Origin of the sequence: Magnetospirillum moscoviense (assembly GCF_001650635.1) — a bacterium.
Classification (GTDB): domain Bacteria; phylum Pseudomonadota; class Alphaproteobacteria; order Rhodospirillales; family Magnetospirillaceae; genus Magnetospirillum; species Magnetospirillum moscoviense.
In genome coordinates, this window is record NZ_LWQU01000095.1 from 1 (window position 1) to 54,911 (window position 54,911).

Sequence of the window (54,911 nt, forward strand, 5' to 3'; positions counted from 1 at the left end):
CAAGTCATGAAAAACGCTATTCTGATGCCGCACGGTGTTGCTCCAATTCGTGTCCAGGAGACGCGCCAAACGTCTGAACACGAGTAGAATCAACGCCGTGCACTCAGTCCACTAAATTAAACCGGACAGCAGTGGGCTTGACCCGGCCATCTACGCGGTTTCGCGAAAAATGCTATCTGAACCAATGCGGTGGGCGGCCCCACTTGGTTACGCGGGTCAAGCCCGCGCATGACGACAATGGGTACGAAGCCGCCAAGCCGGCCCTCTGATGCAGTCTGCTAAAGCCGCCGTCGCGCTGAATAGCCACTCCGGTTTTGGCGGGAAGCGAGATGTGACCGGCGGCGGGGGCGGGGAATTGAGTGGACTGTCACCGCAACGAGAAAAGGCAAAGGTGCTAACCAAGTCGCTTTCTTTGTCATAAACAGCCAGTGACACGCGAGATATGCCGCTACATCCAATAACGTCTTTGATATATGTGTGTATGGAGCAGACGCGCTCTCCGATGTTTACATTGCCAGAAATAATTTGGCGAACCTGGAAAATCATGTGTGAACTTGGCATTCTCACTTCTCAATCGTAGAATTCAGTGCATCAGAATTATTATCGGCAACCCATGGCCGCATATTAGTGTCAAATTTTTTGATGTGGTTTATGAGCCAAAATTTCATAAATTCATTTAGTTCACTCATGGCTTTTAGATCAATTTTTTTCGTTTTCCTTACGAAGTAATCTCTGGCCATTTCCTCCACCTGAACCACAAGCGCACGATGTTCCCTTTTGTGCATCTCGTGGTACTCATACATGCACTCACGCTGAATCTTTTCTTCGCGCTCAAAATGCTCGCGTGTATAGTTTACAAGGTCTTTTAGGGTATTGTGCATAATTTCGTGGTAATTGTTAGATATAGTGTCTCCAAGGAACTCGCAAATCTTTGCATCATCCAAGAATCTATTAATAATATCAATCAACCCTTGATGGTCGCAATCGATGGCCGCGTTTCCAATCATTAGATCTTCTGTTAACTTCAGCATCATTATCACCTACAGAAAGTCGGCGTCCGCTGCGGTTTGCACACTCAGGCGCTTCTAATCCTTGTGCGCCATATACCAAAGCATTGTAAACACGGTTTGGGGATTCCGGTGACACTGGATTCCGGTGACACTGCACTTAATTCAGATTCCGGGCATGCATGGGCCTGGCTTGGTCAGGGGCGACACGCTGCGGTGTCCTCAGCCCGCTGGGCTGATCAGCGCGCCCGTTGCCGTCGCGTCCACATGGGCGCAATTCCCGTCCACGCGCACCTTGCCCTCGGCCAGCAGCCGCAGCGCCAGCGGATAGCATTGGTGTTCCTGTTCCAGCACACGGGCGGCCAGGCTGTCCTCGGTATCGTCCGGCAAGACCGGCACGGCGGCCTGGACCAGGATCGGGCCGGCATCCAGGTCGGGGGTGACCAGATGGACGGTGCAGCCGTGCAGCTTCACCCCTTCCTCGATGGCGCGGCGGTGGGTGTGCAGCCCCTTGAAACTGGGCAGCAGGGCAGGGTGGATGTTGATCATCCGGCCGGCCCAGCCTTGGGTGAAGGGCGCCGACAACAGCCGCATGAAACCGGCCAGGCAGACGATCTCGACGCCGGCTTGTCGCAGCTCGGCATCCATCGCCTGATCGAACGCCTCGCGGCTGGCGAAGTCCTTGTGCGGGATGGTCCGGGTGGCAATGCCGGCCCGTTCAGCCCGTTCCAGCGCGAACACCTTAGGCACGTTGCTGATCACCAGCACGATCTCGGCCGGGAAGGCAGGGTCGGCGCAGGCATCGATCAGGGCCTGCAGGTTCGAGCCCCGGCCCGATACCAGCACGCCGACCTTGGCCCGGCTCATCAGCCCCACGCCTCGGTGCCGGAAACCTGGCTTTGCGCCTCGTCGCCCTGACGGGCCCGCATGGTGCCGATGGTGAACACCGTCTCGCCGGCCTCGGTCAGGATGCGCACCGCCTCGGCCGCCTTGTCGGCCGGGGCCACCAGAACCATGCCGATGCCGCAATTGAAGGTCCGGGCCATTTCGTGCGGGACGATACCGCCCTGTTGGGCCAGCCACTTGAAGACCGGCGGCAGCGTCCAGGCCGTGGCGTCGATGGAAGCGACCACGCCGTCCGGCAGTACGCGCGGCACGTTCTCGATCAGGCCGCCGCCGGTGATGTGGGCCAGCGCCTTGATGGTGCCAGCACGGATGGCGGCCAGGCAGGATTTGACATAGATGCGGGTCGGCGCCAGCAAGGCGTCGCCCAGCGAGCGGGCTGGATCGAACGGGGCGGGGGCGTCCCAGGCGATGCCTGCGCGTTCCACCACGCGGCGCACCAGCGAATAGCCGTTGGAATGCACGCCCGACGAGGCCAGACCCAGCAAAACGTCGCCCGGGGCCACGCTTTCCAGCGGCAGCAGCTGGCTGCGCTCGGCGGCGCCGACCGAGAAGCCGGCCAGATCGTAATCGCCCTTGGCGTACATGCCCGGCATCTCGGCGGTTTCGCCGCCGATCAGCGAGCAGCCGGCCTGGCGGCAGCCCTCGGCGATGCCGGCGATGATGGCTTTGCCGTGGGCCACGTCCAGTTTGCCGGTGGCGAAATAATCCAGGAAGAACAGGGGCTCGGCGCCCTGGACCACCAGATCGTTGACGCACATGGCGACCAGATCGATGCCGACGGTGTCGTGGCGGCCCGATTCGATGGCCACCTTCAGCTTGGTGCCGACGCCGTCGGTGGTGGCGACCAGGATCGGGTCCTTGAAGCCGGCGGCCTTGGGGTCGAACAACGCGCCGAAACCACCCAGTCCGGCCGAGGTGCCGGAACGGACGGTGGACTTGGCCAAGGGCTTGATGGCGTCGACCAGGGCTTCGCCGGCGTCGATATCGACGCCCGCATCGCGGTAGGTCAGACCCTGCTTTTCGTCGGGGGCGGGAATGGTCTTCCTCGTGGCTTTGCGTGTGATATGGTGTGGCCCATTTCAGGGGGGCCGATCTCGGCGCCGAAGATACTCCAACCCGAACGGTTTGCAATGCCTTCTCTCCGCCTGCTGTGTGTCTTGGGGCTGCTGCTGGGCCTGTCCGGTCAGGTCTTGGCGCAAGGTGCGGCCGACGCCTTCACCGTGCGCGGCGTCGAGGTCGATGTCTCGGCCGCCAATGTCCAGGCCGCCAAGGATCAGGCCGTCACCGAGGGCCAGCGCCAGGCCTTCCGCCAATTGCTGGACCGCCTGACCCAGCCGTCCGACCATGCCCGCCTGCCCAAGGCCGACGGGCTTGATTATGTTCGCGATTTCACCGTCGATCAGGAACGCGCCTCGGCGACCCGCTATCTCGCCAGCCTGACGGTGCGCTTCAACGCCACCGCGGTGAAGAAGCTGCTGCAGAATGCCGGCATTCCCTTCGCCGACGCCCGCGCCCGCGGCGTGGTGATCGTGCCGGTCTACAAGCCGGCGGCCGGGTCCCGGCCGGTCCTGTGGGACGATCCCAATCCGTGGCGCGCCGCCTGGATGGGCCTGGGCGGCGGCGGGCTGGTGCCCCTGACCGTGCCGGCCGGCGAGGTGGGCGACGTCGCCGCCATCACCCCGGAACAGGCGCTGGCCGGCTCGGCCGATGCCATGCGGGCCATCGGCAGCCGATGGAAAAGCCCCGACGTGCTGGTGGTGGCCGCCGCCCTGTCGCCGACCGGCAAAAGCCTGGACGTCGCCCTGCTGGCCGAGCCCGGCACGCCCAAGCCGTTCGAGACCCTGTCCTATTCCCTGAACGAGGGCGAAAGCCTGGACGGCTTGATGCGCCGCGCCGCCCGCGACATCTCGAAGGGGATCGACCAGCTGCACAAGCAGCCCAATCTTTTGCATTTCGACCGCGCCGGCACGGTGTCGGCGCTGGTGCCGCTGTCGGGCCTGGCCGACTGGCTGGCGGTGCGCGACCGCCTGGCCAAGGTGTCGCAGGTCCGCCGCTGGGAACTGGTGTCCCTGTCCAAGGTCGAGGCGGCGGTGACCCTTCACACCGTCGGCGAGGCCGAGCAAATCCGTGGCGCCCTGCACAGCGCCGGCCTGAAGATGGACATGGTCGACGGCTTCTGGACCATCCGGCCGGTGGGGGTGAAATGACCCATTCTCAGCGCCTGCGTTTCTGGCTGATCGGGCTGGCCGTCTTCCTGGCCCTGCTGTGGCTGCTGAAGGGCATGCTGCTGCCCTTCGTCGCCGGCATGGTCATCGCCTATTTCCTGGATCCGCTGGCCGACCGGCTGGAAGCCTTGGGGCTGTCGCGCACGTTGGCCACCGCCATCGTCACCGGCGGTTTCTTCCTGTTCTTCTTCGGCATCCTGGTGGTGCTGCTGCCGCTGCTGGAACATCAGGTGGTCGAGTTCGTCCACCGCGTTCCCGGCTATATCGACACCCTGGAAGCGCGGGTCCAGCCCTTGATCCTCGAGATCAAGCGCAAGCTGTCCAAGGGCGATATCGAGAAGCTGCGCAGCTCGGCCGGCGAATATGCCGGCACGGCGATCTCCTGGGGCATCGGCGTGGTCAAGGACATGCTGAGCGGCGGCCTGGCGATCTTGAACCTGTTGTCCTTGCTGTTCATCACCCCCATCGTCGCCTTCTATCTGGTCCATGACTGGGATGTCATCAAGGCCAAGATCGATAGCTGGCTGCCGCGCGACCATGCCGACACCATCCGCGTCCAATTGCGCGAGATCGATCGCACCATTTCCGGCTTCGTGCGCGGCCAGGCCACCGTCTGTCTGGTCATGGCCGCCTTCTACGGGCTGGGCCTGTCGCTGGTCGGGCTGGATCTGGGGCTGGTCATCGGCCTGGGCGCCGGATTGTTCTCGTTCGTGCCCTATCTGGGGGTGATCTCGGGCTTCGTCGCCGGCATCGCCCTGGGCTTCGCCCAGACCCAAGGCTGGGAATTGCCCGGCCTGGTCGCCATGGTGTTCGCCGCCGGCCAGGTGCTGGAAGGCAATGTCCTGACGCCCAAGCTGGTGGGCAGCAAGGTCGGGCTGCATCCGGTGTGGATCATCTTCGCGCTGCTGGCCTTCGGCAGCCTGTTCGGCTTCGTCGGTCTGCTGCTGGCGGTGCCGCTGGCCGCCGTCATCGGCGTGCTGGTGCGCTTCGCCATGGGCCGCTATCTGGCCAGCCGGCTGTACCACGGCGACGGCGTGCCGTGACTGGCGGTCAACTGCCGTTGACGCTGCCGCATCGGCCCGCTTTGGGGCGCGAGGATTTCCTGACCGCCGCCAGCAACGAGCAGGCGGTGGCCTGGCTGGAACGCTGGCCGGACTGGCCGGTCCATGCCTTGGCGCTGTTCGGGCCGCCCGGCTGCGGCAAAAGCCACCTGCTGGCCGCCTTCGCCGCCGCCCAGGACGGCGTTGTCATCATCGACCGGGCGGCGCTGACGGTGGCGATGGTGCCCGATCTGGTCGAGAAGGCGCGGGTGGTGGCGGTCGATCGGCTGGATGACGGCGACGGCGGCGAGGACGCGCTGTTCCATCTGTGGAACCTGACCAAGGAAACCGGCCGTCACCTACTGCTGGCCGGGCGCGAGGCGCCGGCCCGGCTGGGCGTGCGCCTGCCCGACCTGCGCTCCCGGCTGTCGTCGGTGCTGGCCATCGGCATCGGCGCCCCCGACGAATCCTTGTTGGCTGCCGTGCTGGTCAAGCTGTTCGCCGACCGTCAGCTGAAGGTGACGGCCGACCTGATCACCTATACCCTAAGCCGGTCGGAACGCAGCTTCGCCGCCATCGGCCGGGTGGTGGACGCGCTGGATCGCGCCTCGCTGGCGGCGCAACGCGCCGTGACGGTGCCGTTGGCGCGCGCCGTCCTGGAAGCCTTGGACACGGAGGAACGCTGATGGATCTGGGACTTTCGGGCCGGCGCGCCCTGGTCTGCGCCGCCAGTCGTGGGCTGGGCAAGGCCTGCGCCCTGGCCTTGGCCGCCGAGGGCTGCGAGGTGTTGATCATCGCGCGCCGCCCCGACATTCTGGCCCATGCCGCCGACGACATCCGCCAACAGACCGGCGCCAAGGTGGAAACCGTCGCCGCCGACGTCACGACGCCGGAAGGCCGGGCCCGGATTCTGGCGGCGATGCCCGACCCGCACATCCTGGTGACCAATGCCGGCGGCCCGCCGCCCGGGGATTTCCATGATTGGGACCGCGACACTTGGATCCGGGCGCTGGATGCCAACATGCTGGCCCCGATCGAGCTGATCAAGGCGACCATCGATTCCATGATGGTTCGGCGCTGGGGCCGCATCGTCAACATCACCTCGGGCGCGGTCAAGGCGCCGATCGACGTGCTGGGACTGTCGAACGGGGCGCGTTCCGGCCTGACCGGCTTCGTCGCCGGATTGGCCCGCGCCAGCATCCGTCACGGCGTCACCATCAACAACCTGCTGCCCGGCCCGTTCGACACCGACCGGCTGGCCCAGGTGCTGGCGGCCCAGGCGGCCAAGGACGGGATCGCGGTGGAAGAAGCGGCGCGGCGCCGCGCCGGGGCCAATCCGTCGGGGCGCTTCGGCGACCCAGCCGAATTCGGCGCCTTCTGCGCCTTCCTGTGTTCCGATCAGGCCGGCTACATGACCGGCCAGAACATCTTGTTGGATGGCGGCGCTTATCCGGGGGTGTTTTAGGGGCGGTTGTGCGCCACGGGCATCAATTCCCGCGCACGACTTTCAAGGCGCGATCCAACTGCGGGTCCGATCCCTCGACCGGTTCGGTGACGATGTCGGGGGTGATGCCGACCTTGTCGACCGGTTGGGTGCTGGGGCGCAGATAGCGTGACGTCGTCACCCGCATGCCGCCTTCCGACAGGTCCAGGATGGTCTGGACGCTGCCCTTGCCGAAGCTTTTCTGGCCGACCAGCACGGCGCGGCGGTGGTCCTTCAGGGCACCGGCGACGATTTCCGAGGCCGACGCGCTGCCGCCGTCGATCAACACCACGATGGGCAGGCCGGCCATGATCTCGCCGATGCGGCCGCTATAGACCTGGCGGTCCTGGCTGCGGCGCCCGGTGGTCGAGACGATCGGGACATCACCCAGGAACAGATCGGCCACGGCGATGGCCTGGTCCAGCAGGCCGCCCGGGTTGCGGCGCAAATCCAGCACGATCCCCTTGAGCCGGCCTCCGGCCGCCTTCTCCAGGTCCAACAGGGTCGAGCGCAGGTTGGCGGCGGTGCCGCCGGCGAACTGGGTGACGCGGACATAGGCGACGTCGGACCCGTCCAGGCGGCCCTTGACCGCCTGCAACTGGATGATCTCGCGCTTCAGGACCACGTCGCGGGTGACGCCGTTGGTGGTCGACAAGGTCAGGGTGACCGGGGTGCCGACCTTGCCCCTGATCTTCGACACCACCTGCATCAGGGATTGGCCGGCGGTCGGCGTGCCATCGACCTTCAAGATGCGGTCGTCAACCTTGATGCCGGCGCGGGCGGCGGGGGTGTCGTCGATGGGGGCGACCACCACCACCTGGTCCTCCTTCATGGTCAGTTCCATGCCGACGCCGCCGAACTGGCCGGAAAACGACGTCCGCATGTCGTCCATGTCGGCCGGGGTCAGATAGGCGGTGTGCGGGTCCAGCACCTCGCTCATCGCCCCGGTCGCCGCCTTGAAGGCGTCGTCAGGGCTTTGCGGCGGCTTCAGCTCGCGGACCGCCTTGGCGGCGGCCTCGCTGATCTGGTGCGATTCCTTGGGCTCGACATAGACCTCGACGATCTTGGCGATCATCTCGTCCAGCAATTCCGCTTTGGCCTTGGCCTTGGGCGTCTCGAGCCCGGCCTGGGTGAAGGCCTGGGTCAGCAAGGCGCGATCGGCACGGTCCGCCAGCGAGGCGCCGGAAATCAGGACCAGAACGGAAAATGCGGCCAGGAACAGTCTGTTCATGACCGCATTGTGACGCAGGCGGCGGGGAAGGAAAACCCCCCGCCGACAAAATCTAGGGATCAATGTCCCAATTCGGGATGGGCAAGGCGGAATTCGCACAATCCATGGGCGCAGTCCGCCGCGATGGCCAGGTGATGGTCGCAGGCCAGCTTGGCCTCGGCCTCCAGCACCGCCTCGACCTCGGCCGGGCCGTCGGGATGGTCCAGCACCTCTTCCGCCCATTCGGCGGCGACGATGGTGGGGATGTGCTTGAAACAGGCGACGGCGTCGAGCTGTTCCGGCGTCAGGCCACTGAAGGCGATGCAATCTACCAGGGATAACATGGGCTGCACTCCCCTGATCGTTTCCGAATGGGAGGCTCGGGTTCGTTCCCGGGCCCGGAATGGTGAAGAAAACACTAACACAGATGCTGCCTTTCCAAGAATGCAAAAAGTTGAAGGGTAGGATGAATTTCGAACTACATATTGCGGCGCACCTAAGAATGTTTGCCAAATGCTGCAGGTGCTTCTTGGCCTTATCGATGAAATACGGACGAATGTTCCTTTCTGTGCTTACCGACCATCGCGGCCTTGACCGTGGCCGTCAACCCGCGTCACACTATCGCCGATGTTCGGGAAAATCCTGCTGACCGTTGCGGTCGTCGCCATCATCTGGTTCGGTTTCAAGTTCGCCCAGCGCCGGCTGGAGCAAAAGGCGAGGCGCGACCAGGATCCGCCGGCCGCCGGGCCGCGGCCGGTGTTTCGTCCTGATCCGGACGGCGAAAGCGTTCAGGATCTGGTCAAGTGCCCGGCCTGCTCGACATGGCGGTCGGCCAAACAGGGACATTGCGGCCTTGAGAAATGCCCTTATTAGCCTGGCCCTGCTGCTGATACTGGCCGGCTGCGCCTTGCCCGCGCCCGACCAGCCGGCGTGGCACGGCCGCATGGGCCGGTTCATCGGCCTGGTCGCCCAATGCAATTGTTCGGACATTACCCCGGACCGCGCCGTGGCGGACTATGTCCAGGCGCTGGGCGGGCGCTATTCGGCGGCCGAGGTGGCGGCGATGAAGGGCTATGTCGCCGACGGCGCCTTCGAGCGCTACGACAACCAGATCGAAATCTGCAAGGAAGTGTGCGGCCAGGCCTGCATGGTCAATTCCGTGGCCCAGCCGATGGGCGGGCGCACCATCCCCGGCGTGGCCGCCTGCCCGGTGACCGAACGCGACCTGCATTTGACCCCGGGCCGGTTCGAGGGGGCGCATAGGCTTTAGCTGTTGCCCCACCAATAGACCCAGACGAACAGGAACAGCCACACCACATCGACGAAGTGCCAGTACCAGGCGGCGGCCTCGAAGCCGACATGCTGCTTGGGCGTGAAGTCGCCCTTGACGGCGCGGGCCAGGCACACGGCCAGGAAACACACGCCGACGAAGACGTGGAAGCCGTGGAAGCCGGTGGCCATGTAGAACACCGACGGATAGACGCCGTCCTGGAAGCCGAAGGTGGCCTGGCCGTATTCATAGACCTGCAGCGACAGGAACAAGGCCCCCAGCACGACGCTGAGCGCCAGCCCGCCTTTCAGGGCGGTGCGGTTGCCTTCGCGCAGGCCGTGATGGGCCCAGTTCACCGTCGCCCCGGAACTCAGCAGGATCAGGGTGTTGATGAAGGGCAGGGTCCAGGTGTGCAAGGGCTCGATCCCGGCCGGCGGCCATTCGGGAACCAGCTGGTTGACCCCCAGGGCGGCGTTGAAGAAGGCCCAGAAGAAGGCGGCGAAGAACATCACCTCGCTGGCGATGAACAGCGCCATGCCGACCCGCAGGCCGTGCTGGACTTCCGCCGTATGGTCGTGGCCGGAATTGGCCTCGCGCACCACGTCGCGCCACCAACCCAGCATGGTCAGAAGCACCAGGCCCAGGCCGACCAGCAGCCACAGGCGGTGGGCGTGGTCCTGGAAATACTGAACCGCGCCATAGGCCAGGATAAAGGCCGCCACCGAGCCTGCGAACGGCCACGGACTGGGATTGACCAGATGATAGGGGTGATCGTGGTGCGAGGGGGATGCGCTCATGACCGGCCCTGCCTTTCGGGAACAAGGTAGAAGGTATAGGACAAGGTCACCGTGTCGATGTCCTCGGCCAGGTCAGCATCGACGAAGAAGCTGACCGGCAGTTCGGCGCTTTGGCCGGGTTCCAGCCGCTGCTCGGTGAAGCAGAAACATTCGGTCTTGTTGAAGGACTGGCCGGCCTTGTCGGGCGTCACGTTGAACACCGCCGTCCCCACCAAGGTCTGGCGCGAGCGGTTGGTGGCGCGATAGAAGGCCAGACTCGGCTCGCCCAGATGCACACGCATCTGCCGCTGGCTTGGCACGAATTCCCAATCGAGCCCCTTGGCCAGCCCCTTGGCCAGCGACGCATCGAAGCGCACCGTCACCATCCGGGCCGACATTTCGGGCGGGACTTCAGTCGCGACACGCGGCGTGCCGCCGGCCCCGGTCAGCCGGCAATAAAGGCCGTAAAGCGGCACGCTGGCGGCCACCAGCCCGATCATCGCCGCCACACCGGCCAGCGTGGCCAGGACGATGGGGCGATGGCGGCGCTGGTCCATGGGGCTACTCCGCCGCCCGGTCGAAGCGGGGCAGTTTCTCGAAGGAATGCAAGGGCGGCGGCGAGCTGACCGTCCATTCCAAGGTGGTGGCGCCCACCCCCCACGGATTGGCGGCGACCTTGGCGCCGCTGGCAAAGGTGCGCCAGCAGATGAAGACGAACAAAAGCGCGGCGGCGAAGGCGAGATAGGCGCCGATCGAGCTGACCAGATTCCAGCCGTGGAAGGCGTCGGGATAATCGGGGATGCGGCGCGGCATGCCGGCCAGTCCCAGGAAATGCTGCGGGAAGAAGGTCAGGTTGACGCCGATGAAGGTCAGCCAGAAATGCAGCCTTCCCAGCCCCTCCGGGTATTGGCGCCCGCTCATCTTGCCGATCCAGTAATAGAAGCCGGCGAACATGGCGAACACCGCGCCCAGGCTGAGCACATAGTGGAAATGGGCGACGACGTAATAGGTGTCGTGCAGGGCGATGTCGATGCCGGAATTGGCCAGCACCACCCCGGTCACGCCCCCGATGGTGAACAGGAAGACGAAGCCGATCGCCCACAGCATCGGCACCTTGAGCTCGATGGAACCGCCCCACATGGTGGCGATCCAGGAAAACACCTTGATGCCGGTGGGGATGGCGATGACCATGGTGGCGGCGGTGAAATAGGCCCTTGTATCGACGCCCAGGCCCACCGCGAACATGTGATGCGCCCACACCACGAAGCCGATTCCGCCGATCGAGACCATGGCATAGGCCATGGCCAGATAGCCGAACACCGGCTTCTTCGAGAAGGTGGCGATGATGTGGCTGATGATGCCGAAGGCCGGCAGGATCATGATGTAGACTTCGGGGTGGCCGAAGAACCAGAACAGATGCTGGTACAAGATCGGGTCGCCGCCCTTGGCCGGGTTGAAGAAGCCGGTGCCGAAATTGCGGTCGGTCAGGACCATGGTCAGGGCGCCGGCCAGCACCGGCACCGCCAGCAGCAGCAAGATGGCGGTGACCAGCATGGCCCAGGCGAACAGCGGCATGCGGTGAAAGCCCATGCCCGGGGCGCGCATGTTGACGATGGTGGTGATGAAGTTGATGGCGCCCAGGATCGACGACACGCCGGCGACATGCAGGGCCAGGATGGCGAAATCGACCGAGATGTCGGTGTGGCCGGTGACCGACAGCGGCGGGTAAAGGGTCCAGCCGGTGCCGACCCCGGCCCCGGTCAGCGCCGACAGCATCAACAGGGCGAAGGCCGGCGGCAGCAGCCAGAAGCTGATATTGTTCATGCGCGGGAAGGCCATGTCGGGGGCGCCGATCATCAACGGCACGAACCAGTTGCCGAAGCCGCCGATCAGCGCCGGCATCACCACGAAGAACACCATGATGACGCCGTGGGCGGTCAAGATGACGTTGTAAAGGTGGAAATCGCCGTCCAGGTACTGGATGCCGGGGTCCTGCAATTCCATGCGCATGAAGACGCTCATCGCGCCGCCGATCAGGCCGGTGATCACCGAGAACACCAGGTACATGCTCCCGATGTCCTTGTGGTTGGTCGAATAAAGCCAGCGGGTCAGGCCATGTGGATAGGCGCTCATCGGGCACTCTCCCCTGAAAGGGCCACTTGCGAGGGTCTGGCGGCGAACCGGGTGCGGGCCTCGTCCAGCCAGGCGGTGAATTGCTCCTTCGGCACCGCATGGATCATGATCGGCATGAAGCCGTGGTTGACGCCGCACAGTTCGGAACATTGGCCGTAATAGGTGCCGGGTCGGTCGATGCGCACCCAGGTCTCGTTCAGGCGGCCGGGGACGGTGTCGGTCTTCAGCCCCAGGGCCGGCACCGCCCACGAATGGATGACATCGTCGGCGGTCAGCTGTACCCGGATGGCCACCCCCACCGGCAGCACCACCGGATTGTCGGTGGTCAACAGCCGCAACTGCCCGGGCTGCAGGTCCGAATCCTGGGTCATCAGGGCGTCGAACTTCAGATTGTGGTCGGGATAATCGTAGCTCCAGTACCATTGGTGGCCGGTGACCTTCAGGGTCATCTCGGCGGTCTGGGTGCGGTCCATGAAGTAAAGCAGCTTGAGCGACGGGAAGGCGATCAGGAACAAGATCAGGGTCGGAATGGCGGTCCAGGCGATTTCCAGCTTGGTGTTGTGGGTCCACGTCGCCGGGACGGGGTTGCGCTTCTCGTGATACCGCCACATGCACCAGCCCAGCAGGGCGGTGACCAGGGCGACGATGGCGATGATCACCACGTTCAACAGCGTCGCCAGTTCGGCGATCCTGGCCATGGTCGGCGAGGCGGCGGCCTGGAAGCCGAAGGCCCAGGGGACCGGTTCGCTGGCTTGTGCCGTGGCCGAGGCCAGGAACAAGGCAAAGGCGTATAGGAAGGCCCGGGTCATGGGTGCGTCTCCGCCTGTCGTCCATGGGACAACCATAGGAGTGGGGACGCGGGTCAAGCCTGCCAATACCTAGGGTGAAAAGAATCCCGGGCGAGGGGCTTGAAGAATTTGCTGCATGTGCTATATAAGAAACATCTAATTATTGGGGCGAAGGCCCATCCCTGGAGTGGCTCAAACCATGCTCAATCGCCTGTTCGGTCAGATGTTTTCCGCCCCGGCCCAGCCCGAGAACGTCCATATGGTGTCGCCGGTTCAGGTGCGCCAATGGCTCGATTCCGGTGTCGCGGTGCTGGTCGATGTGCGCGAGCCAAACGAGGTGGCGGCCGAGACCATCGCCGGGTCGATCAACCTGCCGTTGTCGTCGTTCGACGCCGCCAAGCTGCCGAAGGTGCCCGAGGGCAAGAAGCTGGTCCTGCATTGCCGTTCGGGCCAGCGCTGCGGCATGGCCGCCGCCAAGTTGGTCCAGGCCGGCTATACCGGCGAGATCAACCGCATGGAAGGCGGCATCATGGGTTGGCGCATGGCCGGCGGCCCGACGCGCCCGGGCGCCTGATCCGGCCGGGTGCAGCGGTCACGGCAGGGTGAAGGCGAAGGTGCTGCCCTGTCCGGGCTGGCTGTCCACCTCGATGCGGCCGCCATGGCGTTCGACGATCTTGCGGCACACCGCCAGGCCGACACCGGCGCCGTCTGCGTATTTGGCCGGGTGCAACCGCTGAAACACCTTGAACAGACGGTCGAACTGGTCGGCATCGATGCCGATGCCGTTATCCGAGACGGCGAAACGCCAGCCGCCATCGGTCGGCCTGGCCGACACCGTGATCAGCGGAGCACGGTCGGCGACACGATATTTCACGGCGTTGCCGATCAGGTTCTGGAACAGGCGAACCATCTCGTTGGGGCTGGCGGTCAGGATGGGCCAGACGCCTTCTATCCGAATCTCGGCCTGGGCATCCTGGATAGCGGGCTCCAGATATTGCAGGGCTTCGTCGAGCTGGGCGCGGCAGTCGGTCTCGACCATCGGCTCGCCCGAGCGGCCGACGCGGGAATATTCCAACAGCGACACCAGCATCTGATCCATGCGTGACGCCCCCGAGCGCACATATTCGAAGAAGTCTTGCTCGTCCGCCGCCAACCGCTCTTTCAGGCGGGTGTCCAGCAGCTTGACGTAGCTGGCGATCATCCTGAGCGGCTGACGCAAGTCGTGGGAAATGATATAGGCGAATTGCTCGAGCTCCCCGTTCGAGGCGGCCAGCGCCCGACTTCGTTCTTCCAACTGACGGGTGCGCCGTTCGACCTCGTCACGAAGCGTCGCCCGCATGCGGTGCTGCTCGTCTTGCAGCAACCCCATGTACAAGACGGCGATGCCCACGCCGACGATGGTCAGGTTCAAGACGACGATGGCCTGGGCGGTGCCTTGCCCCCGTAGCGGCCCCAGGTCGAACGCCGCCTGCACCACCATCACCGTTGCGCACACCAGATTGCCGGCGGCGGCGCCGGGGAACTGGAAGATGAAGGCCATCAACGCCAATCCCAGCAAGGCCAGCGGCGCCAACAGCGGGTCGATCGCCGAAACCGCCACCTGGGCGACCGCCAGCAAGGCCAAGGCCGCCGGCAGGCGCATGGCAGGCCAGCCGGCCGAGAACCCCACGACCACCGGCACCACCAGGAACAGGCCGCTGGTGTCGGCCAGCAGCAGCATCAAGGTGCGCTCCAGGAAGGCGTGCAGGGTCAGCGGACCGGCGGTTCTGGCCAGGTCGTGGATCAGCGGCAGCAGCCACACGGTCGCCAGCGGCGGGATCAGGCAAATCGACGCCAGTCCGCGCAGGCGGCGGGGGTCGTGGACCGGGGCGCCGACCAGATTGTCCCAGTGGCGGCGCAGCAGGCTCCAGCCCAGCCAGGATTGCAAGGAATCGACTGCGGCCGACAGCGCGGTGGCCAGCAAGACCTGTCCCTGGTCGCCCATCATCAGGCCGTTGGCGGTGAAGCTGGCGGCGGCGACGACGACCGTGCCCCGCCGGCCCAGCACCAACAAGACGGCGACACCAATTCCGGCCGGTAACCAGAACACCGTCAGGTTGCCCGGCGGCAGGCTGGCCAAGGTCATGCCGCCGATGGCGGTGGCGATGTAGGCGGCGAACAAAAGGGCGGCTGCCGCCCCGCGAGAAAGCCGAAAAGGCAAGATGCGGTCCCGGATATGAAGCTCAGGTCGAAACAGTCTACGCCAAATGGGTGGGGGCGCAATCGGCGATGAATTCCCCCTTTTTTTTCAATGGTTTTTGCACTGCGGCTTAAAAAAGGTGGCGTTTCCTTGATTCTGGTCAGGCCAACCCGCTTGTCAGAGCCTTTTCCCGCTGTTAGTTTAACCTAATATAACCGTAAAAAATCTCCAGGGAGGAGGAAGTGACCATGAGGGGTATCCCCACTACGCTCGCACTTTGCCTTGCTTTCGGGCTGGCGATCCTGCCGGCTGCCGCCAAGGCCGCCGATCCTGTCGCCGTGATGGCGGATGCCTGCTCGGGTTGCCACGGCACCGACGGCCATTCCATCGGCGGCATGCCGGCTTTTTCCGGCAAGAACGCCGACGAACTGAAGAAGTTCCTGCGCGACTACAAGTCGGGCGCCCGCGAGGCGACGGTCATGGACCGCATCGCCAAGGGCTATAGCGTCGAGCAGCTCGACGCCATCGCCGCCTACTTCGCCAGCCGCAAGAAGTGATCGGGGGACGCCATCATGTTCAATATTTCGCGTAGGACTTTCAACGGCCTGATGGGCGCCGCCGGTGCCCTGACCATGGCCGGCGGTCTGTCGGCCTGCTCGGGTGGTGCCAAGGTGGTGGTCATCGGCGGCGGCTTCGGCGGTGCCACCGCGGCCAAGTACCTCAAGCGCTATGATCCCAGCCTCGACGTCACCCTGATCGACGCCGACAAGACCCACTTCACCTGCCCGTTCTCGAACACCATTCTGGGCGGCATGAACGACATGGCCTATATCGAGCGCAAGTTCGATGTGCTGGTCAACAAGCATGGCGTCAAGGTGTACACCGACTTGGTGGTCGCCATCGATGGCGCCGCCAAGGTGGTCAAGACCAAGAGCGGCCAGACCTTCGCCTACGACCGTCTGATCGTGTCGCCGGGCATCGACTTCAAGTGGAACGCCATCCCCGGCTATGACGAGGCGGCCAGCCACATCATGCCGCACGCCTGGAAGGCCGGTCCGCAGACAGTGCTGCTGAAGAAGCAACTGGAGGCCATGCCGGCCGGCGGCCTGGTGGTCATCTCGGCGCCGGGCAATCCGTTCCGCTGCCCGCCCGGCCCGTACGAGCGCGCCAGCCTGATCGCCGCCTACCTGAAGAAGCACAAGCCGAAGTCGAAGCTGCTGATCCTGGATTCCAAGGACGCCTTCGCCAAGGACAAGCTGTTCAAGGAAGGCTGGGAAAAGCTGTACGACGATATCATCGAGTGGGTGCCTGCCGCCAAGAACGGCAAGGTCACCAAGGTCGATGCCAAGGCTGGTGTGGTCGAGACCGACTTCGAGAAGTTCAAGCCGGCCGTCGCCAACATCATCCCGCCGCAGACCGCCGGCAAGATCGCCATCGATGCCGGCCTGGCCGACAAGTCGGGCTTCTGCCCGGTCAACCCGCTGACCTTCGAATCGACTCTGGTCAAGGATGTCCACGTCATCGGCGATTCCAGCATCGCTGGCGAAATGCCGAAGTCCGGCTATTCCGCCTCGTCGCAGGCCAAGATCACCGCCGCCGCCGTGGTCGCCCTGCTGAAGGGCGAAAAGCCCGGCGAGTTCTCGGCCATCAACACCTGCTACTCGCTGCTGGCTGCCGATTACGGCATCTCGGTCGCGGGCGTGTTCTCGATCCAGGACGGCAAGATCGCCAATATCAAGGGTGCCGGTGGCGTCAGCCCGATGGGCGCGAACTACCAGTTCCGCAAGAAGGAAGCCGACTTCGCCGTCGGCTGGTATCAGAGCGTCTGCCAGGATAGCTGGGCCTAAGTCCGGCCCGGTCCCGTTCAATCACGGCCCCACCTTCCCGCAAGGGAAGGTGGGCGCTGTTGTTTGACAATTCGCAATCCAATGTTGACTTTGACCTTATTCCATTTCGCAGGCTCAAATATCGCGCTGCATCGGGGGGATTCCCTACTTGCAGTGTCCGATAGATTTTTGGCATATTAGAAAAATGCGAACCGAAGGCAGGGTTAACCTGCTCCAGGGCTTCCGACTTGAAACGGTCTTAGGGGAACATCCACATGATCTCGCGTCGCTTGAGCTTCGTCGCTGCCGTGCTGGTGGCGCTTGCGGCCGGTGGGGCCGCTGTCCCGGCGTCCGCCGCCGAGACGGAAACCGCCGTCGCCCGCGGTGGCCGTCTTTACGACAATTGGTATAAAGAACTGAAGACGACGCGGCCCGACAGCACGCATCCGTCTTATCCGGCCTCGGGCAAGTCGCCGAAGAATTCCTGGCGCTGCAACGCCTGCCACGGATGGGACTACCAGGGCGACAAGGCCATGGGCATCAAGGGCATCGGCGGCGCCAAGGGCAAGCCGGAAGCCCAGATCGTCGCCGTCTTGCGCGACAAGACCCATGCCTACACCCCGGACCTGCTGCCCGACGTCGCCGCCAATGAACTGGCGATGTTCGTCTCGAAGGGTCAGACCGACGTGGCGAAGTTCGTCGATGCCGCCGGCAAGCCCAAGGGCAACGTCGCCAAGGGCGAGGTCTATTACAATTCGCTGTGCGGTGTCTGCCATGGCGCCGACGGCAAGAAGGTATCGACCGGCATGGCGCTGGGCCAGGCGTCGGAATATCCGGCAGCCGTCGTCCACAAGGCGCTGAACGGCCAGCCGGCCGAGGCGATGCCGATGCTGCGGGCGTTTGATCATCAGGTCACCGCCGACATCGTCGCCTATTCTCAGTCGCTGCCGAAGTAAGCCCGATGACCGCTCAGGGCTCGCACGACCCGCAATCCGGAGGTGCCGCACATGCGCGGCACCACCGGCGCCCCAGCCACAATACGTTCTGGCGTAAGGCGATCCTGGTGTGGATCGGCGTAGCGCTGGGCCTGTTCGGCATGGCCGGCTTCGTCACCGCCATCGAATGGACCAATCGGACAGAGTTCTGTACCTCGTGCCACGGCATGGTGCAGAACTACAACGAGTACAAGGAAAGCGTCCATTACCTGAACCGTAGCGGCGCCCATGCCCAGTGCGCCGATTGCCACGTGCCCAAGGCCCTGGGGCCGAAGCTGGTGCGCAAGATGTTCGCCGTCAACGACATCATCGCCGAACTGAAGGGTACGCTGGACACCCCGGAAAAGATGGAAGCCATGCGCCCCATCCTGGCCGAACGGGTGTGGAAGTACATGGCCGAAAGCGACTCACGCGAGTGCCGCAACTGCCATTCCTACGATTCCATGAGCACCACCAAGCAAACCACCACGGCGCGCCGCAAGCACCCCGAGGCGGCCTTGGAAGGCAAGACCTGCATCGCCTGTCACAAGGGCGTGGCCCACAAGCTGCCCTCGTCCAAGGACGATCTGTAGGGGTCTTGGCACTCACTGGACAACAAGGCGGCCGCCCGGCGACGGGCGGCCGTCAGTCCATGGCGAACAGGTCGGACGGCGTCGACGCCAGGTCCAGCCCCAGCTTGAAACAGACGCCCAGCACGATCAGCGCCAGCAGCAGCCGCAATGTCTCGGCCCGCAACCGGTCGCCGAACTTGGCGCCGATCTGGGCGCCGACCACGCCGCCGACCAGCAAAGTCAGCATCAGCACCGCATCGACGGTATGGGTGCCGACCGCCTGCAGGAAGGTGACGTTGGCGGTGACGAAGATGATCTGGAACAGCGAGGTGCCGATCACCACCGCCGTCGGCATCTCCAGCACATAGATCATCAGCGGCACCATCACGAAACCGCCGCCCACCCCCATGATCGCCGCCAACAGGCCGCCGAAGGCGCCGACGGCGATGGGCAGCAGCGCGCTGATGTAAAGGCCCGAACGACTGAAGCGCATCTTGAACGGCAGACTGGTGCCGATGTGGCGATGGCGCTTGCGCAAGGCTTGGCTGCCGGGCTTGCGCAGCAGCGCCTGCACGGATTCGGCGGCCATGGTGGTGCCGATGAAGCCCAGGAACAGCACATAGGAAAGCGCGATCACCAGATCGATCTGGCCCAGCGACTTCAGCCAGGCGAACAGCCAGATCCCGCCGCTGGAGCCGGCAAACCCGCCGGCCAGCAGCATCAATCCCATGCGCAGATCGACGGTGCGCCGCCGCCAATGGACGATCAGTCCCGACACGCTGGCACCGACCACCTGATTGGCACCGGTGGCGACGGCGACCGGGGCCGGCACCCCCAGGAACATCAGGAACGGTGTCAGCAGGAAGCCGCCGCCGACGCCGAACAAGCCCGACAGGAACCCGACCCCGCCGCCCAGGGCCAGCAAGGTCAGTAGATCGACGGGGATTGCGGCGATGGGCAGATAGATGTTCACAGGGCGTCCCCCATAATCGCGCCAGGCGCGTGGATTTATAACAGGGACATCTCATATACTCCCGCAGGCGGGGCGAGCGTGAGTTAACAAATGGAAACTCGCCGCCGCCGGGAATTTGGAGCAGCATAAGCCATGCGCATTCTGCTGATCGAAGATGACGGGGCCGCCGCCCAGATGCTGGTCCAGGGCCTGGGCGAGGCCGGGCACGGAGTCGATGTCGCCGCCACCGGCCGTGCCGGTCTGGAACTGGCCGAAGCGGTGGCCTTCGACGCCATCGTCCTTGACCGCATGCTGCCGGACGGCGACGGCTTGACGGTGCTGACCGACCTTCGCGCCCGTGGCGATACCGTCCCGGTCCTGATGTTGAGCGCCCTGGGCGAGGTCGATCAACGGGTCGAGGGCTTGCAGGGCGGGGCCGACGATTATCTGGCCAAGCCGTTTGCCTTCCGCGAGTTGCTGGCCCGGCTGGATGCGGTGGCGCGCCGCCGCGACCCCACCCCGCCCGAGGCGGTGTTGCGGCTGGCCGATCTGGAAATCAACCTGATCACCCGCACCGTCACCCGCCAGGGTCACGAGATCGCGTTGCAGCCGCGCGAATTCCGCTTGCTGGAATTCCTGGTCCGTCGCGCCGGCCAGGTGGTGACCCGCTCGATGCTGCTGGAAGGGGTGTGGCAATACCGCTTCGCCCCCGAGACCAAGGTGATCGACGTCCAGGTCAGCCGTTTGCGCCAAAAGATCGACCGCGACTTCCAGCCGCCCTTGATCCACACCATTCGCGGCATCGGGTATCGCGCCGGTGTCCTGGCTTAGCTCGTTTCGCACCACCACCTTCCGCATGGTCGCGCTGGCGGCGGGGGTGTTCGCGGTGCTGGGGCTGGCCCTGATCATGGTGCTGTCTTTCCTGTTGGAAACCGTCGCCGATCAGCGTTTCGACCGGGTCGCGGCGACCAGCGCCCAGGCGGTGCTGTCCGCCCAAGAGCGGGGCGGATTCAACGCCCTGCGGGCCGCGGTGGCCGACCGTGCGGCGCGCACCTCGCCCAGCCTGCGGCTTTATTTGCTGGAGGACCCAAGCGGGACGGTTGTGGCCGGCAACCTGCCGACCTGGCCGCGCGGACTGGAGCATCAGGCCGGCAACGTCACCATCGCGGTGGATCAGGACGGAATCCTGGTTGCCCGGGTCTCGACGATTCCGGTGGCCGGCGGCGGCTTCTTGTTGGTGGGGACGCCGATCCCGGAACGCCAGCGGATCATGAACCTGGAAATCGAGGCGCTGGCGGTCATGGCCGGCTTGATGGCCTTGATCGGCACGGCGGCCGGTCTGGTGATCGCCAAAAGGGTGCTGGGCCGGCTGGACGTGGTCAACCGCACCGCCTCGACCATCCTGGCCGGCAATCTGGCGCAGCGTGTGCCGGTGTCGGGCCGCGGCGACGAATTCGATTCGCTGGCGGCCAACATCAACATCATGCTGGATCGGATCGAGGGGCTGCTGGCCACGGTCCACAGCGTCACCCATAACATCGCCCACGATCTGCGTGCGCCCTTGAACCGGCTGCGCGGCCGGCTGGAACTGGCGCTGATGACCCAGCGCTCGCCCGACGATTACCAGCAGGCGCTGGCCGCCGCCATCGCCGAGGCGGACGAGATCATCAACACCTTCAACGCCATGCTGGCCATCGCCCGGCTTGAGGGGGGGGCTTCGGGGGCGCGCGTCGACCCGGTCGATGTCAGCGAACTGGTCGAGTGCCTGGCCGACCTTTACCAGCCCCTGGCCGAGGAAAACGATCTGACCCTAGCGGTGGAAGTCTTGGCCGGGCAATGGATCCGGGGCGACCGCCACCTGTTGTCGCAGGCGCTCAGCAACCTGGTCGACAACGCGATCAAGTACAGCCCGCCGGGGGGGCGTTTGCATCTGGGGGTCGAGCGGCTCGGCGACTGGGTCCGCCTGTCCGTCAAGGATGACGGCCCCGGCATCGCCGCCGACCAGCGCGAGGCGGTGTTGCAGCCGTTCGTCCGGCTGGACCCGGCGCGCAGCACGCCGGGCTCGGGCTTGGGATTGTCGCTGGTGGCGGCGGTGGCCGAGTTCCACAATGCCCGCCTGACCCTGGCCGATAATCAGCCGGGCCTGGTGGTCTTTATCGATTGTCCGGTCAGTTCCGCGCCCCGGTGAAATAGGGCGAGGTGTCGTAGGGGCCGCGGGCGACCTGGTCGGCCTTGGTGGTCGGCGCCTCGTAGCGAGCGGTCGGGAACTTGTCCAGCGAAGGATCGTAGGCGCCGGTGCAGGCGGCCAGCAACAGCAGACCGGCCATGGCCATCAGGGCTTTCATAAAGAACCTCCGGATAAGACTCGCGTTGGGCCATGGTAACGCCACTGGCCGCCGTGGGAAAGGCCGCCCTTATTCCAGGGTCAAAATCCATTTCACCAGGGTTCGGATATCGTCTTCCTTGACCCGCTTGTTGGGCGACATCACCTCGGTCCCCCATGCGCCGAAGCCGCCGTCCTTCACCTTCTTGACCAGCGGCTCGACCATGTCGGGGCGACCGCGATAGCGCTTGGCGACCTCGATCCAGGCCGGGCCGCTGATTTTGGTCGTAAGGTCGTGGCATTGGAAACAGCGGCTTTTGTCGGCCAGTTCCATCATCGCCGGATCGGGAGGCGCAGCTATGGCAGGCGCCGCCACCATCAAGCTCGCGACTAAAGGCAAGGAGAAACGCATCGGCATGGCCCTCCCGGTCGGGGTGTTCATCTCGAATGTACGATGGGGCAGGGGCTGGCGCAACCAAGGTGGCGACATCATGAACTTGCCACTTGACGCCCCCGACGGGGGCATGTCCAACTCGGCTTTGGGGAAAGGGTTGACCATGGCGTTTCGCTCCATTCGTTCGACGGTGCTGATTCCGGCCCTGGTCCTGATCCTTGGGACCGGGATCGGGACGGCTGCCTTGTCGTTCCTGAATGCCCGCTCGGCCGTCAACCATATGGGACACGAATTGCGGGCCGAGTTGTCGCTTCGTGTGGTCGAGCGGCTGCGCTGGTTCCTGTCCCAGGCGCCGGGCATGCTGCGCGCCAATGTGCGATTGCTGGAAGCCGGGCTGATCTCGATGACCGATTCCGGCTTGCTCCAGCGTCATTTCTGGGGGCAGGTGCTGATCAACGACGCGGTCACCACCATCTATTTCGGCAACCAGGCCGGCGGACTGGTCGGGGCCGGCCGTGACGGTCCTGGCGGCAAGCTCTATCTTACCGGCACCGAGAATTTCGCCGCCGGCCCATGGGCCAAGGTCTGGGTCGATGACGACGGCAATCCGGGTTCGCGGTCGATGCGGATCGCCAATTTCGACGCCCGCTTGCGGCCATGGTACCAGGGCGGAGCCAAGGCCGCCGACATCGCCTGGGGCGACATCTTCGTGCTGTTCACCGGCGACGACATGGCGTTGGCGCCCAGCCTGGCGGTCCATGACCAGCGGCAACAGGTGGCGGGCGTTGTCGCCACCGACATTTTTATCTCGCATATCGCGTCCTTCCTGCGCGATCTGCAAGGGGCTCGCCCGGGCTTGACCTTCGTCCTCGAATCCGGCGGCCTGATGGTGGCGTCGTCGGCCGACGAACGGCCGCTGGTGGCCTTGGGCCAGGGATTGGCGCCGCGCCGTTTGATGGGCGCCGACATGCGCACCCCGGAAATCTCGCAGGCGGTGCGCGCCATCGAGAGGGAAGTCGGGTCGCTTGGGGCTGTCGTCGGTTCGACGCAATTGTCGACCGAAATCGCCGGCCAGCGCCACTTCGTCGAGGTCACCCCGTTTTCGGCCATTCCCGGCCTGTCCTGGCTGGTGGCCACCGTCGCCCCCGAGGACGCCTATCTGGGCCGCGTCACCGAAGGCAACACCACCACCTTGGCGGTGATCGCCGCCATGCTGATGCTGACGCTGATGATCGGGGTCAGGCTGGCCGGCAGCATCACCCAGCCGATCCGTCGTATTCGCGAGGCGTCGCAGCGAATTTCCGCCGGCGACCTGGCGGTGCGCATCGAGGATTCCCGTCATGACGAGTTGGGCGAACTGGCGCGCGCCTTCAACACCATGGCCACCACCCTGGGCCGCGCGGCCGAGACCCAGGTGACGCAATTGCACGAACTGCGCGATGCCGAGGCCCAGGTGCGCCGGCTGAACCAGGAACTGGAACAGCAGGTGAGCACGCGCACCCATCAATTGGTCGAGCGCATCGAGCAGGATCTGCTGACCCAGGAGGAGCTGCGCAAGGCAAAGGACGAAGCCGAGCGCGCCAGTCGTGCCAAGAGCGAGTTCCTGGCCAATATGAGCCACGAATTGCGGACGCCGTTGAACTCGATCGTCGGTTACTCCGACGCCATCCTGAGCGGGACGTTCGGCCCGATCGACAATCCCAAGCATGCCGAATATGTGCGCGACATCCACCGGTCCGGCCGCTACCTGACCGATTTGATCAACGACATTCTGGACCTGTCGGCGGTCGAGGCCGGCAAGGTCGAACTGAAGGATGGATTGTTCACGGTCGCCGAGCTGGTCGCCGCCACCCGGCCGCAGATCCGGGCCCGCGCCGTCGAGGCCGGCGTGGAACTGGTCTTCGACCTGCACGACGATCTGCCGGCGCTGTTGGTCGATGAACGCCGGGTCAAACAGATGCTGCTGAACCTGATGTCCAACTCGGTCAAGTTCACGCCCCCGGGCGGACGGGTCACGGTCTCGGCAGCCGAGGCCGGCGACGGCTTGACCCTAAGGGTGGCCGATACCGGCATCGGCATGACCGCCGATGAAATCGAGCGGGCTCGCACCCGCTTCGGCCGGGTCGATTCCCATCTGGCCCGCGTCCATGCCGGGACCGGGTTGGGGCTGCCGGTGACCGAAAGCCTGATCGTCCTGCATGGCGGAATCATGGATATCGACAGCGTCAAGGGCCGGGGCACCACGGTGTCCTTGTGGTTCCCGCCGTCCCGGGTGGTCCGCCCGACCGCCGAGGGCGATTAGCCCAAGGTGCCGATGGCCTGGCGAGAGGCGCTTTGCTTGGCTTGCTTCTTCAAGACGGCGATCTGTTGGCCGACATCATCGACCGAACAGGCCGCGCGGCCGGCGGGAAGGTGGATCACCGCCGCCGACACCGTCATCAGCGGAAAGCGCAGGCTATTGCCCTGGCGGTCGGTGCCGTCGATATGGCCCTGTTTGCGGGTGGCGTCGTCATAGAAGCTTTCGACGTCGCGGGCGAAGGCCGCGATCAGGCGGGCGGTGACCGCGACGGCCTCGTCGGGGGGCAGGCCGCGAAAGGCAGCGAAGAAGTCGTCGCCGCCGACATGGCCGGGAAAGCCGCAATCGCGCGGCATCGCCTTGGTCAGCAACTCGGCGAACAAGGTGATGGCGCGGTCGCCCAGGCGGAAGCCGTACTTGTCGTTGAACGGCTTGAAATTGTCGAAGTCGAAATAGGCCAGCACGAACGGGGTGTCGGTGGCGGCCAGCGCTTCCGACAGATATTCGTGGATCAGGTTGTTGCCCGGCAGCCGCGTCAACGGGTTCTGGTCGCGCGCGGCGGCCAGGTTCTTCTCGTTGATGACGCGCAGCAGCGAATGGGCCGACAGGAAGCCGACATATTTCATGGTGTCGACGATCAGGATGCCTTCGGAATTCTCGACCGCCGAATAGACCTGCAGGATCTGCTCGGCCTTGGTGTTGATGTCGGCGATCGGGCAGCGCACCACGAAATCCTTGAGACGCCGGCCGATGGTCTTGTTGGCGATCAGCGCCTTGCCGTACTGGGAATAGGTATAGTCCTTGAGTTCTGCCTCGCGCACGATGCCGACCGGCTCGCCGGCCGCGTCGATGACCGGAAAGAAGGTCACCGTCTTGTCGGAACGGAACCGTTCGAACACCTGCTCCATCGGGCAATCTTGCATGATCGGCTCGACCTGGGTGATCTGGTCGGCGATCAGCTTCTGGTCGCTGACCGGCGCCCGGCGCTCGGCCCGGCCCAACCGCTCGACCTCGCCGTAATGGGGCAGCAGGTCCTGGGCCCGGCGCGTCGGCTTTTGCACCAGCCAGCCCTGGATCAGGTCGCAGCCGATATCCTTGCAGACGAAATATTCCCGCTCGGTCTCGACCCCTTCGGCCAGCACCACCACGCCCAACAGGTGGGCGATGTTGACGATCTGCCCCAGGAACAGCTTCTTCTTCGAATCGGACGCGATGTCCGAGATGAAGAAGCGGTCGATCTTCAACACGTCGGGGGCGGAGAAATACAGCAATTGCAGGCCCGAGAAGCCGGTGCCGAAATCGTCGATGGCCAGGCGGAAGTTGGCCTTCTTGTAGTGGCCAAGCGCGATGCGGGCGGTGGCGGGCACGCCGATCGGGTGACGTTCGGACACTTCGAACACCACCTGGCTTTCCTCGATGCCGTGGCGGTCCAGCATGGCCCGGGTCCGGACCGGAAGATCGTCGTCGGCGGCCAGCGAGCGGTTGTCGATGTTGATGAACAGCTTGGTCTGGCGCCAATGCGGCATCTGGCGGAACTTGGCCGCCGCCTTCTCGCGCACGCACATTTCGATGTCGGACAGCAGGCCCAGCGCGTGGCCGGTGTCGAACACGTCGTCGATGCTGGCGAAACCGGCTTCCTCGTGGTTGCGCAGCAGGGCCTCGTAGCCGTAGCAGGCGCCGGTATGGATGTTGACGATCGGCTGCAGCGCGATGTCCAGGCGATCCAGCACGCCATCCCACGGATCATCGGGTCGGGCCTTGGTGGGGAAGGGGGTGCCACGCGGCGGCAGGGTCGGTCTGGGGACGTCACTGAGAACGGTGGCGGAAAGGGACATGACGCGGCTCGCTTGTGATCGACGCGGGCCGGAGTCTGGTTGTCCCACCCCCCGAGAGTCAACGTCGATACCGTGACGCAACATAAACTTCACGGGGCAATTCCATATTTGTTAAATGGTTTTACCGACGCGGCCGATGCGGGCATCATCAGCCGATGGCTGTCGTCGAGAATCCCACCCAACTTCCGGCCACCTTGGCCGACGACCTGGACCTGATCGCCGAGATGACCGGCGACTTCGCCCGCTCCTACGACATCGAGGAGACGTTGCGGGTCGGCCTGGCCCATATCAGCACCCGCATGGAGGCCGAGGCGGCCTCGCTGTTCCTGATGGAGGAAGGCAGCGGCGAGTTGGTGTGCCGGGCCTGTTTCGGCCCGACCGACGTGACCGGATTGCGGTTGCCCAATGGCCAGGGCATCGTCTGGCGCGCGGTCAGCCGCAACGCCACCGAATTGGTGCAAGACACCCGCGACGATCCCGACTTCGCCGCCCGGGTTGACGACGATACCGGCTTTCGCACCCGCTCGATCCTGTGTGCGCCGCTTTCCGTGCGCGACGAACGGCTGGGCGCCATCGAACTGTTCAACAAGAAGGGCGGCGGCAGCTTCGATTCCGACGATGTCCGCGTGCTGCAGGCGCTGGCCGCTTCCGCCGCGCTGGCCCTGATCAATGCCCGCCAGGCCGCCGCCATGGCCGAACGCCAGGCGCTGTCGCGCGAACTGGCCCTGGCCTCCGACATCCAGCGGGCCATGCTGCCCAAGGAAAGATGCGCGGAATTTCCCATCCATGGCATCAATTTGCCGGCCCGGGGGGTGTCGGGCGACTTCTTCGACGTGGTCGAACTGCCCGGCGGCCGGTTGGCCTTCGCCATCGCCGACGTCTCGGGCAAGGGCATGAACGCCGCCCTTCTGATGGCCAAGACCGCCAGCCTGTTCCGCTGCCTGGCCAAGCGCCTGGACGGCCCCGGCGCGCTTTTGCAGGCCATCGATTCCGAACTGGCCGAGACCGGGTCGGCCGGGATGTTCGTCACCATGGTCGCCGGCGTGCTGGACCCGGCCACCGGCCGCGTGCGTTTGGCCAATGCCGGGCACGAGCCGCCGCTTTTGTGCTGTGGTGCGCGCATGAGCCGCATCGACGAAGGCCTGCCGCCCTTGGGGGTGATCCCGGAAATGTTCGCCGCCGGCTGCCCGGAAAGCGAGATCGACCTGGCCGGCGGCGCCCTTTACCTGTTCACCGACGGCCTGACCGAGGCCGACGACGACGGGCGCATGTTGGGGTCCCTGGGGGTCGAGCGGCTGTTGACGCGCCATCGCCTGCTGCCGGCGCCCGAGCGCCTGCGCGCGGTGGTCGCCGAGGTCGCCCCCGAGGGCGCCGCGCTGAAGGACGATCTGACCATGCTGGTGGTCGAGGACCGTCGCGACGGCCCCTTGCTGCGCCGGCTTTATCCGGCGGTGCCGGCCAGCCTGGCCGAGGTGCGCCGGGCCGTCACCGGGGCGCTGACCGCCCAGGGACTGGAGGATTCCGTGGTCGGCGACATCATCCTGGCGGTAGACGAGGCCTGCCAGAACGTGGTGCGTCACGCCTATGGCGGCAGCGATTCCGGCGACATGATCGTCGAGCTTCGTCGCAAAGGCTGCGAATTGGTGATCGATCTGCTAGATTTTGCCGCTCCGGTCGATCCGGCCCGGGTGGTGCCGCGCGACCTGGACGATATTCGTCCCGGCGGATTGGGCACGCACCTGATCCGCGAGATCATGGATCGCGTCGAATTCTTGAAGCCGCCTGCCGGGGCGGGCAACCTGTTGCGGATGGTGAAGGGGCTGGGGAACCAATGAACGTGAATGTTCGCGAGCAAGAAGGTGCGATGGTGGTGACGCTGGAGGGCGAGATCGACCTGCAGCGTTCGCCCGCCGTGCGCAAGCAATTGATGGAGCTGATGTTCGACAGCCGCGATGTGGTGGTCGATCTGTCCGGTGTCGCCTATATCGATTCGTCGGGCATCGCCTCGCTGGTCGAGGCCTATCAGATGGCCCGCAAGAACAACAGCCGTTTCGTCCTGGCGGCGGTCAGCCAGCCGGCGATGCGGGTGCTGCAGCTCGCCCGTCTCGACAAGGTGTTCGCCTTGGCCGAGACCGTCGCGGCCGGGCTGAAGGCTTAAGGGCCGATGCGCGATCGGGTGCTGGACGTTCTGGAAAATGTCGGGCGCGCCACCACCCGGGGCGTCGCCGAGCTGGGATTCGCCGCCAGTCTGCTGGGCCAGTCGGTCTATTGGCTGGTGCTGGGCCGGGCGCGCAAGCAGCCGGTGCGCCTGGCCCCGATCTTCGCGCAAGCGATGGATATCGGCATCGCCGCCCTGCCCATCATCACCGTCCTGGCCGCCACCATCGGCCTGATGCTGGCGATCCAGGGCATCTATACGCTGAAGACCTTCGGCGCGGAAAGCCGCGTCACCCTGGGGGTGGCGCTGTCCACCGTGCGTGAATTCTCGCCCTTGATCACCGGCATCCTGGTGGCCGGCCGATCGGGTTCCGCCCTGGCGGCCCGGCTGGGGACCATGCGCATCAACCAGGAAATCGATTCGCTGACCGTGATGGGCATCTCGCCGGTGCGCTTCCTGGTGGTGCCGCCCCTGGTGGCGATGGTGGTGCTGATGCCGCTTCTGACCCTGTGGGCCGATCTGGTCGGGCTGGCCGCCGCCGGCCTTTACATCGCGGTGGAATTGCAGACCACCTTCGCCGCCTATGCCGACGAGGTGCTGTCGCTGTTGAAGCTGAACGATCTGCTGCACGGCCTGGCCAAATCGGCCATCTTCGCCGTGCTGGTCACCATCGTCGGCGTGGTCAACGGCGCCTCGGTGACCGGCGGCGCCGAAGGGGTCGGGCGGATGACCACCCGCTCGGTGGTGCACGCCATCTCGGCCATCGTCGTCACCGACATGCTGTTCGTCTTCATGGTGACCCGATGAGCCAGTCCTCCATCGTCGTCGAGAACCTGAACACCTTCTACGGGTCGCGGCACATCTTGAAGAACGTCTCGCTGACGGTCGAACCGGGCGAGATCTTCATCATCATGGGCGGTTCGGGCTCGGGCAAGACCACGTTGTTGAACCATCTTTTGGGGCTGTTGATCCCGACATCGGGGACCATCCGCATCCTGGGCAAGGACATCCATGCGGTGTCGGCCCTTGAACGCCAGGCCTTGCGCACCCGCATGGGGGTGGCGTTCCAGTCCGGCGCGCTGTTTTCGTCCATGAGCGTCGGCGAGAACATAGCGCTTCCGCTTCGCGAGCATGCCGAGCTGGACGAGACCACCATCGGCATCGTCACCCGCCTGAAGCTGGAAGTGGTCAGCCTGGCCGGCTTCGAGAATCTGATGCCGGCCGAGTTGTCGGGCGGCATGATCAAGCGGGCCGCCCTGGCGCGCGCCATCGTCATGGACCCGCGCCTTTTGTTCTGTGACGAGCCCTCGGCCGGGCTGGACCCGGTGGTGGCGTCCTCGATCGACGACCTGATCCTTAGGCTGCGCGACGCCATGGGCATGAGCATCGTGGTGGTCACCCACGATCTCGATTCCGCCTTCAAGATCGCCGACCGCATCTGCGTGCTCGACAAGGGCGAGGTGCTGGCGCTCGACACCGTCGATGCGATCCGCCGCTCGGACAACGAGCGTATCCAAAATCTTTTGAACCGCCGCACCGAAGAGGCCGAGGTCGATCCCGACGCCTATCTGCGGCGGCTGATGGGCGAAAAGGAGCGGAGCACCCGCTTCGGCCCGCAAGCGAGGAAGGGTCTATGAGGGACGCGCGCACCAATTACGTCATCGTCGGCTCGTTCGTGCTGGCCATGCTGGCGGCGCTGGTCGTCACCGTCGCCTTGCTGACCGGCCGCACCGGCTCGGCCGACATCTACTTCACCGAACTGGGCCATGTCGGCGGCATCAAGTTCGGCTCGAAGGTGACCTATGACGGCTTCGTCGTCGGCACCGTCGAGGATATCGAGCCGGTCCGCGTCGAGGGCAAGACCCGCTTCAAGGTCAAGCTGGCGGTCAAGGAAGGCTGGCCGGTGCCGGAAGGCTCGGTGGCGCGCATCACCGCGCCGGGCATCCTGGCCGCGGTGGTGGTCGATATCAAGGGCACCACCTCGGACAGTTTGCTGAAGCCCGGCTCGGCCATTCCCGGGGCTCCCGCCGCCAACATCTTCGCCGTCATGAACGACATGTCGGCCCAGGTCACCAAACTGAACCAGGAAGGGCTCTTGCCCTTGATGGCGACGCTGAACCAGCAGGTCGCCACCTTGGGCGGCGTGCTGGAAAAGCAGGCGCCGGAATTGCTGGCCAACCTGGCCCTGATCAGCACCGATCTGGCCGCCAAGGCGCCGCGCATCACCTCGGACGTCCAGAAGATGACCGGTACCCTGGCCAATTCCGTGGTCACCGAGCAGAACGCCGCCCAGATCGGCCAGTCCCTGAAGAACGTCGCCGAACTGACGGCCGGTCTGCAGGACAGCCGCAAGAAGCTGGACGGCATCATCGGGGCCATCGATGCCAACAAGGGCAATGTCGATCAATCCCTGAAGGATTTGCGTCATACCTTGCAGGCGGTGGCACGGACCATCGATTCGGTGACCTACAATCTGGAAGGCACCAGCCGTAACGTGCACGAATTCTCGCGCCAGATCCGCGACAATCCCGGCGTGCTGATCGGTGGCACCAAGGGCGCCGGCGACGGGCCGGGCAAGCGGTAGGAGAGGGGGATATGAGGAAGCAGGCTTTCATCTTGGTATTGGCCTCGGCCCTGTCCGCCTGCGCCTCGCCGGCACCGCCTCGGGACAGTTTCCACCGGCTCGAAATCGCCCAGCCCGCCCAGCGTTTCACCGCGCCGGTGCTGCCCGGCGTGCTGGAAGTCGCCCGGCTGGAAAGCGAAGGCATGCTGAACGAGCGGCCCCTGGCCTATCAGGAAGCCGACGGCTCGCTGGCCCGCTACCGCTATGATCTGTGGACCGAGGTGCCGGCGGTGATGCTGCAGGAACACCTGACCGAGGTTCTGCGCGGCGCAGGCATCGCCGGGACCATCACCACGCCCGATTTACGGGTGCCGCCCGACTGGATCCTGCGCGGCCGCATCTCGCGGTTCGAGCTGGTGCCGTCCTCGGGCAAGGTGGTGGCCAGGATCCGTCTGGCGGTGGTGTCGGCCAAAGACGGCGGCCTGGTGCTGCAGGAAACCTATGGGGCGGAGGTGCCGGCCGCCACCGGTCCCGATGCCGAGGTCAAGGCGCTGGGCGCCGCGGTCAGCGACATCCTGGCCCGCTTCGTCGCCGATCTGGGTCGGGCGCGGCGATGAGCCTTCGCAAGCGTCACGCTCCGCCGTCGCGCGCCAAGGCGCGGGGCAATGCCGTCACCCCCCGCGCGGTCGAGGTGACCGTCGACGAACTGGGCGCGCGCGGTGACGGCATCGCCCGTCTGCTGGGCGAGTTGGTGTTCGTGCCCTTCACCGTTCCCGGCGACCGGGTCATCGCCCGCATCGAGGGCCGGCGCGGCGACGGTCTGGTCGCCGCCCTGGTCGAGGTGCAAGCGCCCGGCCCCGACCGCGCCACCCCGCCATGCCCCCATTTTGGCCGCTGCGGCGGCTGTTCGCTGCAGCATGTGGGGGCCGCGTCCTATGGCGCCTGGAAGCGCGACCTGCTGGTCACCCATCTGGCCCGCCATGGTTTCGCCGACGCCCTTGTCGATCCGTTGATCCAGGTGCCGGCCGGGACCCGACGGCGGGCCACCTTCGCCTTCCATCGCTCGAAATCGGCGACGATCCTGGGCTTCAACGGCCGCGCCAGTCATACGGTGATCGACATCGATGCCTGCCTGTTGCTGGACCCGGCCCTGGCCGCCCTGATCGTCCCCTTGCGCCGCATGCTGGGCGAGGTGGTCGCCGCCGGCGAGGATGGCGACGTCACCATTCTGGCAGCCGATTCCGGGCTGGACGTGCTGGTGGAAGCCGATGCCCGGCTGGACCTGTTCGACCGCGAGCGCCTGGCCGCCTTCGCCGATTCCCACGATCTGGCCCGGCTGTCGTGGCGCCGGCCGGGGGCGGGCTTCGTCGATCCCATCGCGCGCCGCCGCCCGGCCGTGGTCAGCTTCGGACCCGTTCAGGTCGAGCCGGCCCCGGGCGGCTTCCTGCAGCCGACCAAGGACGGCGAGAACGCCATCGCCGCGGCGGTGCTGGCCGGCATCGGCCCGGCCCGTCAGGTCGCCGACCTGTTTTCCGGCTGCGGCAGCTTCACCTTCCCGCTGGCGGCGCAGGGCCGCACAATCCATGCCGTCGAGGGTGAGGAAGCCCCGGTTCGTGCCCTGGAAGCGGCCGCGTCCCGGGCCGGGCTGAAGGTCACGGCCGAGGTGCGCGACCTGTCGCGCCGTCCGCTGCACGCCCAGGAACTGAAGCGTTTCGACGCGGTTCTGTTCGACCCGCCCCGGGCCGGTGCGGCGGCTCAGGCCGAAATGCTGGCCGAATCGGGGCCGGATCGGGTGGTGGCGGTGTCGTGCAATCCGGCGACCCTGGCGCGCGACCTGCAGACCCTGGCCAAGGGCGGCTATCGGCTGGAACGGGTCACTCCCATCGACCAGTTCCCGAGGTCGGCCCATCTGGAAGCGGTGGCGGTACTGGTCAGGCACAAATAATTGTAGGACACCAGTTGCCACGCTGTGCGCGGCTGAGTAGAGTGGCGTCGCCCGAGCCTGTCCAGGTGGGCGTCCTCTCCCGTTTGCCAGAATGCCTGCCATGCGCCCGTTCGCCATCGTGGGACTTGTCGTCCTGACCTTTTTCCTCGCCCGTCCATTGGCGGCGGCCGAGCGTGCCATCGGCGTGTTCGGCGATTCGCTGGGCGACGGCGTGTGGAGTGCGCTGACCTTCCTTCTGAAGAAGAACGAGGGCGACAAGGTGTTTCGCTACACCAAGGTCGGCGCCGGCCTGACCCGGCCGGACTTTCCCGCCTGGATCGAGGAATTGCCCAAGAATCTCGAGGTCGATCGCATCACTCATGCCGTGGTGATGGTCGGGGCCAACGACCTGCAAAGCGTGCGCGACGAGAACCGGCGCGGATTCCTGTTCGGCACGCCGGGCTGGAAGCAGGTCTATCAGGCCCGCATCGAGAAGATGCTGGACGCCTTCGCCGCCCGCGACATTCCGGTAGTGTGGCTGGGCCTGCCGATCATGGCCAAGGACGAGTCCAACCAGGGCAGCCAGACCTTGAGCGAGGTGTTCGTGGCGGCGACCGCCAAGGGCAAGCGGGTCACCTATCTGCCGCTGATCGATGATTTCAAGGGCGAGGGCGGGGCCTTCGTTACCCATCTGCCCGACGATGCCGGCAAATCTCGGCAGGTCCGTCTCGAGGATGGCATCCATTTCACCCATTACGGTTACGAGCGAATTGCCCTGAAGGTGCTGGCCCGGTTCGCGGATAAGCCCTGATGGTTCTGCTGCGGCTGGCCCTGGTGGCGATGATGGCGGTAACGGGGGTAGGGGCCGCCCTGGCCGCGCCGCAGCGCAAATCCGCCGCCCCGACCCTGCAGACCGATTCCCGCAAGATGATCGCCCCCCAGGCGTTGGCCGGGTTCTACCGTGACCTCGCCCGGCTCGAGGCCGGCGAGATCGATCACCTGCACATCCTGCAACTGGGTGACAGCCACACTGCCGGCGACGTCTTCTCGGGCCGGCTGCGCAGCCGGTTCCAGCAGATGTTCGGCGCGGCCGGACGCGGCGCCATGCCGCCCGGCAAGACCTTTCCCGGCATCCGGCAAAAAGAGGTATCGCTGGCCCAGGGCGGCGCCTGGACCATGCGCAACAGCAAGCAGGGCAACCCCGACGATCTGGCCTATGGCCTGAGCGGATTCGTCGCCGTCAGCGGCCAGGGCGGCGGCTGGATGCAGGTCTCGCCCACCGAGGACAAGCTGTTCCAGTCGGCCCGGATCGATTTCCTGCATGCCGAGGTCGGCGGCGCCTTCGAGGTACTGCTGGACGGCGAGGCGGTCGAGACGGTGTCCACCGAAGGCCCCGACGGTCGGCCCGGCCATGTCCAGGTCGCGGCGCCGCACGGCGCGCGCACCCTGGGGCTGGCGACGTCCGCCCCCGATGTCCGGATCAAGGGCTGGTCCCTGCTCGAGGCGCGTCCCGGCGTGCTGGTGGAAAGCTTCGGCATCGTCGGCGCGACGGTGCGGGTGGTCGAACGCTGGCATCCGGCCAGCGTCGCCGCCGACCTGGAAGCGCTGCGCCCGACGCTGGTGATCTTGGCCTACGGCACCAATGAAGGGTTCGAGGTGACACTGGACCTGGCGGAATACCGCGCGACCTTCGCCCGCGTGCTGGGCCAATGGCGCCGGCGCGCCCCCATCCTGGTGGCCGGCCCGCCCGATGGCCGCCGGGCCGCCCCGGCCTGCAAGGAAAAGCCCAAAAAGGGCAAGAAGCCCGCGCCTTGCCGCTGGTTCACCCCCGCCAACCTGCCCTTGGTGCGGGCCATCCAGCGCCAGGAGGCGCAAGCAGCCGGTGCCGCCTTCTGGGACTGGTCGGCGCAAATGCCCGAGCCGGGCGGCATCGAACGCTGGGTCAAGGCCGAGCCGCCAATGGCCCGCGGCGATTACGTTCATTTCACCACTTTAGGGTATGAAAGTGCTGCGGATGCGCTGTTCGAGCAATTGATGGACGGTTACGCCCAGTTCAAGGCCAAATCCCTGCCGGTCAAGCCGAGATAGACATGCTGTTCCCGACGCTGAACTTTGGATTGTTCTTCCTGGTGGTGTTCTCGGTGGCCTGGGCGCTGGTCGGCCATCATCGCCTGCGCCTGGCCTTCCTGACCGCCGCCAGCTACCTGTTCTACGGCTTCTGGGATTGGCGGTTCTGCGCCCTGCTGGCGGCCAGTTCGCTGGGAAACCATCTGTTCGGCCGGCTGATCTTCGATTCCCCCGACCCCCAGCGGCGCAAGACCATCCTGACGGTGGCGATCGTCCTGAATCTGGGCTGCCTGGCCGTCTTCAAATATTTCAACTTCTTCCTGGAATCCTTGAACGAGTTGCTGATCCTGCTGGGCGTCGGGCGCGACCTGCCGTTCCTGTCGGTGCTGCTGCCGGTCGGCATCTCGTTCTTCACCTTCCACGGCATCTCGTACCTGGTCGATCTGTATCGCGGCACGCTGGACCGCCCGGCTTCCGCCCTGCAGATGCTGCTTTACATCTCGTTCTTCCCGCAATTGGTGGCGGGTCCCATCGTGCGCGCAGCCCATTTCCTGCCCCAGCTCCGGCGACCGGTCGATCCGGCCGAAATTCCGGCAATCCGCGCCTTCCTGCTGATCCTGGGCGGGTTGTTCAAGAAGGTGGTGGTGGCCAACATCCTGGCCACCGAACTGGTGGACCCGGTGTTTCGCGACCCGCAGGCCTTTGGCGCCATCGACCTGATGCTGGCCGCCTATGGCTATGCGGTGCAGATTTATTGCGATTTTTCCGCCTATACCGACATCGCCATCGGCGTGGCCGCCCTGTTCGGCTATCGCTTTCCGCAGAACTTCAACCAGCCCTATCGCGCCGTCGGCCTGCGCGATTTCTGGCGGCGCTGGCACATCTCGTTGTCATCGTGGCTGCGCGACTATCTGTACATCTCGCTGGGCGGTCAGGACCGGCGGACCCGCAACCTGATGATCACCATGCTGCTGGGCGGGCTGTGGCACGGCGCCGCCTGGACCTTCGTCGCCTGGGGGCTGCTGCATGGGGCGATGCTGGTGGTCGAACACCGGGCAGCCCAAGGCCGCCAGCCTTTGGCCGGCTGGCAACGGGGGGCGGCCGTTTTGGTCACCTTCCATCTGGTGTGCCTGACCTGGATTTTGTTCCGTGCCCCCGATCTGGGGCTGGCCCTGGACTATCTGGCCGGCTTCGCCCGCTTAAGCCAGGCCAGCCAGGTCGCCCAACCCATGGTGCTGGCCCTGCTGGCCGGCGGGATCGGTGCCCATTTCCTGCCGGCCGGCCGGCTGGATTGGCTGGAACGCCAGGTCGCCACCTTGCCGCGCACGGCCCAGGCCGCCGCCTTGGGCGCGGCGATCGTGCTGATCGACCGCCTGGGACCCGACGGTGTCGCCCCCTTCATCTATTTCAGGTTCTAGCCATGAGCTATCTGTCCCAACCGCCCCGCCCGTTGACCCGCCGCCCCCCGGTCGAATCCATGACAGGTGCGGTGCGCATGCCGCTTCACAGCGTCATCCGGATGGTGGCGCTGGCCAGTGCGGTGACGCTGGTCTTGGGCTCGCAGGCCATCCTGGATTGGGCGTTGGCCTTGCCGGTCCATCCGGCCAGCGATCTGGCGGTGAATGCGGCCGACCAGTGGCACGCCTGGATGGGCCAGGTCGGCCTGACCCGTCCGGCCGAGGCGGCCCGGTCCGGCTTTCGCCAACTGCAGAATTAATAGTTGCCCGTGGAAAAGTCCCTCGGCTTCGCCTCGGTGTACTTTTCCCCGATGTTTGTTTGGAAATCCCGTGCTCAAGCAAGCTTTCCGCGCGGGATTGGTGTGTTTTCCCGCCACGAGGCGAGCACGGCTCGCCTCGTGGCGGCCACGGTTTTGCCGGATTTGCGGCCCAAGGGGCCGAAAATCCGGCAAAACGACAGGCCTGAAAAATAGGAGCAGGGCCGTCCCAAGCCTATTTTTCTCTTTTTGAGCCAACGTGCGAAAGTACACTGAGCGAAGCGAAGGACTTTTGCGCGGACGACTCAATATCCGCGCAGACCCATGGCCAATTGGCGATAGAACTGGCCGTTGCCCTTGGCCTGTTCGGCGGTCAGGTCCTTGCGGGCCATCCGCTCGGCGGCGGTAACGTCGCCCTTCAAGGCCAGCAGCAGGGCATAATTCTGGCGGACCTGAGCCTTGGCGGCGGGTTGTTCGTTGGCCTGGCGCAGGGCGTCGAGCGCGCCGTCCAGGTCGCCCGATTGGGCGCGAGACAGGCCCAGATTGTTCAACACCACCGGATTGTCGGGATTGATCGCCAGGGCGGTCAGATAGGCCGCCTGCGCCTTGTCCCATTGTTCCTGGTAATCATAGGCGACGCCCACGGCCGAGACGATCTCCCAATTCTTCGGCGCCTTTGCCTGGGCTTCCTGAAGGGTGCGCAGCGCCAGGCCCAGGCGGTCTGCGGCCAGATAGGCCTTGCCCAACTCGGCCAGCACCAGGGCCGAGCGTTCGCTTCCGGCCAGGGAGTTCAACAAATCGATCGCCCCCTGCGACGCCCCCGAGAAGCGCAGGTTGCGCGCCAGCGACAGGGCCAGGCGCTGGTCGTCGGGATGGCGGTCCAGCAGGGCGCGGTAATGCTGGACGGCGCTGCGGTAATCATAGGACGCCTCGGCCTCGCGGGCGGCCTGGCGCAGCGACGGCTCGACCGCTTCGGACAGGCCCGAGATGGTGGGGGTGCTGGTCTGGGTGGTGCCGCAGCCGCTAAGAATAATGGCGAGCGCACTTGCAGACAAAACAGCACGAAAACTATATAAAATTTTCGACATTTTGTTTTCCTCTGGTCCGCAGCAAGTTAACTGCTATTACCATATGCCAGAATGCGGCCTTGTTTCCAGCGCTATTATATTTTGAATGGGTCATTGGTTTGTGTTAGTGTGATTACTGTATGATAACGACTGAAGTGGGGCTTCCCATGCGTGCCGCCATATTGACCGCCCTTCTTGTTGTGCTGGCGCTTCCGGCCTGGGCCGAGCCGTTGCGGGTCGGCCGGGACGAGGTCATCGTGGTGCCGCTGAACGGTGCCGCCCGCGACGTGGTTGTCGGCAATCCGCGTGTCGCCGACGTTCAGGTCCAAGGGTCGCGCCGGCTGGTGGTGATCGGCAAGGGCTATGGCGAAACCAGCCTGACCGTGCTGGATGGCGCCGGCCGGGTGCTGCTTAGCCAGCCCGTGGTGGTGACCGGCGGCGACCAGCGCCAGGTGTCGGTTATCACCGCCGACAAGTCCGGCTTCAAGGAAACTCATTTCTCGTGCGCGCCGCGTTGCGTTCGTGTGCTTGAGGATCAGGCACCGGGCACGCCGGCGCCCAAATAGGCCTTGGGCCGTGTTCGCCCTGCTTCACCATGACGGCGGCGCCGTCGCGCCGTTGACCGCCATCACCCTTCCGGTCCTGCTGGGGCTGGTCGGGCTGGGGGTGGAAACCGGCATGTGGTACGCCGACAAGCGGGTGTTGCAGGTCCAGGCCGACGCGGCGGCCATGGGCGGCGCCTTCGAGGTGGCCGACGGTGGCCAGGCCTCGAGCGCGGCGGCCCGCGACGCCGCCCGCAACGGCTTTTCCCAGGCCAATGGCGGCAGCCTTTCGGTGGCGGTGCCTCCCGGTTCGGGGGCCTATGCCGGCGATTCCAGCGCCGTCGAGGTGACGGTCAGCCGCAGCCGCACCCTGCTGTTCGCCGGATTGTTCCTAGGCGGCGACGCTGTGACCATCCGCGCCCGCGCCGTGGCCCGGGTCATCCAGAACGGCCAGGCCTGCGTGCTGGCGCTGGAAGGGGTGCAGTCCCAGGCGCTTTACTTTACCGGCAGCGCCACCATCAACCTGATCGGCTGCGGCGTCGCCGCCAATTCCACCAGTGCCCAAGCGATGCAGGTGTCGGGCAGCGCTACCTTGAACACCGACTGGGTCGATCTGGTCGGCAATTATTCGGTATCGGGGTCGGGGGTGTTGAATTCGGCGGCGACGCCCCGCACCGGCATCTCGCCCATCGCCGATCCGTTCGCCGATCTGCCGTCGCCCAGCACCGGGTCGTGCTTGAAGACCGGCTATAAAAGCAAGGCCCAGCAATCCGAGACGCTGCAGCCCGGCACCTATTGCGACGGCATGGAAATCGGTTCGCAAGGCGACGTGACGCTGTCGCCCGGCACCTACGTCGTCAAGGGCGGCACCTTCAAGGTCAACGGCAATGCCAGCCTGACCGGCAGCGGCGTGACCATCATCCTGACGGGCACCGGCAGCGATTACGCCCTGGCCGACATCAATGGCGGGGCCAGCATTTCCTTGACCGCGCCTAGCACCGGCGATTATGCCGGGATCGCCTTTTATCAGGATCGCAACGCGCCCACCGGGCCGGACAACAAGTTCAACGGCGGCTCGACCATGAACATCAACGGAGCCATCTACTTCCCCCGGCAAGAGGTCAAGTTCACCGGCGGCAACGCCACCGGCGGCGGCTGCACCCGCATCGTCGCCCGCGAGGTGGTCTTCACCGGCAGCGCCGACATGGAAAACAATTGCGCGGCGCTGGGGTTGGACACCAGCACCACCAGCGTCCGCCTGGTGGAGTAGAAACGATGATCCGCCGCCTGATCCGCGACCAGACCGGAGCCTCGGCGGTGGAATTCGCCCTGGTGGCGCCGATGCTGATCGCCCTGGTGCTGGGGCTGGTGGATTTCGGCCAGGCCATGCGTGAGCGCATGCAGCTGACCGCCGCCGCCCATGCCGGCATCCAGTACGCGGCGCTCAATCCCAACAATCTGGGCGGCATTTCCGGCGCGGTCACCGCGTCGGGTTCGATTCCGTCGGCGCGTCTTTCGATCACCACCTCGACCGCCTGCGAATGCTCGGACGGCACTTCGGTCGCCTGTGCCGGCGGCGCCTGCCCGGTCGGCTCGCCCCGGACCTATGTGACGGTGACGGTGGCCGAAAGCTATCCCTTGCTGTTCCATTATCCCGGCCTGGGGACCAGCGTCAGCTTGTCGGCCCAGGCCAGCCAGCGTGTCGAGTAGGGGGGCGGCGATGAAACGGCGCCTGGCCTTCGACCAATCCGGCGCGGCGGCCATCGAGTTCGCCCTGGTCCTGCCGGCGCTGCTGATGATGATGCTGGGCGTGGTCGAATTCGGCCGCGCCTTGTGGACCCAGGGCACGCTGCAATACGCGGTCGAGGAAGCGGCCAGATACGGCGCCGTCGACGACCAGGCCAGCAGTACCGGCGTGGTGACGCGGGCGCGGGCGCGCATGGCCGGGCTCGACGCCGCCGCCGTCACCGTCACCGCGACCCTGGGGGCCAGTTCGGTGACGGTCACCGCCAGCCAAAGCCTGAACTGGTTGGTTCCCGGCCTGCTGCCGGCCGACGCGGTGTCCTTGTCGGCGACGGCGACCCATCCGCGCTGAGCTTTATCGAGGCGTCTTGGTCAACGGCCATTGACCGGATTCATGCAATTCCTTGCGCAAGGCCGTGGCCTTGATGCGGGCGTCGAGATCAAGGGCGGGATTTTCGATCGAGCGGGCGACATGGCGGGTGCGGCGCAAGGGCTCCAGCAACAGCCCATCGGCTTCGGCCTCGGGCGGGTCGCCGTGGGCCGACAATTCGGACAGATGCAGCCAGGTCAGCGCGTCCAGGAAATCGCGTGTTCGGTGCTGGCCGCGAAAGGCCAGGGTCGCCAGGGTGAACTGGGCCATGCGCTGGCCGGACCGGGCCGCCTGATCCAGCAGCGTCAGGGCCCGCCCAATGTCGGCGGGGCCGCCTTGGCCCTTCAGCAACAAGATGCCCAGCACGGCCTGGCCCTCGGGCCAACCGGCCCCGGCCGAGCGTTCGGCCAGCTCCCGCGCCTGGACAGGGTCGGGTTTGACGCCGCGCCCCGCCGCCAACAAGGTGGCCAGCCGCGCCTGGGCTCCGGCATGGCCGCCTTGTGCCGCCTGGCGGTAAAGGGTCACGGCGCGGGGCAGGCTGGTGGGGATGCCCAGGACCTTGGGAACCCTGCGTTCCAGTCCTTGCTGGAAATCGTCGGCGCGGGCGTGTTGCAACCGGGCCAGGTGATAGGCCGAGTCCGCTTGTCCCAAGGCCACGCCCTTGACGCAGAAGGGCGCGAGATCCCAGCTCAGCAGCCACGGCAGGCCGGCATTGCGACAGGCGAAGGCAATGGCGGTCGGGTCTCGTTTGTTGGCGAGATCGACCAGATGGTCCGTCATCGACGAACCCGTCACCTCGGCGGGTTCCCACCGCCCGGTGACGGATTGTGTGGCGACGCGCAACTGAGTGGTGTCGGTGGTCGCTTCGCGCAATTTCTTGGCCGTCTCGGGTGACGGTTCCTGGCTGCCTTGCCGTCCTTCCTTCAGCCATTCCCGGTTGGCCAGGATGGTGTGGGCCATGGCGTGGCCAGCGGCGGACAGTTCCGAAAGAAACGCCTCGGGTGACGGGTGATACCATGCCTGAGCGATCAAGGCCGATGGATCGCCGTCAGCCGCAGCCTTCCTTTCGGTCGCGGCCTCGGGCGGATCGCCCCGGCGAGACAGTTGGGCCAGCCTGACCCAGGTCAGCGCGTCCAGGAAATCGCGCGGGCGGTACTGGCCGCGAAAGGCCAGGGTCGCCAGGGTGAACTGGGCCATGCGCTGGCCGGACCGGGCCGCCTGATCCAGCAGCATCAGGGCCCGCCCGATGTCGGCGGGGCCGCCTTGGCCCTTCAGCAACAAGATGCCCAGCACGGCCTTGCCCTCGGGCCAACCGGCCTCGGCCGAGCGTTCGGCCAGTTCCCGCGCCTGGACCGGGTCGGGTTTGACGCCGCGCCCCGCCGCCAACAAGGTGGCCAGCCGCGCCTGGGCTCCGGCATGGCCGCCTTGTGCCGCCTGGCGGTAAAGGGCCAAGGCGCGGGGCAGGGACGGCTTGATGTGCAGAGCTTCATCAATCTTGTCGATGAACCCGTCATGGAAATCATCGGCGCGCCCATGATGCAGCCGGGCCAGATGATAGGCGGATTCCGGCTGACCAAGGGCCACCCCCTTGGCGCAGAAGGGTGCGTGATTGCGCATCAGGATGAACGGCAGGCCGGCGGTGCGGCAGAGGAAGGCGATGGCCGCCGGTTCGCCCCGCTTGGCCAAGACCAACAGGTTGGGGACCGGGGTACCGCCGTCATAAGGGGGCTCCCATTGCCCGGTAAGGGCCAGCGCCTCGAATTGAATCGCCAGCAGACCGGGCGGATCCTTGGCCGCCCGTTGGCGCAGCAGGGCGGCCGTCGCCGGGGTGGGCTCGCGCAGGCCTTGGCCGTATTCCTTGCGCCAGGCCGCCAGGGCACCGCCGGTGTCAAGCCCGGTCATCCCGGCCCAGGAAAGCTCGGCGACCACCGCGTCGCTCGGACTTTCGCCCCATCTTGCCGATTGCTCCCACATCGCATCTGGATCGCCTGCGGCAGCGGCGGCGTCCTCGGTCGCCTGGCTGAGAATATAGCCGTCGGCGTTGAAGTGTTTGGATTGGGCATGTCCAGCGCTGGAAAAGTAGGGTCAAAACCCCAACGACTATCCAGGCTTTGGTGTTCATCGTTGCTTTCCTCGACGGTTGCCAGTTCTTTCCCAGGTGGGAAGCCCAAACAGGCCTGGCTTGAGTTGAATTTCCCATCCCTCGGAATCAACGCCCATGGACGGCGTATCCCTTTCGTCCCTGCCGGCGCCCCGCGGCAAGGGCACCGTCCGCACCCGTCCCGTGTTGGGGTCCTTGATGTTGGGGGGAACCTCCGATGCTCGGCCGGTATTGGGTTGCCGGCGGTCTTCCGCCGCCGCCAGTTGGGTGTTCATGGCGTCTTCGGTCGGGCCGCCGGGGCGCATGAACCCATCGACCTTCAGATTACGGTCCTGCTGGAACGAGCGGATGCCCTTGAACATCGCATCATCGGTCCAGTCGTCGATGCCGCGTTCCGGCGGAACGTCGTAATAGCCCAGGCTGTTCAAGGCCTGCTTGGTGTTGACGATGTCGTCGGGATCGACCTGATAGTTCGTTCTCATCGGTTCTTTCAGTGCGAAAAAAGACATTGGAGCGACCTTTCAACAGGATAGTGGGGTGCTGTCTGTTCGTCAAACGTGTGTCTGTTGGAAGTTTGTATCCTATGGTTGCGCAATTGCCAGGGAAGATGATCATGCATAGGAAAAGCGACCCATCTGCTTCGGGTGATTCAAAAAAACCGCCCAAGGCCAAACAAAGGTTTGAATCATTAGGGTGGTCTAATTTAATCTCCGTCCCAATAAGCCGACAGGAGCAGGCATGAGGGACCCGGAAGCGATTCGTGACGCCGACCTTGGACAATCCGAGGTCAAGACCACCACCTGTTACATGTGCGCCTGCCGCTGCGGCATCCGCGTGCATCTGCGCGACGGCGAGGTCCGTTACATCGAGGGCAATCCCGATCACCCGCTGAACCATGGCGTGATGTGCGCCAAGGGTGCTTCGGGCATCATGAAGCAATATTCGCCGGCCCGGCTGACCAAGCCCCTGAAGCGCGCCCCGGGTGCCGAGCGCGGCGAGAACCGCTTCGAGGCGATTTCCTGGGACGAGGCCTTCGACATCCTGTCGACCCGCCTGGGCAACATCCGCAAGACCGATCCCCGCAAGCTGGCCCTGTTCACCGGCCGCGACCAGATGCAGGCGCTGACCGGCATGTTCGCCAAGCAGTTCGGCACCCCCAATTACGCGGCGCATGGCGGATTCTGCTCGGTCAACATGGCGGCCGGCATGATCTACACCATCGGCGGCAGCTTCTGGGAATTCGGCGGCCCCGACCTGGACCGCGCCAAGCTGTTCGTGATGATCGGCACCGCCGAGGACCATCACTCGAACCCGATGAAGGTCGAGCTGTCGAAATTCAAGCGCGGCGGCGGCCGTTTCATCGCCGTCAATCCGGTCCGCACCGGCTATGCCGCCATCGCCGACGAATGGGTGCCGATCCGCCCGGGCACCGACGGCGCCCTGCTGCTGGCCCTGATCCACGAGATCATCGACAAGGGCCTGTTCGACCGCGAATTCCTGATCCAGTACACCAACTCGGCCGAGCTGGTGAACCTGAACGAGGAAGCCGACGAGTTCGGCCTGTTCGTGCGTGACGAGAACGTGCCGGTTCGCCCCGACACCTTCGACACCCCCGACCGCATGTGGTGGGACCGCTATAGCGACCAGCCCACCATCTCGCGCACTGCCGGCACCGACGGCCGCCTGATGGGCGAGTACAAGATGCCCGACGGCACGCCGGTCAAGCCGGCCTTCCAGCTGCTGAAGGACCGGGTCAAGGACTACACCCCGGAATGGGCCGAGGGCATCACCGGCATCCCCGCCGCCACCATCCGCCGCCTGGCCCACGAAATGGGCGTCACCGCCCGCGACCAGAAGATCGAGCTGCCGATCTCGTGGACCGACGCCTGGGGCAAGGAGCATGATTCGGTCACCGGCAATCCGGTGGCCTTCCACGCCATGCGCGGCCTGGCGGCCCATTCCAACGGCTTCCATACCATCCGCGCCCTGTCGATCCTGATGACCGTGCTGGGCACCATCGACCGGCCCGGCGGCTTCCGCCACCGCGCGCCGTTCCCGCGCCCGATCCCGCCCTGCCCGAAGCCGCCCAAGGGGCCGCACGCCATCCGGGCCGGCCATCCGCTGGAAGGCACGCCGCTGGGCTGGCCGGCCGAGCCCGACGATCTGTCGGTCGATGCCGACGGCAACCCGCTGCGGCTGGACAAGGGCTTCTCGTGGGAATATCCGCTGTCGGTGCACGGGCTGATGCACAACGCCATCACCAATGCCTGGCGCGGCGATCCCTATCCCATCGACACGCTGTTCCTGTTCATGGCCAACATGGCGTGGAACTCGACCATGAACACGGTCGAGGTCAGGAAGATGCTGACCGACAAGGGCGAAGACGGCGAATACAAGATCCCCTTCATCGTCGTCGCCGACGCCTTCCAGTCGGAAACGGTGGCCTTCGCCGATCTGGTGCTGCCCGACACCACCTATCTGGAACGCCATGACGTCATGAGCATCCTGGACCGGCCGATTTCCGAATTCGACGGGCCGGTCGATTCGGTGCGCGTGCCGATCCTGCCGCCGACCGGCGAGTGCAAGCCGTTCCAGGACGTGCTGATCGAGCTGGGCACCCGTCTGGGCCTGCCGGCCTTCGTCACCAAGGCGGGCGAGCGCAAGTACCGCGACTATCCCGACTTCATCATCAATTTCGAGACCGAGCCGGGGTCCGGCATCGGCTTCCTGTCGGGCTGGCGCGGCAAGTCGGGCGAGAAGTTCCTGGTGGGCGAGCCCAACCCGGCCCAGTGGGAGATGTACGCCCGCAACAACAACCATTTCCATTACGAGCTGCCGCGCAGCTACCAGTATATGCGCAACTGGAACAAGGGCTACCTGACCTGGGCCCAGCGCCATCGCCTGGTGCGCTATCTCGATCCGATCAACATCCATATCTATTCGGAAGTGCTGCAGAAGTTCCGCCTGGCGGCGCTGGGCAAGTGGAAGGGCAAGCAGCCGCCGGATCATCTGCGCGAGCGTGTGAAGCAGTTCTTCGACCCGCTGCCGTTCTATTACGTGCCGCTGGAATGGCAGAAGACCGACACCAGCAAGTATCCGCTCAGCGCCGTCACCCAGCGGCCGATGGCGATGTACCATTCGTGGGATTCGCAAAACGCCTGGCTGCGCCAGATCCACACCCACAATTACATCTTCGTCCATCCGCAGGTGGGCGTGACCGGCGGCTTCGGCGACGGCGATTGGGTGTGGGTGGAAAGCCCGTGGGGCAAGGTCCGCTGCATGGCCCGCTTCTCGGAAGCGACCGAGCCCGGCACGGTGTGGACCTGGAACGCCATCGGCAAGGCCTCGGGGGCATGGGGCCTGTCGGCCGACGCCAACGAATCGAAGAAGGGCTTCTTGTTGAACCACCTGATTTCCGAGGAACTGCCGAACATGGTCGGCGGGCGCCACGTCTCGAACTCGGATCCGGTGACCGGCCAGGCGGCGTGGTACGACGTGCGCGTGCGCATCACCAAGGCCGAAGCCGGCGAGCCACAGGAAAGCTGGCCGCAATTCGCCACGCTGCCCCAGGTGCCGGGCCAGACCGGTTTTACCGCCAAGGTCCGGGCCTTCTTCGCCGGCAAGGGAGGGCGCTGAGCATGTCGGACAAGCAACTCGCCCTGGTCATCGACCTCAATGTTTGCGTCGGCTGCCATGCCTGCGTGACCTCTTGCAAGGAATGGAACACCTCGGGCTGGGCCGGCCCGCTGACCGATCTTTCGCCCTATGGCGGCGATCCCAAGGGGGTATTCTTCAACCGCGTCCAGACCTTTGAATGCGGCACCTTCCCCAACACCGAGACGGTGCATTTCCCCAAATCGTGCCTGCATTGCGAGGAACCGCCCTGCGTGCCGGTCTGCCCGACCGGCGCGTCCTACAAGCGTGAATCCGACGGCATCGTCCTGGTCGATTACGACAAGTGCATCGGCTGCAAATATTGTTCGTGGTCGTGCCCCTATGGCGCCCGCGAGTTCGACGAGGTCCAGGGCGTGATGAAGAAATGCACCCTGTGCGTCGATCGCATCTACGACACCTCGATCCCGGAAGACCGCCGCAAGCCGGCCTGCGTGCTGGCCTGCCCGCCGTCGGCCCGCATCTTCGGCGACATCAAGGACCCCGAGTCCGAGGCGTCGAAGGCGATCCGCGAGAATGCCGGCTTCCAGTTGATGCCGGAATGGGGCACCCAGCCGGCCAACCATTACCTGCCGCGCCGCAAGACCGCCATGCGTCTGCACGAGGACGAGCTGGTCCGCGCCGACAACCCGCTGAAGCTGGAAGCCGAGCTGCCCAAGCCCGCCTTCAGCTCGCCCACCGTCGACGAAATGTCGAGCTGGTAAGAGGAGAGGAACATCATGCGTCCCGCTTTTTCCGTCCTCTTCCTCACCACCCTGATCGGCGCTGGCCAGGGTCTTCTGATCGCCCTGGTCACCGGCCAGTGGTACTTCGTCATCGGCACCGGCGCCGCCCACGAGACCGGCAAGTTCTATGGCATCGGCGCGGCGGTCTCGGTCGCCTTGCTGGCCGCCGGCCTGGTCGCCTCGATCTTCCACCTGGCCAACCCGCAGCGCGGCTGGCGGGCGGCGACCCGGTGGCGCACCAGCTGGCTGTCGCGCGAGGTGATCGTGCTGCCGGCGGTCATGGGCCTGGCCTTCCTGTACGGGGTGACCCACTGGTTCGACTTCAATCCGGTGCTTTATACCTTCGGCAACCAGAAGTCCCTGGACCTGACCATGAGCGTCGGCTTCCTGGCCGCTGGCGCCGCCGGATTGCTGTTCATCTGCACCGGCATGATCTATGCCTGCGTCAAGTTCATCCGCGAGTGGGGCAGCTTCTGGACGGTGATCAACTACACCCTGATGGGGCTGTCGTCGGGCTTCGTGCTGGCGGCGGCCTATACCGGGGCCAGCGGCTCGCCGTTGTTCGGCCTGCTGGCCGGGCTGGGGCTGATCCTGACCGGGCTGGGGCTGGCGACCAAGCTGTTCCATCTGTGGCGCAACACCCGCCTGAAGCCCAAATCGACGATGAAAAGCGCCATCGGAATCCATCATCAGCAGATTCGCCAGGTGACCCAGGGCTTCCTGGGGTCGTCGTTCAACACCACCGAGTTCGTCGCCCCCGGCGGGGCGGATGCGGTGCGCGCCCTGAATCTGGCCGGTCTGCTGGCCGGTTTCGTGCTGCCGATTCTGCTGCTGGCCCTGGGCTGGAGCCATGGCGAGCCGCCGCTTCTGTGGATCGCGGTGGCCATCCAGTATGTCGGCCTGCTGGCCGAGCGCTGGGCCTTCTTCGCCGGCGGCAACCATGTGCAGAACCTTTACTACCAGCGCATGGCGTGAAAGGCGCTTTGCCCACTTCGCTTGACGTGGGCGATTGGGTAAGCTGAGCGGGCGTCCGGGCAACGGGCGCCCGTTCGCTTTCGGGGGGAGCCGATGACCACCACCACGCGCCGTTCCGTCCTGGCGGGCCTGGCAGCCACCGCCGCCAGCCCGGCCCTGGCCCAGTTCGACAGCGCCATAAAGCCGCAAAGCGACCCGTGGGCCCAGGTCGATCCCTATGCCGATCCCCGGAACGGATTTCCGGCGACCGGGAATGCCCCCAAGGCTGCGCCCGGATCGGCCCCGCCGCAGGGCAATGCGATCTTCCAAGCGGGCGGCTCGGCACCGCCCTTTCCGACCCAATATCCGCTCGAAGCGACGCAGATCGCCATCGGGCAGAAGGATGTGCGCGGGCTGTTGGCGCAAGAAGGTGGGGTTCATCCCGACCAGCGCCTGCAGCAGGCGCTGGCAGCCTTCTGCAAGCCATTCCTGACAGCTGCCACCCGTCGCAATCTGCCGTGGGAGGTGTTCCTTCCCGCCAGTTCGAACATCAACGCCTATGCCTATGTCGGCGGCAAGCTGTTCTTCTTCGACGGCATTATCAAGCTATGCGACGACCCTTCCGAGTTCGGCGCCATTGTCGCCCACGAGATCGGACATATCGATTATGACCACCACGCCCGGCGGGTTCAGACCGAGACGATGCTGTCCGATGTCCTGGCCAAGCAGGGCGATCCCGGCAACGCGAAGGTGCTGGAGGTCGCGCTGGGCGGTTCGGCGCAAAAGGCGATGATGAGCGGTTGGGGCCGCGAGAACGAGTTCGAAGCCGACGCCAATGCCCTGACCATGCTGGCCAAGTTGGGCATGGACCCGGCGCGGGCGTCGAAGCCGTTTCGCCGCCTGCTGAAGATCGAGCCGCCTGACCGGCAGACCTCGTTGTTTTCGACCCATCCCGGAACGGTCGAGCGGATCCAGCGCCTGGAAGAGGCGATGACGGCCTATCCGCGCCCCCGACAGGCCTTTGCCCCGCCCGGCTGGGATATGCTAAAGGCAGCCTTCCCGACCCCTCCGCAGCTCAAGGCTGTTTGACCGATGACCGATTTCACCACCATCTCCATCGACCAACTGACCGAATTGGCCATACATTGGGGGACCAGCGGCTTCTGGGCCGCCGTCACCCTGGTGGTGGGCTGGACGCTGGCCGGCTGGGCCGAGCGGGCGGTGGGCGGCGGCCTGGCCCGGGTCAAGGTCGCCGACGCCATGCTGCGCGGCTTCTTCGCCTCGCTGGTCCGCTGGGGCCTGTTGACCGTCACCGGCATTGCCGTGCTGGAACGCCTGGGCGTGCAGACCGCCTCGCTGGTGACCATCGTCGGCGCCGCCGGCCTGGCCATCGGCCTGGCCCTGCAGGGCACGTTGTCGAACCTGGCGGCGGGCGTGATGCTGCTGCTGTTTCGCCCGTTCAGGGTGGGCGATTCCATCGAGGCCGGCGCGCTGGCCGGCAAGGTCGGGCAGGTGTCGCTGTTTCACACCCAGTTGGTGACCGGCGACAACATCCAGGTTGTCACCCCCAATTCGGTGGTGTGGTCGGCATCGATCCGCAACATGACCTATTTCCCCACCCGCAAGGTCGATATCGCGGTTCCGTTGTCCTATGACGCGCCGGTCGATGCCACCATCGCCACCTTGCGCGCCCTGCTGGCCGCCGATCCCCGCATCGCCGCCGAGCCGGCGCCTGCGGTGGTGCTGACCAAGTTCGCCGAAAAGGCGGTCGATGTGGTGGTGTCGGTCTGGGTGCCGGTGGGCGACATCGGGACCATCAGGTCCGACCTGATCGCCGCCATCTGGCGGGAATGCAAGGTCGGACCCAGCGCCTGATCAGCCGACGTTCAGCTTGGACGCCAGCGCCTTGGTCAGGTCATAGACGCCACGGCGGATGGTCTCGTCGCCGATGCGATGGTAATTGCGCATCATCTCAAGCCCTTCCCGGCCGGCATCGGGCGGGGCCAACGGCTGGGCGGGGTCTTCCGACAGGCCTGGCCCGGTCTTGGCCGGCAGGTCGTCGAAGAAGAAGCTGACCGGAACGTCCAGGGCTTCCGAGATATGATAAAGCCGGCTGGCGCTGATGCGGTTGGCGCCACTTTCGTATTTCTGCACCTGCTGGAAGGTCAGGCCGACGGCGCGCGCCAGCTCGGTCTGCGACAGGCCCATCAGGGTCCGGCGCAGGCGCAGGCGGGCGCCGACATGCCGGTCGATGGGATCGGGCTCGCCCTCTTCGGTGCGGGCACGGTAAACGCGCTTGTCATTGGTGGGTTTGGTCATCGGCTACCATCACGCGACGGATAAGGATGCATACAATACCCGCCACGGTAATTGCATGCAAGCGCGTGTCCGGCAAGGTACGACTTCAACCTCGACTAATTCCCGGCGGCCTCGGTGTCGGCCCAGCCGCAGCGACGCAACAATTCGGCCATGTGGTCGGGCACCGGTGCGGTGGCGGTGATCGGCGGCTTCTTGGGGGTGAAGGGCAGGCTGATGGAGCGCGCATGCAGATGCAGACGGGGCGCTTCCAGGTCGCCGGTGCCCCGCCCATAGACCGCGTCGCCGGCCAGGGGCAGCCCGATCGAGGCAAGGTGGACCCGGATCTGGTGGGTCCGACCGGTCAGGGGCCGTGCCTCGATCCAGGTCAGGCGCTGGTCGTAGCCCAAGACCCGCCACCTTGTCGCCGATGGCTGGCCCTTGGGATCGACGATCATCCGCCAGCCGTGGCGGCGTTCCAATTTCTTCAAGGGCGCTTCGATCAAGCCTTCGTCGGCCTGCGGGCGCCCGACCACCACCGCCCAATAGACCTTGTCCACGCTGTTGCTGGCGAACAATTCGCCCAGCCGGGCCAGTGCCTTACGGTGGCGGCCCAGCACCAGGCAGCCCGAGGTGTCGCGATCCAGCCGATGCGCCAGTTCCGGCGCGCGCGGCAGACCGAAGCGCAATTGATCCAGCCATTGCATCAAGTTGGCGCTGCCATCGCGCGGACCGGCATGGACGGCGATGCCGGCCGGCTTGTCGATGATCAGCACCATGGCGTCCCGGTACAAAAGCCGGGCTTCCAGGTTCATTTGGGAAACGGTGTCGCCTGGCACGATTGCCCCTTGGCCCGGATGTCGGCGCAAATCTTTTCGGCATTGGCCGGATCGGTCGGCCCGGCGATCAGTCGGTAGGTGGCGCCCAGATCGCCCAATTCGGCCTTGGACACCGTGAAGGACAGGGGAGCCAGATCGGGAAATTCCTTTTTCAACGCCTCATAGGCCTTCTCGGCGTGGATGGCGGTGCCCATCGATAACAGATGCAGGCCGGCCGGCGCGTTCGATCCGGCGGGAATCTTCGGAGCCGACACCTGCGGCGGCGAGGGGATCACCTCGAACCGTCCCGAGACGCCGCCTTCCATGCGGCCGACCGGGCGTCCGCTTCCAGGCTTCTTGACGACCTTCTTGGCAGGCGGCGGCGGTGGTGGCGGCGGCAATTCGACGATCAGCGTTTCGGGCAGGGCACCGTCGGCGATCATCTTCTGCAGGGCCTGGGCTTCGCCTTCCTGCTCGCTCCGGGTGATCAGGCCGGTCTGTTTGAGCCGGTCCAACCTGGCCAGTCCGGCCCGGGCCTGGGCCATATCGATCGGCGCCGCCAGCGTTGTGCGCGGCGCCTTGGCCCCGGGCATCATCGCGTCCAACAGGAAACCCCGCTCGGCGCGGCGGGTTTCGGGCGTGCCCTTGGCGGTGTCAAACAGATGGTTGAAGCGCTTGACCAGGGACGAAGGCGGAGCGGTGGGCCGGTCCAGGCCGGCGGCCGGTGGGGTAGGCACCGTGATCGGCAGCAGGGCGCCCAGATTGGCGGCGCGGCGTTGGATCACGTCTTCCAGGCCGATCAGCCCGTCCTGACCCAGTTGCTTCAGGGCCAGGAAGCGAAGGGCGGCGGGGTCGCCGGCCAGCATCGCCTCGGCCTCGCTCCACGGGATGTCCACCCACGGAAACGGCAGGGCAGAGGGATCGGGCTGTTCTGGACGCTCGGGCGTGATCTGGTCGGGCATCGCCGGCTGCGGGCGGTATTGCAGCGGCTCCAGACCGGGTCTGATGTTGGTCGGGCGCGACTGCATCTCGGCCTCGGCGCGGCTGGTCTCGATCTCTTCCTTGAATTTGGTGCAGCCCGCCGCCAGCGCCGCCAGCGCCACAACAACCACAATTCGGGAACTCGGCCGCATGGGGCGCCTCGGATCGACATCGACTGGCGCCATTTTCCCCGCCTTGACGGGAAGCGCAAGTGATAAGCACCATGGCGCCATGGACCAACGTCTTTCCCAGGCCCGCGCCCTGATCCGCGCCAGCCGACCAGCCGCCGCCATCCACCTGCTGGAACCCGTGGCCGATTGGCCTGCCGTCGCCAGTCTGTTGGCCGGCGCCTATCGCCGCGACGCCCGTTACGCCGATTGCATCCGCTTGGCCGACGGCCATGGCGCCGACATCCAGATGCTGTACGAAAAGGCCATGAGCCTGCTGGCCCTCAGTGACGCCAGGGCGGCGCTGGCGGCCTTCGATGCGGTGCTGGACCTCGATCCGGGGCGGGCGGCGGCGTGGTTCGGCGGCCACGGCCCGGCCTTGGAACTGGCCGGCCCCGACGCGGCGCTGGACCGGCTGGCCCAGGCCAGCGCCTGTGTCGGCGCCAACGGCAAGTACCACGCTTTCGCCTACGGCCTGCTGCGGCTGATCGGCCGGCATGACCGGGCGGCCGAACTGTTCGCCCGTCACCTGGCCGACCACCCGCGCCGCCGCCCGCTGGCCGACGGCATCGACGCGCTGATGCGGCATTTGGCCGCCGATTGCCGGGTGTTCGGCGTTTCGGCCAGCCTGCTGCGCCATGGGCTGGCCAGCGCCACCCGCCCGGGTCTGGTGCTGGAATTCGGCGTCCGACGCGGAACCTCGATCACCCACCTGGCCCACGCCGCCGGGCAAATGGTGCACGGCTTCGATTCGTTCGAGGGCCTGCCCGAGGATTGGGGCTCGGAACAAGCCAAAGTCCTGACCACCGACGCCCAACTGCCCGCGGTGCCCGACAATGTGGTCTTGCACGCCGGCTGGTTCGAAAACACTCTGCCGGCCTTCCTGGCCACCCATCCCGATCCGGTGCGGCTGGTCAACATCGACAGCGACATCTATTCCTCGGCCCGCTTCGTGCTGTTTGCGCTGGCCGAGAGGATCGGGCCGGGGACGATTGTGGTGTTCGACGAAATGATCGGCAACCGCACCTGGGCCGACGACGAATACCGGGCCTTCGGCGAATTCGTCGCCGCCTTCCCGATTTCCTGGCAGGTGTTCGCCGTCAGCCCGGCCACCAAGCAGGTGGCGATCGAGATTCTATAAGGCCGTTCCCAGGATCACCAGACCCTTGGGCCGGCCGGCGGCGACCAGGGCCTGCAGCAGACCGGCCTGGGCATGGCCGAAAATGCCGTGCTGGGCGGCCAGGACCGGGATGTTGGCCGGCTGGCCCTCGAACGAGCTTTGGCAGATGGCGCGGTCGGCCGAGTTCATCGCCCGGCAGGGAAGCGGGCGGGCGGCATGGACCAGGCAGGCGCCTTGCGGCGACAATAACGGGCAGCGCAGCTTGGCCGCCCACCATTGGGCCGGCGACAGCCCTTGGGCCTTGTCGCGCAAGGCGGCCGAGGCCGCTTTGATCCGGCTTTGCGTTTTGCTCGGCAAGCTGGCGATTGCCGTTTGGACCAGGGCGATTTCAGCCTCGGTGGCGCCGACCATCTGGTGGCAGCAGTAGGAACATCCCTTGGCGCAGGCTAGGCCCTTCAACTGGCGGCCCAGATCGGCGGCCTGGGCGGCTTGGACCATATAGGATTCGGCGGCGGCGATGGCGGCTTCGGCCGCGCCCTTCAGGTCGCGGGCGGCCAAGGCCGGGCGGGCGGCGGCGGCGGCCCGGGCCTCGGCCTCGCGGAAGGTCGGCGTGCTCATCAGTGGAAGGCCAGGGCCAGCGCCTCGGTCAGCGCCATCGGTTCGGGCGGCATGCCGGCCTCGCCCAGCGCCTGGGCCAGACCGGCCTGGGCATGGCTGTAGATGCCGCGCTGGACAGCCACCAACGGGATGCGGGCCCCCTCGTCGCCGTCGTGCCAGGCCCGGCAGGCGGCGGCATCGGCCGACAGAACGGCGCGGCACGGCAGCGGGCGGGCGGCATGGATGGCGCAGGCCTGATCATCCAGCAGCGGGCAGGGGACGCGGGCCGCCTGCCATTTTTCGACCGGAAGGGCGCGCAACCGGCATTCGGCCTGCGCCTGACGGGCGCGCACGCGGGCCCGGATGTCGGGGGCCAGAGCCTCGACGGCGGCCAGCACCAGTTCTTCCTCGGCGGCGGTGATGCCGACCACCTGATGGCAGCACCAGTGGCAACCCTTGGCACAGGCGGCCCCTGCCAGGGCTTGGGCCACCGCCGGCTCGCGGGCGGCTTCGGCGGCGATGGAATCGGCCAGGCGGATCACCGCGCGGGCGGCGGCCGGCAGGCCCTTGCCCAGCGCCTTGGCGGCCTCGGCCCGGGCGCGTTCCTGGATGTCGCCGAAGGTCGCTGTGCCGGCCACGGCTAAAGCGCCTCGGCCGGTTCGGGCGGCGTCGCCGCTTCCTCGGGTTCCATCGGCACCAGTCGCAGCCGGCGCCCGTCGGTGCAAAAGCCCAGGCCCAGGCGGCCGTGCTTCAGCTTCAAGGCGTCCTCGCCGAACAATTCGCGCCGCCAGCCGTGCAGGGCGGCCACGTCGGCATTGTCGTCGGCGGCGATCGCCTCGATGTCGGCGGAATTGGCCACCAGCTTGCTGGCGACGTCGTGGGCGTCGCACTTCATCTTCAGCAGAACCTTCAGCAGCTCGACCACCGGGGCTAGGCCACGCGGCAGCTCGACCCGCTCAGGCGGACGCGGGATGTCCTCGGCTGGCATGGCCAGGCCGCGCTTGACCGCGTCCAGCAAGGCGGTGCCCATCTTGCCCTCGACCATGCCCTTGCTCATGCCCCGCGTGCGGGCCAGCTCGTCAGTGGTGGCCGGGTGGTGGGCGGCGATTTCCATCAAGGTCTCGTCACGCAGCATGCGCTGGCG

General features: G+C 65.9%; 59 protein-coding genes (1 of these 59 running past the window's edge). 36 read left to right on the forward strand and 23 right to left on the reverse strand.

Going from position 1 to position 54,911, the window contains the following annotated elements; genetic code table 11:
• Positions 1-563 precede the first annotated feature (563 nt).
• The 3 genes from A6A05_RS04310 to purM form a co-directional block, all read right to left on the reverse strand.
• Positions 564-1,034: a bacteriohemerythrin gene (locus A6A05_RS04310; RefSeq protein WP_068497822.1), complete on the reverse strand. Its 471-nt coding sequence runs from the start codon at positions 1,032-1,034 to the stop codon at positions 564-566.
• 195 nt (positions 1,035-1,229) lie between these two features.
• Positions 1,230-1,874 (reverse strand): phosphoribosylglycinamide formyltransferase, encoded by a 645-nt coding sequence (purN, locus tag A6A05_RS04315; protein ID WP_068497825.1) that lies wholly within the window; start codon positions 1,872-1,874, stop codon positions 1,230-1,232.
• Positions 1,874-2,923: a phosphoribosylformylglycinamidine cyclo-ligase gene (gene purM / locus A6A05_RS04320; protein WP_068497827.1), complete on the reverse strand. Its 1,050-nt coding sequence runs from the start codon at positions 2,921-2,923 to the stop codon at positions 1,874-1,876. Before purM ends, purN begins: the two co-directional genes overlap by 1 nt.
• Positions 2,924-3,043: 120 nt before the next feature.
• On the opposite strand from purM, the gene A6A05_RS04325 reads away from it, so the two are divergent.
• From A6A05_RS04325 to A6A05_RS04340, 4 genes are read left to right on the forward strand one after another with little or no spacing between them, the layout of a single operon-like run.
• Positions 3,044-4,120, forward strand: coding sequence for a DUF2066 domain-containing protein (locus tag A6A05_RS04325; protein WP_068497829.1), 1,077 nt, complete (start codon positions 3,044-3,046; stop codon positions 4,118-4,120).
• Positions 4,117-5,181: an AI-2E family transporter gene (locus A6A05_RS04330; RefSeq protein WP_068497831.1), complete on the forward strand. Its 1,065-nt coding sequence runs from the start codon at positions 4,117-4,119 to the stop codon at positions 5,179-5,181. Before A6A05_RS04325 ends, A6A05_RS04330 begins: the two co-directional genes overlap by 4 nt.
• Positions 5,178-5,864, forward strand: coding sequence for an HdaA/DnaA family protein (locus A6A05_RS04335; RefSeq protein ID WP_068497832.1), 687 nt, complete (start codon positions 5,178-5,180; stop codon positions 5,862-5,864). Before A6A05_RS04330 ends, A6A05_RS04335 begins: the two co-directional genes overlap by 4 nt.
• On the forward strand, positions 5,864-6,643 hold the full coding sequence (locus A6A05_RS04340) for an SDR family oxidoreductase (RefSeq protein WP_068497834.1): 780 nt from the start codon (positions 5,864-5,866) through the stop codon (positions 6,641-6,643). The genes A6A05_RS04335 and A6A05_RS04340 overlap by 1 nt, the downstream gene beginning before the upstream one ends.
• 22 nt (positions 6,644-6,665) lie before the next feature.
• Here A6A05_RS04340 and A6A05_RS04345 read toward each other — a convergent pair whose 3' ends face one another.
• Together A6A05_RS04345 and A6A05_RS04350 are read right to left on the reverse strand one after the other, a co-directional pair.
• Positions 6,666-7,892, reverse strand: a complete 1,227-nt coding sequence (locus tag A6A05_RS04345) for a S41 family peptidase (RefSeq protein WP_068497836.1) — start codon at positions 7,890-7,892, stop codon at positions 6,666-6,668.
• 59 nt (positions 7,893-7,951) lie between these two features.
• Positions 7,952-8,215 (reverse strand): hypothetical protein, encoded by a 264-nt coding sequence (locus A6A05_RS04350; protein WP_068497838.1) that lies wholly within the window; start codon positions 8,213-8,215, stop codon positions 7,952-7,954.
• Positions 8,216-8,498: 283 nt separating this feature from the next.
• Here A6A05_RS04350 and A6A05_RS04355 point away from each other — a divergent pair, with 283 nt between their 5' ends.
• Positions 8,499-8,744, forward strand: a complete 246-nt coding sequence (locus A6A05_RS04355) for a hypothetical protein (RefSeq protein WP_068497841.1) — start codon at positions 8,499-8,501, stop codon at positions 8,742-8,744.
• Positions 8,725-9,141 carry a hypothetical protein gene (locus A6A05_RS04360; protein WP_156520891.1) on the forward strand — a complete coding sequence of 139 codons (417 nt, stop codon included), beginning with the start codon at positions 8,725-8,727 and terminating at the stop codon, positions 9,139-9,141. The genes A6A05_RS04355 and A6A05_RS04360 overlap by 20 nt, the downstream gene beginning before the upstream one ends.
• Here A6A05_RS04360 and A6A05_RS04365 read toward each other — a convergent pair.
• The 4 genes from A6A05_RS04365 to coxB are packed head-to-tail and all read right to left on the reverse strand — an operon-like array spanning position 9,138 to position 12,859.
• Positions 9,138-9,938 (reverse strand): cytochrome c oxidase subunit 3, encoded by an 801-nt coding sequence (locus A6A05_RS04365; RefSeq protein ID WP_068497845.1) that lies wholly within the window; start codon positions 9,936-9,938, stop codon positions 9,138-9,140. The genes A6A05_RS04360 and A6A05_RS04365 overlap by 4 nt on opposite strands.
• The gene (locus tag A6A05_RS04370) at positions 9,935-10,474 is read right to left on the reverse strand and encodes a cytochrome c oxidase assembly protein (protein ID WP_068497847.1); all 540 of its coding nucleotides are present in this window, start codon (positions 10,472-10,474) and stop codon (positions 9,935-9,937) included. Before A6A05_RS04370 ends, A6A05_RS04365 begins: the two co-directional genes overlap by 4 nt.
• Positions 10,475-10,478: 4 nt before the next feature.
• Positions 10,479-12,050: a cytochrome c oxidase subunit I gene (gene ctaD / locus A6A05_RS04375; RefSeq protein ID WP_068497848.1), complete on the reverse strand. Its 1,572-nt coding sequence runs from the start codon at positions 12,048-12,050 to the stop codon at positions 10,479-10,481.
• Entirely contained in the window at positions 12,047-12,859 is an 813-nt protein-coding gene (gene coxB / locus A6A05_RS04380; protein WP_068497850.1) for a cytochrome c oxidase subunit II, read from the reverse strand. Before coxB ends, ctaD begins: the two co-directional genes overlap by 4 nt.
• A 178-nt stretch (positions 12,860-13,037) precedes the next feature.
• Between coxB and A6A05_RS04385 the strand changes: the two genes are divergently transcribed.
• Positions 13,038-13,412 carry a rhodanese-like domain-containing protein gene (locus A6A05_RS04385; RefSeq protein WP_082910690.1) on the forward strand — a complete coding sequence of 125 codons (375 nt, stop codon included), beginning with the start codon at positions 13,038-13,040 and terminating at the stop codon, positions 13,410-13,412.
• 18 nt (positions 13,413-13,430) lie between these two features.
• On the opposite strand, the gene A6A05_RS21220 is transcribed toward A6A05_RS04385, so the two are convergent.
• Complete coding sequence (locus A6A05_RS21220; RefSeq protein WP_172822185.1) at positions 13,431-15,038, reverse strand: sensor histidine kinase; 1,608 nt, start codon at positions 15,036-15,038, stop codon at positions 13,431-13,433.
• A 227-nt stretch (positions 15,039-15,265) separates the two neighbouring features.
• Between A6A05_RS21220 and A6A05_RS04395 the strand changes: the two genes are divergently transcribed.
• From A6A05_RS04395 to A6A05_RS04410, 4 genes are all read left to right on the forward strand, one after another.
• Entirely contained in the window at positions 15,266-15,574 is a 309-nt protein-coding gene (locus A6A05_RS04395; RefSeq protein WP_068497854.1) for a c-type cytochrome, read from the forward strand.
• 15 nt (positions 15,575-15,589) lie between these two features.
• Positions 15,590-16,864, forward strand: coding sequence for an NAD(P)/FAD-dependent oxidoreductase (locus tag A6A05_RS04400; protein WP_068497856.1), 1,275 nt, complete (start codon positions 15,590-15,592; stop codon positions 16,862-16,864).
• Between the two features lie 254 nt (positions 16,865-17,118).
• A complete protein-coding gene (locus A6A05_RS04405) occupies positions 17,119-17,799 on the forward strand; it encodes a c-type cytochrome (RefSeq protein ID WP_068497858.1) in 681 nt (226 codons plus the stop codon).
• Between the two features lie 5 nt (positions 17,800-17,804).
• Positions 17,805-18,410, forward strand: a complete 606-nt coding sequence (locus A6A05_RS04410; RefSeq protein ID WP_068497860.1) for a NapC/NirT family cytochrome c — start codon at positions 17,805-17,807, stop codon at positions 18,408-18,410.
• A 52-nt stretch (positions 18,411-18,462) separates the two neighbouring features.
• On the opposite strand, the gene A6A05_RS04415 is transcribed toward A6A05_RS04410, so the two are convergent.
• Positions 18,463-19,362, reverse strand: a complete 900-nt coding sequence (locus tag A6A05_RS04415; protein ID WP_068497862.1) for a sulfite exporter TauE/SafE family protein — start codon at positions 19,360-19,362, stop codon at positions 18,463-18,465.
• A gap of 132 nt (positions 19,363-19,494) precedes the next feature.
• Between A6A05_RS04415 and A6A05_RS04420 the strand changes: the two genes are divergently transcribed.
• Both A6A05_RS04420 and A6A05_RS04425 read left to right on the forward strand, forming a co-directional pair.
• The gene (locus tag A6A05_RS04420; protein WP_068497864.1) at positions 19,495-20,172 is read left to right on the forward strand and encodes a response regulator transcription factor; all 678 of its coding nucleotides are present in this window, start codon (positions 19,495-19,497) and stop codon (positions 20,170-20,172) included.
• On the forward strand, positions 20,159-21,529 hold the full coding sequence (locus A6A05_RS04425; RefSeq protein ID WP_082910691.1) for a sensor histidine kinase: 1,371 nt from the start codon (positions 20,159-20,161) through the stop codon (positions 21,527-21,529). Before A6A05_RS04420 ends, A6A05_RS04425 begins: the two co-directional genes overlap by 14 nt.
• Here A6A05_RS04425 and A6A05_RS20660 read toward each other — a convergent pair.
• Complete coding sequence (locus A6A05_RS20660) at positions 21,510-21,686, reverse strand: hypothetical protein (protein ID WP_156520892.1); 177 nt, start codon at positions 21,684-21,686, stop codon at positions 21,510-21,512. The two genes, A6A05_RS04425 and A6A05_RS20660, sit on opposite strands and share 20 nt — an antisense overlap.
• Before the next feature lie 69 nt (positions 21,687-21,755).
• The gene (locus A6A05_RS04430; RefSeq protein WP_068497865.1) at positions 21,756-22,082 is read right to left on the reverse strand and encodes a c-type cytochrome; all 327 of its coding nucleotides are present in this window, start codon (positions 22,080-22,082) and stop codon (positions 21,756-21,758) included.
• 73 nt (positions 22,083-22,155) lie between these two features.
• Here A6A05_RS04430 and A6A05_RS04435 point away from each other — a divergent pair, with 73 nt between their 5' ends.
• Positions 22,156-24,360: a hybrid sensor histidine kinase/response regulator gene (locus tag A6A05_RS04435; protein ID WP_172822186.1), complete on the forward strand. Its 2,205-nt coding sequence runs from the start codon at positions 22,156-22,158 to the stop codon at positions 24,358-24,360.
• Here the strand turns inward: A6A05_RS04435 and A6A05_RS04440 are convergent.
• Positions 24,357-26,189, reverse strand: a complete 1,833-nt coding sequence (locus tag A6A05_RS04440; RefSeq protein WP_082910693.1) for a bifunctional diguanylate cyclase/phosphodiesterase — start codon at positions 26,187-26,189, stop codon at positions 24,357-24,359. The genes A6A05_RS04435 and A6A05_RS04440 overlap by 4 nt on opposite strands.
• Before the next feature lie 155 nt (positions 26,190-26,344).
• Between A6A05_RS04440 and A6A05_RS04445 the strand changes: the two genes are divergently transcribed.
• The 12 genes from A6A05_RS04445 (at position 26,345) to A6A05_RS20665 (ending at position 36,831) form a co-directional block, all read left to right on the forward strand.
• Positions 26,345-28,024 (forward strand): ATP-binding SpoIIE family protein phosphatase, encoded by a 1,680-nt coding sequence (locus tag A6A05_RS04445; protein ID WP_068497871.1) that lies wholly within the window; start codon positions 26,345-26,347, stop codon positions 28,022-28,024.
• Positions 28,021-28,347: an STAS domain-containing protein gene (locus A6A05_RS04450; RefSeq protein WP_068497873.1), complete on the forward strand. Its 327-nt coding sequence runs from the start codon at positions 28,021-28,023 to the stop codon at positions 28,345-28,347. Before A6A05_RS04445 ends, A6A05_RS04450 begins: the two co-directional genes overlap by 4 nt.
• Before the next feature lie 6 nt (positions 28,348-28,353).
• Positions 28,354-29,154, forward strand: coding sequence for an MlaE family ABC transporter permease (locus A6A05_RS04455; protein WP_068497874.1), 801 nt, complete (start codon positions 28,354-28,356; stop codon positions 29,152-29,154).
• Entirely contained in the window at positions 29,151-29,984 is an 834-nt protein-coding gene (locus A6A05_RS04460; protein ID WP_068497876.1) for an ABC transporter ATP-binding protein, read from the forward strand. Before A6A05_RS04455 ends, A6A05_RS04460 begins: the two co-directional genes overlap by 4 nt.
• Positions 29,981-30,931, forward strand: a complete 951-nt coding sequence (locus A6A05_RS04465) for an MlaD family protein (RefSeq protein ID WP_068497878.1) — start codon at positions 29,981-29,983, stop codon at positions 30,929-30,931. Before A6A05_RS04460 ends, A6A05_RS04465 begins: the two co-directional genes overlap by 4 nt.
• Before the next feature lie 11 nt (positions 30,932-30,942).
• Complete coding sequence (locus A6A05_RS04470) at positions 30,943-31,527, forward strand: ABC-type transport auxiliary lipoprotein family protein (RefSeq protein WP_068497879.1); 585 nt, start codon at positions 30,943-30,945, stop codon at positions 31,525-31,527.
• Entirely contained in the window at positions 31,524-32,855 is a 1,332-nt protein-coding gene (locus tag A6A05_RS04475; RefSeq protein WP_068497880.1) for a class I SAM-dependent RNA methyltransferase, read from the forward strand. Before A6A05_RS04470 ends, A6A05_RS04475 begins: the two co-directional genes overlap by 4 nt.
• Before the next feature lie 100 nt (positions 32,856-32,955).
• Positions 32,956-33,645 carry an SGNH/GDSL hydrolase family protein gene (locus A6A05_RS04480; RefSeq protein WP_068497883.1) on the forward strand — a complete coding sequence of 230 codons (690 nt, stop codon included), beginning with the start codon at positions 32,956-32,958 and terminating at the stop codon, positions 33,643-33,645.
• The gene (locus A6A05_RS04485; protein WP_068497884.1) at positions 33,645-34,922 is read left to right on the forward strand and encodes a GDSL-type esterase/lipase family protein; all 1,278 of its coding nucleotides are present in this window, start codon (positions 33,645-33,647) and stop codon (positions 34,920-34,922) included. Before A6A05_RS04480 ends, A6A05_RS04485 begins: the two co-directional genes overlap by 1 nt.
• Before the next feature lie 2 nt (positions 34,923-34,924).
• Positions 34,925-36,319, forward strand: coding sequence for an MBOAT family O-acyltransferase (locus A6A05_RS04490; protein ID WP_068497886.1), 1,395 nt, complete (start codon positions 34,925-34,927; stop codon positions 36,317-36,319).
• A 2-nt stretch (positions 36,320-36,321) separates the two neighbouring features.
• On the forward strand, positions 36,322-36,618 hold the full coding sequence (locus A6A05_RS04495) for a hypothetical protein (RefSeq protein WP_068497888.1): 297 nt from the start codon (positions 36,322-36,324) through the stop codon (positions 36,616-36,618).
• A 3-nt stretch (positions 36,619-36,621) separates the two neighbouring features.
• Entirely contained in the window at positions 36,622-36,831 is a 210-nt protein-coding gene (locus A6A05_RS20665; RefSeq protein ID WP_156520893.1) for a hypothetical protein, read from the forward strand.
• An 89-nt stretch (positions 36,832-36,920) separates the two neighbouring features.
• On the opposite strand, the gene A6A05_RS04500 is transcribed toward A6A05_RS20665, so the two are convergent.
• Positions 36,921-37,670 carry a tetratricopeptide repeat protein gene (locus tag A6A05_RS04500; protein WP_245644192.1) on the reverse strand — a complete coding sequence of 250 codons (750 nt, stop codon included), beginning with the start codon at positions 37,668-37,670 and terminating at the stop codon, positions 36,921-36,923.
• A gap of 179 nt (positions 37,671-37,849) precedes the next feature.
• Between A6A05_RS04500 and A6A05_RS04505 the strand changes: the two genes are divergently transcribed.
• From A6A05_RS04505 to A6A05_RS04520, 4 genes are read left to right on the forward strand one after another with little or no spacing between them, the layout of a single operon-like run.
• On the forward strand, positions 37,850-38,248 hold the full coding sequence (locus A6A05_RS04505; protein ID WP_068497892.1) for a pilus assembly protein N-terminal domain-containing protein: 399 nt from the start codon (positions 37,850-37,852) through the stop codon (positions 38,246-38,248).
• A gap of 10 nt (positions 38,249-38,258) precedes the next feature.
• On the forward strand, positions 38,259-39,494 hold the full coding sequence (locus tag A6A05_RS04510; protein ID WP_172822187.1) for a pilus assembly protein TadG-related protein: 1,236 nt from the start codon (positions 38,259-38,261) through the stop codon (positions 39,492-39,494).
• 5 nt (positions 39,495-39,499) lie between these two features.
• A complete protein-coding gene (locus A6A05_RS04515) occupies positions 39,500-39,934 on the forward strand; it encodes a TadE/TadG family type IV pilus assembly protein (protein WP_068497894.1) in 435 nt (144 codons plus the stop codon).
• A 10-nt stretch (positions 39,935-39,944) separates the two neighbouring features.
• Positions 39,945-40,319 (forward strand): TadE/TadG family type IV pilus assembly protein, encoded by a 375-nt coding sequence (locus A6A05_RS04520; RefSeq protein WP_068497896.1) that lies wholly within the window; start codon positions 39,945-39,947, stop codon positions 40,317-40,319.
• A 3-nt stretch (positions 40,320-40,322) separates the two neighbouring features.
• Here A6A05_RS04520 and A6A05_RS04525 read toward each other — a convergent pair whose 3' ends face one another.
• Positions 40,323-42,239 (reverse strand): tetratricopeptide repeat protein, encoded by a 1,917-nt coding sequence (locus A6A05_RS04525; protein ID WP_172822188.1) that lies wholly within the window; start codon positions 42,237-42,239, stop codon positions 40,323-40,325.
• Positions 42,240-42,455: 216 nt separating this feature from the next.
• Complete coding sequence (locus tag A6A05_RS04530; protein WP_068497899.1) at positions 42,456-42,920, reverse strand: peptidoglycan-binding domain-containing protein; 465 nt, start codon at positions 42,918-42,920, stop codon at positions 42,456-42,458.
• Between the two features lie 256 nt (positions 42,921-43,176).
• On the opposite strand from A6A05_RS04530, the gene A6A05_RS04535 reads away from it, so the two are divergent.
• From A6A05_RS04535 to A6A05_RS04555, 5 genes are all read left to right on the forward strand, one after another.
• Positions 43,177-46,074, forward strand: coding sequence for a molybdopterin oxidoreductase family protein (locus tag A6A05_RS04535; RefSeq protein ID WP_068497901.1), 2,898 nt, complete (start codon positions 43,177-43,179; stop codon positions 46,072-46,074).
• Between the two features lie 2 nt (positions 46,075-46,076).
• On the forward strand, positions 46,077-46,814 hold the full coding sequence (locus A6A05_RS04540; protein WP_068497903.1) for a 4Fe-4S dicluster domain-containing protein: 738 nt from the start codon (positions 46,077-46,079) through the stop codon (positions 46,812-46,814).
• A gap of 15 nt (positions 46,815-46,829) precedes the next feature.
• Entirely contained in the window at positions 46,830-47,810 is a 981-nt protein-coding gene (locus A6A05_RS04545; RefSeq protein ID WP_068497905.1) for a dimethyl sulfoxide reductase anchor subunit family protein, read from the forward strand.
• Positions 47,811-47,903: 93 nt separating this feature from the next.
• Complete coding sequence (locus tag A6A05_RS04550; protein ID WP_068497907.1) at positions 47,904-48,878, forward strand: M48 family metallopeptidase; 975 nt, start codon at positions 47,904-47,906, stop codon at positions 48,876-48,878.
• Between the two features lie 3 nt (positions 48,879-48,881).
• Entirely contained in the window at positions 48,882-49,664 is a 783-nt protein-coding gene (locus A6A05_RS04555) for a mechanosensitive ion channel family protein (RefSeq protein WP_068497909.1), read from the forward strand.
• On the opposite strand, the gene A6A05_RS04560 is transcribed toward A6A05_RS04555, so the two are convergent.
• From A6A05_RS04560 to A6A05_RS04570, 3 genes are all read right to left on the reverse strand, one after another.
• Positions 49,665-50,108 (reverse strand): helix-turn-helix domain-containing protein, encoded by a 444-nt coding sequence (locus A6A05_RS04560; RefSeq protein WP_068497911.1) that lies wholly within the window; start codon positions 50,106-50,108, stop codon positions 49,665-49,667.
• Positions 50,109-50,203: 95 nt separating this feature from the next.
• Positions 50,204-50,899, reverse strand: coding sequence for an RluA family pseudouridine synthase (locus tag A6A05_RS04565; RefSeq protein ID WP_068497913.1), 696 nt, complete (start codon positions 50,897-50,899; stop codon positions 50,204-50,206).
• Positions 50,896-52,035, reverse strand: coding sequence for an SPOR domain-containing protein (locus tag A6A05_RS04570; protein WP_156520894.1), 1,140 nt, complete (start codon positions 52,033-52,035; stop codon positions 50,896-50,898). The genes A6A05_RS04565 and A6A05_RS04570 overlap by 4 nt, the downstream gene beginning before the upstream one ends.
• A gap of 79 nt (positions 52,036-52,114) precedes the next feature.
• Here A6A05_RS04570 and A6A05_RS04575 point away from each other — a divergent pair, with 79 nt between their 5' ends.
• Positions 52,115-53,191: a class I SAM-dependent methyltransferase gene (locus A6A05_RS04575; protein ID WP_068497915.1), complete on the forward strand. Its 1,077-nt coding sequence runs from the start codon at positions 52,115-52,117 to the stop codon at positions 53,189-53,191.
• Here A6A05_RS04575 and A6A05_RS04580 read toward each other — a convergent pair.
• The 3 genes in view from A6A05_RS04580 to rnd are tightly spaced (at most 2 nt apart) and all read right to left on the reverse strand, a layout consistent with a single transcriptional unit that may run on beyond the window.
• Entirely contained in the window at positions 53,186-53,788 is a 603-nt protein-coding gene (locus tag A6A05_RS04580; protein WP_068497916.1) for a YkgJ family cysteine cluster protein, read from the reverse strand. The two genes, A6A05_RS04575 and A6A05_RS04580, sit on opposite strands and share 6 nt — an antisense overlap.
• The gene (locus A6A05_RS04585; RefSeq protein WP_068497918.1) at positions 53,788-54,405 is read right to left on the reverse strand and encodes a YkgJ family cysteine cluster protein; all 618 of its coding nucleotides are present in this window, start codon (positions 54,403-54,405) and stop codon (positions 53,788-53,790) included. Before A6A05_RS04585 ends, A6A05_RS04580 begins: the two co-directional genes overlap by 1 nt.
• Positions 54,406-54,407: 2 nt before the next feature.
• Positions 54,408-54,911 carry the end of a ribonuclease D gene (rnd, locus tag A6A05_RS04590; RefSeq protein WP_068497920.1) on the reverse strand. Its footprint extends 696 nt past the window's final position, so only the last 504 of its 1,200 coding nucleotides appear in the window; the start codon falls outside the window, past its right edge; its stop codon occupies positions 54,408-54,410.

Coding starts and splice junctions, on each gene's coding strand:
- A6A05_RS04395 (WP_068497854.1), top strand. CDS start 15,266: ATGAGGGGTATCCCCACTACGCTCGCACTTTGCCTTGCTTTCGGGCTG.
- A6A05_RS04365 (WP_068497845.1), bottom strand. CDS start 9,938: ATGAGCGCATCCCCCTCGCACCACGATCACCCCTATCATCTGGTCAAT.
- A6A05_RS04475 (WP_068497880.1), top strand. CDS start 31,524: ATGAGCCTTCGCAAGCGTCACGCTCCGCCGTCGCGCGCCAAGGCGCGG.
- A6A05_RS04480 (WP_068497883.1), top strand. CDS start 32,956: ATGCGCCCGTTCGCCATCGTGGGACTTGTCGTCCTGACCTTTTTCCTC.
- A6A05_RS04340 (WP_068497834.1), top strand. CDS start 5,864: ATGGATCTGGGACTTTCGGGCCGGCGCGCCCTGGTCTGCGCCGCCAGT.
- A6A05_RS04550 (WP_068497907.1), top strand. CDS start 47,904: ATGACCACCACCACGCGCCGTTCCGTCCTGGCGGGCCTGGCAGCCACC.
- A6A05_RS20660 (WP_156520892.1), bottom strand. CDS start 21,686: ATGAAAGCCCTGATGGCCATGGCCGGTCTGCTGTTGCTGGCCGCCTGC.
- A6A05_RS04485 (WP_068497884.1), top strand. CDS start 33,645: ATGGTTCTGCTGCGGCTGGCCCTGGTGGCGATGATGGCGGTAACGGGG.
- coxB (WP_068497850.1), bottom strand. CDS start 12,859: ATGACCCGGGCCTTCCTATACGCCTTTGCCTTGTTCCTGGCCTCGGCC.
- A6A05_RS04495 (WP_068497888.1), top strand. CDS start 36,322: ATGAGCTATCTGTCCCAACCGCCCCGCCCGTTGACCCGCCGCCCCCCG.
- A6A05_RS04570 (WP_156520894.1), bottom strand. CDS start 52,035: ATGCGGCCGAGTTCCCGAATTGTGGTTGTTGTGGCGCTGGCGGCGCTG.
- A6A05_RS04465 (WP_068497878.1), top strand. CDS start 29,981: ATGAGGGACGCGCGCACCAATTACGTCATCGTCGGCTCGTTCGTGCTG.
- A6A05_RS04420 (WP_068497864.1), top strand. CDS start 19,495: ATGCGCATTCTGCTGATCGAAGATGACGGGGCCGCCGCCCAGATGCTG.
- A6A05_RS04520 (WP_068497896.1), top strand. CDS start 39,945: ATGAAACGGCGCCTGGCCTTCGACCAATCCGGCGCGGCGGCCATCGAG.
- A6A05_RS04450 (WP_068497873.1), top strand. CDS start 28,021: ATGAACGTGAATGTTCGCGAGCAAGAAGGTGCGATGGTGGTGACGCTG.
- A6A05_RS04580 (WP_068497916.1), bottom strand. CDS start 53,788: ATGAGCACGCCGACCTTCCGCGAGGCCGAGGCCCGGGCCGCCGCCGCC.
- A6A05_RS04310 (WP_068497822.1), bottom strand. CDS start 1,034: ATGATGCTGAAGTTAACAGAAGATCTAATGATTGGAAACGCGGCCATC.
- A6A05_RS04370 (WP_068497847.1), bottom strand. CDS start 10,474: ATGGACCAGCGCCGCCATCGCCCCATCGTCCTGGCCACGCTGGCCGGT.
- A6A05_RS04515 (WP_068497894.1), top strand. CDS start 39,500: ATGATCCGCCGCCTGATCCGCGACCAGACCGGAGCCTCGGCGGTGGAA.
- A6A05_RS04330 (WP_068497831.1), top strand. CDS start 4,117: ATGACCCATTCTCAGCGCCTGCGTTTCTGGCTGATCGGGCTGGCCGTC.
- A6A05_RS04545 (WP_068497905.1), top strand. CDS start 46,830: ATGCGTCCCGCTTTTTCCGTCCTCTTCCTCACCACCCTGATCGGCGCT.
- A6A05_RS04535 (WP_068497901.1), top strand. CDS start 43,177: ATGAGGGACCCGGAAGCGATTCGTGACGCCGACCTTGGACAATCCGAG.
- A6A05_RS04490 (WP_068497886.1), top strand. CDS start 34,925: ATGCTGTTCCCGACGCTGAACTTTGGATTGTTCTTCCTGGTGGTGTTC.
- A6A05_RS04405 (WP_068497858.1), top strand. CDS start 17,119: ATGATCTCGCGTCGCTTGAGCTTCGTCGCTGCCGTGCTGGTGGCGCTT.
- A6A05_RS04530 (WP_068497899.1), bottom strand. CDS start 42,920: ATGAGAACGAACTATCAGGTCGATCCCGACGACATCGTCAACACCAAG.
- A6A05_RS04400 (WP_068497856.1), top strand. CDS start 15,590: ATGTTCAATATTTCGCGTAGGACTTTCAACGGCCTGATGGGCGCCGCC.
- A6A05_RS04560 (WP_068497911.1), bottom strand. CDS start 50,108: ATGACCAAACCCACCAATGACAAGCGCGTTTACCGTGCCCGCACCGAA.
- A6A05_RS04355 (WP_068497841.1), top strand. CDS start 8,499: ATGTTCGGGAAAATCCTGCTGACCGTTGCGGTCGTCGCCATCATCTGG.
- A6A05_RS04350 (WP_068497838.1), bottom strand. CDS start 8,215: ATGTTATCCCTGGTAGATTGCATCGCCTTCAGTGGCCTGACGCCGGAA.
- A6A05_RS04345 (WP_068497836.1), bottom strand. CDS start 7,892: ATGAACAGACTGTTCCTGGCCGCATTTTCCGTTCTGGTCCTGATTTCC.
- A6A05_RS04505 (WP_068497892.1), top strand. CDS start 37,850: ATGCGTGCCGCCATATTGACCGCCCTTCTTGTTGTGCTGGCGCTTCCG.
- A6A05_RS04575 (WP_068497915.1), top strand. CDS start 52,115: ATGGACCAACGTCTTTCCCAGGCCCGCGCCCTGATCCGCGCCAGCCGA.
- A6A05_RS04445 (WP_068497871.1), top strand. CDS start 26,345: ATGGCTGTCGTCGAGAATCCCACCCAACTTCCGGCCACCTTGGCCGAC.
- A6A05_RS04385 (WP_082910690.1), top strand. CDS start 13,038: ATGCTCAATCGCCTGTTCGGTCAGATGTTTTCCGCCCCGGCCCAGCCC.
- A6A05_RS04325 (WP_068497829.1), top strand. CDS start 3,044: ATGCCTTCTCTCCGCCTGCTGTGTGTCTTGGGGCTGCTGCTGGGCCTG.
- A6A05_RS04565 (WP_068497913.1), bottom strand. CDS start 50,899: ATGAACCTGGAAGCCCGGCTTTTGTACCGGGACGCCATGGTGCTGATC.
- purN (WP_068497825.1), bottom strand. CDS start 1,874: ATGAGCCGGGCCAAGGTCGGCGTGCTGGTATCGGGCCGGGGCTCGAAC.
- A6A05_RS04525 (WP_172822188.1), bottom strand. CDS start 42,239: ATGACCGGGCTTGACACCGGCGGTGCCCTGGCGGCCTGGCGCAAGGAA.
- ctaD (WP_068497848.1), bottom strand. CDS start 12,050: ATGAGCGCCTATCCACATGGCCTGACCCGCTGGCTTTATTCGACCAAC.
- A6A05_RS04410 (WP_068497860.1), top strand. CDS start 17,805: ATGACCGCTCAGGGCTCGCACGACCCGCAATCCGGAGGTGCCGCACAT.
- A6A05_RS04430 (WP_068497865.1), bottom strand. CDS start 22,082: ATGCCGATGCGTTTCTCCTTGCCTTTAGTCGCGAGCTTGATGGTGGCG.
- A6A05_RS04470 (WP_068497879.1), top strand. CDS start 30,943: ATGAGGAAGCAGGCTTTCATCTTGGTATTGGCCTCGGCCCTGTCCGCC.
- A6A05_RS04460 (WP_068497876.1), top strand. CDS start 29,151: ATGAGCCAGTCCTCCATCGTCGTCGAGAACCTGAACACCTTCTACGGG.
- A6A05_RS04440 (WP_082910693.1), bottom strand. CDS start 26,189: ATGTCCCTTTCCGCCACCGTTCTCAGTGACGTCCCCAGACCGACCCTG.
- A6A05_RS04435 (WP_172822186.1), top strand. CDS start 22,156: ATGAACTTGCCACTTGACGCCCCCGACGGGGGCATGTCCAACTCGGCT.
- A6A05_RS04555 (WP_068497909.1), top strand. CDS start 48,882: ATGACCGATTTCACCACCATCTCCATCGACCAACTGACCGAATTGGCC.
- A6A05_RS04455 (WP_068497874.1), top strand. CDS start 28,354: ATGCGCGATCGGGTGCTGGACGTTCTGGAAAATGTCGGGCGCGCCACC.
- A6A05_RS04540 (WP_068497903.1), top strand. CDS start 46,077: ATGTCGGACAAGCAACTCGCCCTGGTCATCGACCTCAATGTTTGCGTC.